Source organism: Streptomyces sp. NPDC055025, from assembly GCF_053608565.1.
The window spans coordinates 1-57,671 of sequence record NZ_JBSGVS010000053.1; the positions used below are offsets into that span (position 1 = coordinate 1).

Here is a 57,671-nt window from a genome sequence, read left to right on the forward strand (position 1 = left end):
GAATTAGGCGCACCGCGGCTCCGTCTTTTCGTGCGGGCAGCGAAGAATAAGCCGCGCTATTCCTATTCTTTGTATACGGCGAGAATGTTAAGTGCGAGCACTCGTGGTGTTTACAGCATGTTGCGAAGCCCTCACCTTTTCCCGGCCGCGCTCGGCTCGGCGCAGCCGGTGCACCGCCGCCGTGCGCTCCGCGTGCAGGGCGGTCAGGGACCGCGCGCGCTCCGCGTCGCCGCGCGCCACCGCGTCCACGATCGCGCCGTGCTCCGCCCAGGACTCCACGGGATGCGCGGGCTGGTCGACCACATACATCCAGGCGATCTTGTGCCGGAGCTGGGTGAGCGGGGCGGTGAGCGCCGGACTCCCCGACGCCTGTGCGAGCGTCTCGTGGAACCAGGCGCCGAGCGAGCGCAGATCCTCGCCCTGGCCCCGCCTGGCCCGCTCCTGCCCCAGTCTGACCAGGCCACGGAGCACCTTGAGATGGGCCTCCGTACGGCGCTGGGCGGCGCGGGCAGCGCCCAGCGGCTCCAGGAGCTGCCGCACCTCCAGGAGATCGGCCGCCTCCTGGTCCGTCGGCTCGGCCACACACGCGCCGACATGGCGGCGGGTGGTCACGAAGCCCTCGGACTCCAGCGTCCGCAGGGCCTCGCGCACCGGGACGCGGGAGACGCCGTAGCGCCGCGCGAGCTGCTCCTCGGTGAGCCGGCCGCCCCGTTCGAATACACCGGAGACAATGTCGTCGCGGATCGCCGTGCATACCGAGTGCGCGGGAATGCGCATGTCCGAACCTCCGACTTAATCCGCGCGAAACGCTGCCGATCGACGCCTGTTCCGTGACTCTATTGCAATCAACGCGGATTTCCGATGGGTGCCCGGAATCAATAGATATCTTTTGGCCAGCGTCCGGCTTCGGTCAGACGTTCACACCGTGTGCGCGCAGATAGGCGACGGGGTCCATGTCGGAGCCGTACTCCGAGTCGGTCCTGGCCTCGAAGTGGAGATGCGGTCCGGTCGCGTTGCCGCTCGCGCCGGAGAGACCGATCCGCTGTCCCGGGGCGACGGTCCCGCCGGCGGAGACGGCGATCGAGGAGAGATGGCCGTACTGGGTGTAGGTGCCGTCGGTCATCCGGAGCACGATGTTGTTGCCGTACGCGCCGCCCCAGCCGGCCTCGACGACGGTGCCGGCGCCGACGGCCACCACCGGGGTCCCGGACGCCGCGCGGAAGTCGACGCCCGAGTGGCTGCCGGAGGACCAGAGCGAGCCGCCGGTCCGGTAGCCGGTGGTGACGTACGAGCCGGCGACGGGGAGCCGGAAGGTGTTGAGGCGCCTGCGCTCGGCGGCGCGGGCCGCGCGCTGCCTCTCCACGCGGATCTCCTTGGCACGGGCCTCGACCGCCCGCCGGGCCTCGGCCTCCGCCCTGGCCCGCGCGGCGGCCTGGTGCTGGGCCTCGGCCTGGGCGTCGATCGCGTCGGCGAGGGAGTCACCGATGACCAGGGCCTGGGCCAGCCCGGTCCGTCCGGGGGCCCGGGTGTCCGGCTCGGCGGCGTGCGCCGGGGCGGCCAGGGCGCTGATGACACCTGTCGCGGTGAGCGTCGCGGCGCCGGCGGCGCTCATGCCTCTGCGAGTACGACGGCTCCGGGCACGATGCTTGCCGGTGGCACGGGTGAACGCCATGTAGCGGTTGGTCCTTTCCCTCCTTCTCGCCTACCGGGACAGAGGGTGGGAGCAGGAAGGTCTCCTACGGACACCTCGGCGCGGGTGTGCGCCAAGGCGTCCGATTCACCCCGGGGACTGCGTGTGGGTCCCCGGCTCCCCAGGCTCGCGCCTGACGGGGACTCGGCGATGGCTGTCCGATGCCGCGGTCGCGGCGGGGTACTGGCGAACAGCCGGACCGACGCTAAGCGGCTCATCTTTCAATCACCAAATGGACAGGGTGTTTTGTAGCGCACACCACAGGGCAGACAGGCAACCTCCCCACTAAAGCGGACATATGAGGAAACCCCGGTGACGTGTGTCACCGGGGTTTATCTCACCGACGGATTTATCGTTACCGGGCTTATCGGGCTTACCGAGCGGAGCTCCAGCGATCGGAATCGGTCACCGGTGACCGTTCGGTCAGCCGATCGGACAGCCGGACCGGTCAGCCGGAGACGACCGTCACTTCTCCGATACCGAGAGCCGTGACCGGCTCCTTGATCTGCTCGGCGTCCCCGACGAGCACGGTGACGAGCCGGTCCACCGGGAAGGCGTTGACGGCCGCGGCCGTCGCCTCGACCGTGCCGGTCTCGGCCAACCGGGCATAGAGCTGTGCCTGGAAGTCGTCCGGGAGGTGCTGCTCGACCTGGTCCGCCAGCGTGGCGGCGACCGAGGCGGCCGTCTCGTACTTCAGCGGCGCCACGCCCACCAGATTCTGGACGGCCACATCACGCTCGGCGTCGGTGAGACCGTCGGCCGCGAGGGTGCGCAGCACCTTCCAGAGGTCGTCCAGCGCCGGACCCGTGGACGCGGTGTCCACGGAACCGCTGATGGCGAGCATCGCGGCGCCCGACGGCCCGCCCGGCTCCGAGGGGGCGGAGGAGCGCAGCACCTGCCCGAAGGCCCGCACCCCGTAGGTGTAGCCCTTCTCCTCGCGCAGCACCCGGTCGAGCCGGGAGGTGAGCGTGCCGCCCAGACAGTAGGTGCCGAGCACCTGGGCGGGCCAGACGCGGTCGTGCCGGTCGGGACCGATGCGGCCGATCAGCAGCTGCGTCTGGACGGCTCCGGGCCGGTCCACGATCACCACGCGGCCGGTGTCGTCGGCGGTCACGGGCGGTACGGGGCGCGGCTCGGCGGTGTCACCGGTCCAGGTGCCGAGGGTCTCCGCGAGCACCTCGTCCAGATCGACACCGGTGAGATCGCCGACGACCACGGCGGTGGCCGTGGCGGGACGCACATGCGCCTCGTAGAAGGCCCGGACGGCCGAGGCGTCGATGCGCTCCACCGTCTCCTCGGTGCCCTGGCGCGGCCGGGACATCCGTGAGGCGGCGGGGAACAGCTCCTTGGAGAGCTGCTTGGCGGCGCGGCGGCCCGGGTTGGCGGTCTCGTGCGGGATCTCGTCGAGCCGGTTCCGTACGAGCCGCTCGACCTCGCTGTCCGCGAAGGCGGGGGCGCGCAGCGCCTCGGCGAGCAGGCCGAGCGCCTTGGGCAGCCGGGAGACGGGAACCTCCAGGGAGATCCGTACCCCCGGGTGGTCCGCGTGCGCGTCGAGCGTGGCGCCGCAGCGCTCCAGCTCGGCGGCGAACTCCTCGGCGCTGTGCTTGTCGGTGCCCTCGGAGAAGGCGCGCGCCATGATCGTGGCGACACCGTCGAGCCCCTCGGGCTCGGCCTCCAGCGGGGCGTCGAGATTGATCTCGACGGCCACCACCTGCTGTCCCGGGCGGTCGCAGCGCAGCACCGTCAGGCCGTTCTCGAGCGCACCGCGCCCGGGGGCGGGGAAGGCCCAGGGCCTGGCCTCGCCGGCGGTCGGCTGCGGATGGAAGTCCATGGTCACGGCAGCGTCGCTCACTGGTCCGTCCCCTCGTGCTCGTCGGTCTCGTCGCCGGCCGTGCGCGCCGCGTCGGCGGCGTCCTCGGAGGCGAGCGGTTCGTACACCAGCACCGCCCTGTTGTCGGGGCGCAGCCGTGCCGCGGCGACGGCGCGCACCTCCTCGGCGGTGATGTCCAGCACGCGCGTGACGGCCGTCAGCGCGAGCTGCGGGTCGCCGAAGAGCACCGCGAACCTGCACAGCTCGTCGGCGCGGCCCGCGACCGTGCCCAGCCGGTCCAGCCACTCGCGCTCCAGCTGGGCCTGGGCCCGCTCCATCTCCTCGGCGGTCGGTCCCTCGGCGGCGAGCCTGGCCAGCTCCTCGTCGACGGCGGCCTCGATCTGCGGGACCTCGACCCCGCCGGACGTCTTCACGTCCAGCCAGCCGAGGGAGGGGGCGCCCGCCAGACGCAGCAGTCCGAAGCCCGCGGCGACCGCGGTCCGGTCCCGGCGCACCAGCCGGTTGTGCAGCCGGGAGGACTCGCCGCCGCCGAGGACGGTGAGCGCCAGATCGGCGGCGTCGCACTCGCGTGTGCCGTCCTGCGGCAGCCGGTAGGCGGCCATCAGCGCGCGCGCCGGGACCTCCTCGTGGATCTCCTCGCGCAGCTCCCCGCCGATGGTGTCGGGCAGCGTGCCGTCGCGCGGCGGCTGCTTGCCGTCGTGGGACGGGATGGAGCCGAAGTACTTCTCGACCCAGGCGAGCGTCTGCTCGGGGTCGATGTCACCGACGACCGAGAGCACCGCGTTGTTCGGCGCGTAGTTCGTGCGGAAGAACGCGCGGGCGTCCTCCAGCGTCGCCGCGTCCAGGTCGGCCATCGAGCCGATCGGGGTGTGGTGGTACGGATGGCCCTCGGGGTAGGCGAGCGCGGTCAGGCGCTCGAAGGCCGTGCCGTACGGCACGTTGTCGTAGCGCTGGCGGCGTTCGTTCTTGACGACGTCCCGCTGGTTCTCCATGGACTCCTCGTCGAGCGCGGCGAGCAGCGAGCCCATCCGGTCGGCTTCCAGCCAGAGCGCCAGCTCCAACTGGTGGGTGGGCATGGTCTCGAAATAGTTCGTCCGCTCGAAGCTGGTGGTGCCGTTCAGCGAGCCGCCGGCGCCCTGCACCAGCTCGAAGTGGCCGTTCCCCTTCACCTGGGCCGACCCCTGGAACATCAGGTGCTCGAAGAGGTGGGCGAGTCCCGTACGGCCCTTGACTTCATGGCGTGAGCCGACGTCGTACCAGAGGCAGACCGCGGCGACCGGGGTCAGGTGGTCCTCGGAGAGCACCACGCGCAGGCCGTTGGCCAGGCGGTGCTCAGTCGCTGTCAGGCCGCCGGAACCGGCCTGCGCTGTGGCCGTGTGACCCATGGGCATGTACGTCCCTTCGATCGCGATATGGAGAAGTCCTGCCACTGTATGCAAGCGTGCCGACACCTGGCGAAGTTCCCGGGTGTCACACCCGCGCCGGACGTCCCGGCCGATGTCCCGGCGGACGTCCCGCCGGACATCTCGGCGGACGCCTCTCCAAGGTCGCGCGGGGGCCTCTCGGAGATCTCTCGGGAGTCGCTCGGGAGTCGCTCGGGGGCCTGTGGGAGGCCCCGCGCCGCGTCCCCAACGACGGGTCGAGGTCGGCGTTGTCACTGGCTCGGTCCACAATGGTCGGCGTCAGCTAGAGAAGTTGCCGTACAGGACCTGTGAAGGAGCCGCAGCAGCGATGGCCCGCCGCAGCACGAAGACCCCGCCGCCGGAGGACTTCGAGGAGAAGATCCTCGACATCGACGTGGTCGATGAAATGCAGGGCTCCTTCCTCGAGTACGCGTACTCGGTGATCTACTCCCGGGCCCTGCCGGACGCCCGGGACGGCTTGAAGCCGGTGCACCGCCGCATCGTCTACCAGATGAACGAGATGGGCCTGCGCCCCGACCGCGGGTATGTGAAGTGCGCGCGTGTCGTCGGCGAGGTGATGGGCAAGCTCCACCCGCACGGCGACGCGTCGATCTACGACGCGCTGGTCCGGATGGCACAGCCGTTCTCGATGCGGCTGCCGCTGGTCGACGGACATGGCAACTTCGGCTCGCTCGGCAATGACGACCCGCCGGCCGCGATGCGCTACACCGAGTGCCGGATGGCCGACGCCACGTCACTGATGACGGAGTCGATCGACGAGGACACCGTCGATTTCGAGCCGAATTACGACGGCCAGGAGCGAGAACCGGTCACGCTTCCCGCCGCCTACCCCAACCTCCTGGTCAACGGCGCCTCCGGCATCGCGGTCGGTATGGCGACGAACATGCCGCCGCACAATCTGGGGGAGGTCGTGGCGGCCGCGCGCCATCTGATCAAGCACCCGGCCGCGGACCTGGAGACGCTGATGCGTTTCGTCCCGGGTCCCGATCTGCCCACCGGCGGCCGGATCGTCGGACTGACGGGGATCAAGGACGCGTACGAGAACGGGCGCGGCACCTTCAAGATCCGGGCCACCGCGACGGTGGAGGACGTCACCCCGCGCCGCAAGGGTCTGGTCATCACGGAGCTGCCCTTCACGGTCGGTCCCGAGAAGGTCATCGCGAAGATCAAGGACCTGGTCTCCGCGAAGAGGCTCCAGGGCATCGCGGATGTCAAGGACCTCACGGACCGCTCGCACGGACTGCGCCTGGTCATCGAGATCAAGAACGGCTTCGTGCCCGAAGCGGTGCTGGAGCAGCTCTACAAGCTGACGCCGATGGAGGAGTCCTTCGGTATCAACAATGTGGCGCTGGTGGACGGCCAGCCGCTGACACTGGGGCTGAAGGAACTGCTGGAGGTCTATCTGGACCACCGGTTCAACGTCGTGCGCCGCAGGAGCGAGTTCCGGCGGACCAAGCGGCGCGACCGGCTGCATCTCGTCGAGGGCCTGCTCGTCGCGCTCATCGACATCGACGAGGTCATCCGGCTGATCCGGTCCAGCGACAATTCGGCGCAGGCCAAGGAGCGGCTGATCGAGCACTTCTCGCTGAGCGACGTCCAGACGCAGTACATCCTGGACACCCCGCTGCGCCGGCTCACCCGCTTCGACCGGATCGAGCTGGAGAGCGAGCGCGACCGGCTCAACGGCGAGATCGACGAGCTGACCGGAATCCTGGATTCGGACACCGAGCTGCGCAAGCTCGTCTCGACCGAACTGGCCGCGGTGGCGAAGAAGTTCGGCACCCCCCGGCGCACGGTGCTGCTGGAGTCGGCCGGTTCCTCGGTGACCGCGGTGCCGCTGGAGGTGGCGGACGACCCGTGCCGGGTCCTGCTCTCCTCGACCGGTCTGCTGGCCCGTACGGTCAACGGCGAGCCGCTGGAGGGCGGCGACGGCAGGCGCGTCAAGCACGATGTGATCATCTCGGCCGTGCCCGCGACGGCGCGCGGCGATGTCGGCGCGGTGACCTCGGCCGGACGGCTGCTGCGGATCTCGGTGATCGATCTGCCACAGCTCCCGGACACCGCCTCGGCGCCGAATCTCTCGGGCGGGGCTCCGGTCTCGGAGTTCCTCGCGCTGGAGGGCGACGAGGAACTGGTCTGTCTGACCACACTCGACGAGTCGTCCCCGGGCCTCGCGCTGGGCACGCTCCAGGGCGTGGTCAAGCGGGTGGTCCCCGACTTCCCCGCCAACAAGGACGAGTTGGAGGTCATCACCCTCAAGGAGGGCGACCGTATCGTCGGCGGAGCGGAGCTGCGCACGGGCGAGGAGGATCTGGTCTTCATCACCTCGGACGCCCAACTGCTGCGCTACCAGGCCTCGCAGGTACGGCCCCAGGGCCGCCCCGCAGGCGGTATGGCGGGTGTCAAGCTGACCGAGGACGCCACGGTGATCTCCTTCACGGCGGTGGACCCGGCGGCGGACGCCCTGGTCTTCACGATCACGGGCTCGCACGGCACGCTGGACGACTCGGTACGTACGGCCAAGCTCACACCGTTCGACCAGTACCCCCGCAAGGGCAGGGCGACGGGCGGTGTGCGCTGCCACCGGTTCCTGAAGGGTGAGGACATGCTCGTGCTGGCCTGGGCCGGGGCGAGCCCGGCGCGGGCGGCGCAGAAGAACGGCGCTCCGGTGGAGCTGCCGGATCCCGATCCGCGCCGGGACGGTTCGGGTACGCCGTTCACCCTGGCGGTAGAGGCACTGGCCGGGCCCGCGCACTGACGGACGAGGGCCCGGGATCGCGGGCCGGGATCCCGGATCCCGGATCTCCTGTCCGGCTGACGCTACGGCTGGTCCGGGGCGGCGGCCGGGCCCTCGGGCCCGGCACCGGCTCCAGGCCCGGCCCCGGCGGCAGACCCGGGCTCGGCCGGGTCGGGTACGTAGCGCAGGACGCCCCACATCGCCCGGTCGTCGACGGGGGCGTCCGGGGGGCCTGACTCCTCGCAGACCGCCAGCTCCTTGAGCAGCGCGTCGCCGTCGATGCCGGAGCCGATCAGTACGAGCTGGGTGCGGCGCTCCTCGTCGCGCGCCCAGGGCTCCGGGTAGAAGCGCAGAAACCGGCCGACCGCGTGCAGGGCGTACCGATTGCCCGGATCGAACGCGCCGAAGTCCACGAACCCCTTGATCCGGTAGAGCCCTTCGGGCCGGGAGTCGAGGAACTCCATGAGCCGGCGCGGGTTCATCGGAGCCCGCGCGGTGTACGAGACGCTCTCGTACACCGCGTGGAGATGGCCCTCGTGGCCGTCGCTGCCGTCGCTGCCGCCGTCGCCGTCCGCGTGACCCTCGCCGTCCGCGTGACCCTCGTGTGAGGTTTCCCCGTACAGCAGATCCTCGAAGGAGAGCTGACGGACCTTCTCCTCCTCCGCCGGCACGACGGCCGGGTCGAACAGCAGCTCCGGATCGATCCGTCCGTACGAGGCGGAGATCACGGGTGTCCCGGACGTGAGCCCTCCGATGGCGGCCAGGACGCGCCGCCGCTCCCGCTCCGCCACCCGGTCGGTCTTGTTCAGGACCACGAGATCGGCGATCGCGAGATGCCGGTCGATCTCGGGATGGCGCTCCCGGGTGGCGTCGAACTCGGCCGCGTCGACGACCTGGACCAGTCCCCCGTACACCGTGCCCGGATGGTCCCCGGCCAGGAGCATCCGGACGAGTTCCCGCGGCTCGGCCAGTCCGCTCGCCTCGATGACGATGATGTCGATCCGGGCCGCGGGCCGGCTGAGCCGCTCCAGATAGGTGTCGAGTTCACTCGCGTCGACGGCGCAGCACAGACAGCCGTTACCGAGCGAGACCGTCGAACCGACCTGTCCGGCCACCGTCATGGCGTCGATCTCGATGGCGCCGAAGTCATTGACGACCACCGCGATACGCCGGCCCGCGCGGCGCCGCAGAAGATGGTTGAGCAGGGTCGTCTTACCGGATCCCAGAAAGCCGGTGAGGACGACCACCGGGATCTGCTGCCTGCTCACGAATGCGCCTCCGTGCCGCGTGGGGGGGGTCGAGTCGGTGCCGTCCCGCTCAGCAGGCCGGGACCGGCTGGGGCGGGGGCGGTCCCGCGTAACGGGCCGCCGGGCGGATGATCTTGGAGTCCTCCGCCTGCTCCAGGATATTGGCGCTCCAGCCGACAACCCGGGCCGGGACCCACGCGCCGAGGCGCTGTTCACCGTGCTGCGGGAGGTGCCGGGGGCAGGTCCCGTGCTGACGGCGGCGCGGGAGGTGGAGGCGACCACCGCGCGCCAGGCGCCCCTGCACGCCAATGTCGACCTCGCGCTCGCGGCGCTCTCGGTGACCGCGGGGATGCCGGCCGAGGCGGGCGAGACGGTCTTCGCCGTGGCCCGTACGGCGGGGTGGATCGCGCACGCGCTGGAGGAGTACGGGGAACAGCCGCTGCGGCTGCGCCCGAGCGGCCGGTACAACGGCCCCCGTCCGCCCGGTGACCTGCCCGGAGCGGGGAGGCTCTGAGCGGACGGATCCCGGACGGACGGGAGACCGAGCGAAAGGCCGGCCGGGCGGGCGACGGCGACCGCTTCACACGGCCCGGCCGACCACAGGTCCCGTTGCGGTCGGCCGGGCGCGGACCCGGGGCCCGGCGCGAACACCGGACCCGGGCAGGAGTGGGCCCTCGCCCCAGGGCGGGACCCCGTGCGCGGGCCCGGCCGGCCGCGGGTCCCGACCGGGCGCGGGTCGGCCGGGCGCAGGCCGACCGAGCACGGGCCGACCGGGCAGCCGACCGGGCGCGGACCCCGTTCGACGCGGCCCCGTTCGACGCGGGCGCCGCTCAGGGCGGTGCCGGTCCCGAGGCGCGCGCTGGTCCCGACGTGGGCGCCGGTGCCCGTCAGGCCTGTAGCCAGGCCGCCGTGTCCTGGGGCAGGCGGCCGTTGCCGTCCAGCGGGCCGCTCAGGAGCAGAACGCCGGTGTGGGCCGGGAGTTCGGCCGCTTCCTCGCCGAAGTTGACGACGCAGATCAGCCCGTCCGTACGGGTGAAGGCCAGCACCCCGGGGGCCGCCTCCAGCCAGCTCATCGGTCCGTCCCCGAAGCCCGGTACGGTACGGCGCAGCCGCAGGGCCTCGCGGTACAGCGTGAGCATCGAGCCGGGATCACCCGACTGGAGATCTGCCGCGTACGAGGACCACGACTCCGGCTGCGGAAGCCAGGGTTCGTTCTCCGAGCCGAAGCCCGCGTGGGGCGCGTCGGACGTCCACGGCAGCGGCACCCGGCACCCGTCGCGTCCCGGATCCGTACCGCCGGAGCGGAAGTGCATCGGGTCCTGGATCCGGTCGAGCGGGATCTCCACCTCGGGCAGCCCCAGCTCCTCGCCCTGGTAGAGATAGACGGCGCCGGGGAGCGCCAGGGAGAGCAGCGCCGCGGCGCGGGCCCGCCGCGTACCCAGCTCCGTGTCGGTCGGGGTCCCGAACTCCTTGGCCGCGAAGTCGAAGCCGCTGGCCTCACGCCCGTACCGGGTGACGGTACGGGTCACATCGTGGTTGCAGAGCACCCAGGTGGCGGGGGCGCCCACCGGCGCGTGCTCGGCGACCGTCGTGTCGATCGCGGAGCGCAGCAGGTCCGCGTCCCAAGGACAGGCGAGGAAGGTGAAGTTGAACGCGGTGTGCAGTTCGTCGGGGCGCAGATACCGTACGAAGCGCTCGGTGTCGGGCAGCCACACCTCCCCGACGAAGATCGCGTCGTACTCGTCGGCGATGGCACGCCAGGACCGGTAGACGTCGTGCAGTTCGTCCCGGTCGACGAAGGGGTGCGGGTCACGGCCGACGGTGAAGTCCGGCAGGGCCGGGTCCTTGGCGAGCAGCGCGGCCGAGTCGATCCGTACGCCCGCGACGCCCCGCTCGAACCAGAAGCGCAGGACGTCCTCGTGCTCCTGACGTACCGCGGGATGCGCCCAGTTGAGGTCGGGCTGCTCGGTCGCGAAGAGATGCAGATACCACTCCCCGTCGTCGAGCCGGGTCCAGGGCGTGCCGCCGAACTCGGAGATCCAGTCGTTGGGCGGGATCTCGCCGTTCTCGCCGCGTCCCGTCCTGAAGTGGAACAGGTCGCGCTCGGGGCTGCCGGAGCCCGCCGCCACCGCCGCCTTGAACCAGGCGTGCTGGTCGGAGACATGGTTGGGCACGACATCGATGATCGTACGGATACCCCGCTCCCGCGCCTCGGCGATGAGCTTCTCGGCCTCCGCGAGGGTGCCGAACGCCGGGTCGATGGTGCGGTAGTCCGCGACGTCGTAGCCGCCGTCGGCGAGCGGGGACAGATACCACGGGGTGAACCAGAGGGCGTCCACGCCCAGTTCCACGAGATACGGCAGCCTGGCCCGTACGCCGGCGAGATCACCGGTGCCGTCACCGTCACCGTCGGCGAAGCTGCGTACGTAGACCTGGTAGATGGCGGCGTTCCGCCACCAGTTCTTGTCGGCGGGCTCCAGAGGGGCAGGGGAGGGCTGTCTCACAGTGCGAAGCCTTCTGCGTCGAGGTGAGGGGGGTGGGCCGGCGCGGGGCTGGTCAGCCCTTGGTACTGCCGGCGCTGATGCCGGCGATGATGTGCCGCTGGAACACCAGGAACATCAGGACCATCGGAATACTGGCGATCACCATGGCGGCGATCAGCACCGAGAGCGGGATGTTCTGGGAGAGCTGGACGAGCGCCACGCTGATGGGCTGCTTGTCGGTGTCCGAGAAGACCATCAGGGGCCAGAGGAAGTCCTGCCAGACGGCCACCAGCGCGAAGATGGACACCACGCCGAGCACCGGTCTGGACATGGGCAGCAGGATCGACCAGAGCGTACGGAGCTTTCCGGCGCCGTCGATCTCCGCCGCCTCCAGCACATCGCGCGGGATCTGGTCGAAGAACCGCTTGAGGAGATAGAGGTTGAAGGCGTTGGCGACGGCCGGGAGCCAGATGCCGAGCGGATCGTTGAGCAGACTGGTGTGGATCAGCGGCAGATCGGCGATGGTCAGGTACTTCGGTACGAGCAGTGCCTGGGCCGGGACCATCAGGGTGGCCAGGATGCCGCCCAGGATGATCTTCCCGAACGCGGGCTTCAGCTTGGACAGCGCGTAGGCCGCCGCCGTACAGAAGACGAGCTGGAGGATCCAGGCACCGGCGGCCTGCACCACCGTGTTCCACAGATGCGTCGGGAGCTGCATCAGATCCCAGGCATCGGTGTACGCGGTGAGGGAGAAGGACTCCGGGACCAGTGTCGGCGGCGTCTGGACCAGCTCGTCGGGGGACTTCATGGCGCCCGAGGCCATCCAGTACACCGGGAACAGGAAGGCCAGGACGAAGGCGAGGACGACCCCGCCGAAGACGGTCCAGTAGAGGGTCTTGCCGCGGGTGCTGGCGAGCGCGAGCGGCGAGACGAGGGTCCGTACGGCCGGGCCTCGCGTCGTGCGCCGGGCGGCCTCTTCGGGCGCGGGGGGTGCCTGCCGGGGAGGCGGCGCGATCTGGGTCATGGCGCTGCGCTCCTCTCAGTCGTCGGTGCGGGTGACCCGCAGATAGAGGGCGGAGAAGAGACTGAGCACGATGAGCAGCATCACGCTCAGGGCGCAGGCCCCGCCGAAGTCGTTGTAGAGGAAGGCGTACTTGTAGATCAGATAGAGGATGGTGACCGTGGAGTTCTCCGGCCCGCCGCCGGTGATCACGAAGGGCTCCGTGAACACCTGCATCGTGGCGATGATCTGGAGCAGCATCAGCATCAGGATGATGAAGCGCGTCTGCGGGATGGTCACATGCCGCACCCGCTGCCAGATGTTGGCGCCGTCCAGCTCCGCCGCCTCGTAGAGCTCCCCCGGGATGCCCTGGAGCGCGGCGAGATAGATGAGGACCGTGCCGCCCATGTTCGCCCAGGTGGCGACGATGACCAGGGACAGCAGCGCGGTGTCCGCGCCGTTGGTCCAGTTCGAGGTGGGCAGATGGAGGAAGCGCAGTGCCTCGTTGGCGAGACCGGCGCCCGGATCGTAGAACCACTTCCACAGCAGGGCGCTGACCACCGGCGGGATCATCACCGGGAGATAGACGACCACGCGGAAGAACGATTTCGCGTGGCGCAGCTCGTTGAGGACGAGCGCCATCACGAACGGCACCGCGAAACCGATGAGCAGGGCGATCAGGGTGAAGGTGAGGGTGTTGCGCCAGGCCGCCCCGAACTCCGGGTCATGGAAGACCTGGGTGAAGTTGTCGGTCCCGACCCACTCGGGGGCGGATCCGGGGGTGTACTTCTGGAAGGCGATGATCACCGCGCGGATCGCCGGGTACCAGGAGAACAGCGCGAAGCAGAGCAGGCCGCCGATCAGGAAGCCGTAGGCGCGTACCTGGTGGGAGAGCCGGCGCGCGAGCGGGCTCGCGGACCGGCGGCCCGCCGGGCGCGGCCCCGGGGTGGCGGGCGGCGCTGCGGCGGACCGGTGGGGGGCCTGGACAGTCTTCATCGGTGCGTCAGCCTCAGCCTCGGGACAGGATTCCGTCGATCTTGGACTGCGCGTCCTTCAGGAGTCCGTCGATGTCGGCGTCCTTCTTGGTGAGGACCGCGGAGACCGCTCCGTCGAGGACCGAGTAGATCTGCTGGGCCTTCGGCGGCTCCAGCTTCGCGGTGAGCTGCTGGCTGCCGTCGAGGAAGGCCTGGTAGTTCTCCACCGGTACGTTGGCGTACTGCTTCTTCAGCTCCTGGTCCTTGGCGTCCGTCGCGCCCGTCCACAGCCGGGGCTCGGGGAGGCCGACCGGGGCCTTCAGATCGGACGCGCGCTTCCAGTTGTTGAGGCCGGTGCCCGGGGCGTTCGTCTGGTACTCCAGCCACTTCAGGCCGGCCTTGATCTGCTCGGGGGAGGCCTTCTTGCTGAACATGTAGCCGTCGCCGCCGATGAGCGTGCCCTTGCCGCCGGGCATCGGGGCGAGCGCGAGGTCCTCGTACTTGCCGCCCTTCTCCTTCACCAGGATCGGGATGTTGTCCGGGGCGGAGATGTACATGCCGAGCTTGCCCGAGCCCATCATCTGCTGGACGTCGTTGAGGATCAGGAGCTGCTTGGTGCCCATGGAGTTGTCGGTCCAGCGCATGTCCTTCAGCGTCTGGAGGACGGCCTTGCCGGCCGGGCTGTCGACGCTCGCCGACTTGCCGTCGGGGCTGACGACATCGCCGCCCTGCGAGTACATCTCCGCGGTGAAGTGCCAGCCGCCCTGGTTCTGCGCGCTGTAGTCGGCGTATCCCACATAGCCCTTGCCCAGTTCCGCGATCTTCTTGGCGGCGACGCGGACCTCTTCCCAGGTGGCCGGGGGCTTGGTGGGGTCGAGGCCGGCCTGCTCGAAGAGCTTCTTGTTGTAGAGGAGGCCCATCGAGTAGTTGGTGCGCGGAATGCCGTAGACCTTGCCGTCGACGGTGTAGACGTCGCGCAGCGACTGCTGGATGTCGCTGTAGCCCTTCATGTCCTGCACATAGGACGTGATGTCCGCGGCCTGGTTGATGTCGACGACGTGCTTGGCGTCCGTGAAGTACGTGTAGAAGACGTCTTCCATCTGACCGCCGGCGAGCTTGGCGTCGAAGGTCTTGGGGTCCTGGCACGGGAAGGCGTCGCGTCCGACGACATCGATGGTCGGGTTCGCCTTCTCGAACGCCTTCATGTCGTCCTCGAAGCTCTGCCGGTCGATCTTGGCGCTCTTCGGAGGCATGCAGTTGACGGTGATACGCGTCTTGCCCCCCGCGGTGTCCTCACTGTCCGAGCCGCACGCGGCCAGTCCAGTCAGGGCGAGCGCGGAGGCTATGGCTGCGGTACAGGTACGGCGGAACCCGGAACTTCTCATCGGTGGGACCCCTCTTGCGGCAGGAGCGTGGCAAACCCACAGCTTCATCGCTGTGTGGCGGCGCTCACTCAACCACTAACTACGGATGACCGCAATATGTCGCCCCGATTTCGCAAATACTTGACAGTGAGCTGCATGTGGCGATTTCATCCCGAGCGGGCCCTCCCACACAACGGGACCTGCGCGGACGCCGGCGGAGACATGCGCAAACGCCGACGGGGCCCAACAAGTGGGCCCCGTCCGGGTGTTGTCCGACCGGCCCGCCCGAGGCGGGTCCGGGTGGCCGCTCAGGCGTCGGCGGACGCCTCCGCGGGCGTCTGGCGGGGCGCCTGCGCGGTGGAGCCCCGTACCACCAGCTCCGGCTCGAACAGCAGCTCTCCGGGGGGTACGGCACCGCCCTGGATCTGGGCGTTCAGCATCTCGACGGCCGCCCTGCCCATGGCCTCGATGGGCTGGCGCACGGTGGTCAGCGGCGGCTCGGTGCAGTTCATGAAGGCGGAGTCGTCGAAGCCGACGACCGACACCTCGCGCGGTACGTCGAGACCGCGCCGGCGTGCGGCCCGTACCGCCCCCAGGGCCAGCGGATCGCTGGCGCAGATGATTCCGGTGACCCCCCGGTCCAGCAGGCGCGAGGCCGCCGCCTGGCCACCCTCCAGGGAGAACATGGTCCGCTCGATGTACGCGTCGGGAAGCTGCGCCTTGGCGGCCCGCGCCGCCGCGAGCGCGGCGGCGAGCTTGCGCCGGGAGGGCACATGGTCGGACGGGCCGAGCACCAGGCCGATGCGCTCGTGGCCGAGCGAGGCGAGATGGCGCCAGGCCTGCTCCACGGCGACGGCGTCGTCGCAGGAGATACAGGGGAAGTCGAGGTTCTCGATCGGTGCGTTGATCAGGACGACCGGAATCTTGCGCTCGGCGAGCTGCCGGTAGTGGTCGTGCGGGGCGTCCGCCTGCGCGAACAGTCCGCCCGCGAAGACCACCCCGGAGACCTGCTGCTGAAGCAGCAGCTCCACATAGTCCGCCTCGGAGACCCCGCCCTTGGTCTGGGTGCAGAGCACGGGCGTGAGGCCCTGCTGGGCCAGCGCTCCGCCGATCACCTCGGCGAACGCCGGGAAGATAGGATTCTGCAGTTCCGGCAGCACCAGACCGACGAGCCGGGCCCGCTCCCCGCGAAGCTGCGTCGGCCGCTCGTAGCCGAGAACGTCCAGCGCGGTCAGCACCGACTGCCGCGTGGCCTGCGAAACTCCGGGCTTGCCGTTGAGCACCCGGCTGACCGTGGCCTCGCTGACCCCAACCTTCTTCGCCACCTGAGCAAGTCGTCGCGTCATACACGCAAGACTATCGCAAGAGATGCAAGCTACTTGCTTATGAGCGTAAAGAGGGTGGCAGGCGGGGTGCCGGCCGGACGGATCCGGCCGACACCACGCCTTCGGTTCTCTACCGTTCGGTGCGACTTCTACGGGTTGGTGTGACTTCTACGGGTTGGTGTGACTTCTACGGGTTGATGCGGCTTCTACGGGTTGATGATGATCCTGAAGCCGGGCGTCGTGTTCCTCACGTCCACGGCGTTGTTGTTGAGCCTGAGACGGTTGAAGGTGACCTCACCGACAGCCGGCCCCTGACCCGCCTCCGGCAGCTCGTTCGCCCACAGTCCGAAGCCGGACTTGGCGTCGAAGGCGTCCCCGCTCTTGAGGGCGCCCGTGATCGAGATGTCGTTGAGGATGGTGTCCTTGATCGGGAACTGCGGCTGACCGCCCACATAGTTGGTCTGGAACATGATGCCGCTGTAGGTCGGATCGACGATGTCGACGTTGTTGATCCGGATCCCCTGGAACACCTTGGAGGCGGAGAACAGCCAGATTCCCGGGAAGGTCTGGCTGCCCCAGAAGTGCCCGCCGGACCGGACGATCGACACGTTCTCGATCGTCGTGGGTTCGGTCCCGAAGCCGTTCATCGCGTAGCCGAAGTCCAGCGAGCTGACCGTGATGCCCGAGTAGACCAGGGTGTCCGCGATATGGATGTTGCGGAAGGTGTTGCGGTAGCCGCCGTAGACGGCGAGGCCCGCGGCCCGCCACACCAGCGTCGCCGAGAGGTTCTCGTAGACGTTGTTGTACATGTCCGCGCCGCCCGCGTCGATCGCCGAGAAGAGCGCGAAGGCGTCGTCGCCGGTGGCCCGCGCGTCGTTGTTGACGACGTGGTTGTCCGTGGAGCCGTTGGTCATGTTGATGCCGTCGGCGAAGGTGTTGCGGATCCGGGAGTTGCTGATGGTGACCCGGTCCGCGTTGGCACCCCAGTAGAGGCAGACGGTGTGCTCGTTCCAGATGTTGTCGATCGTGATGTCCGACACATTGGACAGGTCGAAGACCTTGCCGGGCCCGTCGATACGCGAGGTGTAGTTGCCGAAGAAGGCGAAGTTCGCGAAGGACGAGCCCTTCGCCGCCGCCTCCACCCGGAAGCCCGCGTCCGTGTTGTCCTGGGTCGACGGGGCGAAGAACCGGGAGAACCAGGGACCCGCGCCGACCACCTTGACCGGCTTGCCGTAGACCTGGAACTTGCTCGACGTCTGGTAGTCACCGGCCGGCAGATAGACACCGACGAGCTTGCCGGTGGTGTCCATGCGCACCCGGTCCAGCGCGTTCTGCACATCCTGGTGCGTGAATCCGGCCGGCACCGTGTAGGTGGCCGGGTCCGGGTTCGCGACCGCGGTGGCCTGCTCCAGGTTGATGAAGTCGATCGCGTACGTGTGCGCGTTGCCCGTGTCCTTCTGGAGACGGATCTTGCTGCCCGCGGGAACGGTCCTGCCCAGCAGGACATTGGCCTCGTCATAGATGTGACGGGGCCCGCCGGCACCGGGAGAGTTCCCAGGACCGGTCTCGTTGCCGTACAGCCACGCGTACTTCGAGGTGAGGTCGATGGCCTTGAGGAAGGTGCCGTCGACATAGATGTTCAGACTGGAGTTGATCCCGCCACCACCGGCCGCGTCCGGGATGGAGAACCGGGTGACCAGCGTGTTCGTGCTGGCCCTGGTGGTGAACTCGACGTAGTTTCCGGTGTTGTTGAGGGTGACGGCCTTACGGCCGGACGCCTCGCCCGCGACATCGCCGACGGTCCGGTTGGGACCGACGACCTGCGCGCCACCGCCCGCGACACCGTCCTCCGCCTCGTACATGTCGTACGGCATATTGGCGCCGCGACCGACGAAGAGGGGCTGCGAGCTGGTGTTGTTCACACGCTTGACCGGCAGTTCGTTGGCGTCGTCGGCGAGGACCACCTTCACCGTGTACGAGCCGTTGGCGGCCGTCCAGGTGCCGAGGCCGACCGCGGCCGAGGTGGCGCCCGCGGCGATGGTGCCGTTGTAGGTGCCCGTCAGGGTCCTGACCGTGGCACCCGTCGAGTTCAGCACCGTCAGCGTGATGCCATGGGCGCCGGCCGCCGAGGCCACCGTGCCCTGGTTCTTGATCGCCACCGAGAAGGAGACGGTGTCACCGGCCGCGGGGCTGGACGGGGACGTCGAGACGGCGGAGGCGATCAGGTCCGAGCTGGCGACCGGCCGCACCACCAGCGGGCTCGCGCCCGTGAAGGTGTTGTTGGTCTCGTTCTGCTCGATGATCTGGTTGGCCGGGTCCGCGACGGCGCTGAGCTGGTACGAACCGGCGTCACGCGCGCCGATGTCCGCGGTGACCGTGGCGGAGGCCCCGGCCGCGAGCGCGCCCACGGAACCGGTGCCGACCTTGGTACCGCCGAGGCGGAACTCGACCGAACCGGCCGGGGAGGCGATCGCTCCGGCGTTGCGTACGGTCGCCGACAGGGTGATCGGGTCGGACTCGACCGGCGAGGCCGGGGACGCGCTCAGCCCGGTGACCGTGAGGTCCGGGTTGGGCGCCGGGTTGCCGATCACCTGGAACTCCGCCACCTGGCCCGCACCGGAACCGGTGTTGGAGGTGAACCGGAGCTGGACATCGGCGACCCGCGCGCTGACCGGGATGGTCACGAGGTTGCCGCTCGCCGGGGAGAAGGCGTAGTCCCTGGCGGCCACCAGGCTGGTGAAGCCGGTGGCGTTCTGCTCACGCCCCAGCACCTGGATGTTCTGGGTACGCGGGCCCCAGCTGCTGTCCGGGTTGAGCCTGACCACGACGTTCTCGGTGTCGGCGTTGGCGCCCAGCTTCACGGTGAGGGTGTTGGGGTAGCTGCCGCCCGCGCCCTCCCAGTAGGTGGTGACGCTGTTGTCGTTGGCGTTCTCCGCGACAAAGGTGAAGACCGAGGAGGACGCGGTGACCGGCTTGCCGATGGCGAGGTTCGAGCCCGTCGGACCCTGGGTGCCGTTCCTGGTCACCGTGTTGCTGTTGCCCGAGACATTCCCGGCCGCGTCCTTGGCCCGCACGTAGTACGAGACCGTCGTACCCGCCGACTGGCTGTCCGTGTAGGTCGTGACGTTCCCCGCGACACTGGTCCGCAGGACGTTGTTCGCGTAGATGTCGTAACCCGTGACACCCCTGTTGTCCGTCGACGCGCTCCACGTCAGCCTGATCTGGCCGGAGGACGGCTCGGTGAAGGCGAGGTTGGCGGGGATGGTCGGCGCCTGGGTGTCACCGGTGTCCCCCTGCCGGGTGACCGTGTTGCTGTTGCCCGAGACATTCCCGGCCGCGTCCTTGGCCCGCACGTAGTACGAGACCGTCGTACCGGTCGACTGGGTGTCCGTGAAGGTCGTGACACTGCCCGCGACGCTGGTCCGCAGCTCGTTGTTGGCGTAGATGTCGTAGCCCGTGACACCCGTGTCATCGGTCGACGGGCGCCAGGCCAGCCTGATCTGACCGGTGGCCGGCTCGGTGTAGGTCAGCTCCGTGGGAGCGGTGGGGGCCTGGGTGTCACCGGTCTCGGGGCCGTAGATCTCCAGCTCGGAGAGCTGGCCGCCGGGCTGCCCGGTGTTCGCCGTGATCAGCACCCGGACATAGCGCGTGCTGGTGGCGTCGAAGGAGATCGTCACCGTCTGCGCGCCCGCGGGGCTGAAGGTGTACGCCTTCGAGGCCGTCAGGTCCGAGAAGGTGGAGTTGTTGGCGCTGCCCTGGATCTTCAGGGTCTGGTCCCTGGCGCCCCAGCCGTCGGGCAGGCGCAGCACCACCTGGTTGACGCCGACGGAGGAGCCGAGGTCGGCCTGGATCCACTGCGGGAAGGCGTTGTTCCTGCTCTCCCAGTAGGTGGCCTTGTTGCCGTCGTTGGCGTTGCCCGGCCCGTAGACCTCGGTGAAGCTGCTGGAGGTCAGCGTCTTGCCGGCGGCCAGATTCACCGAGGCCGCCGCCGCGGCACGCACCTCCAGCTCGGCGAGCTGGGCCTTCTTCCCGGCCGTGTTGGCGGTGAAGTTCGCCCGCACGAACCGCGCCTTGGTGGCGGGGAAGGCCACGGTCACCTTGTTGCCCTGGCCCTTGCTGAAGCTGTACGTGGCCGAGCTCTTCAGCGTGGCGAAGCTGGTCCCGTCGGCGCTCCCCTGGATGGACAGGGTCTGCTTACGGCTCTCCCACCCTGCGGGGAGCTTCAGCACCACCTGGTCGACGCGCTTGCTGGAGCCCAGGTCCGACTGCACCCACTGGGAGCCCTTGCCGTTGCCCTCCCAGTACGTCGACTGGTTCCCGTCCGTCACATCGCGGGCCTTGGTGCCGCCCGTACTGGCGCTCGTCGCCGCGGTCCGCCCCGCGGCGATGTTGGGACCGTCGGCCGCGGCAGCGGTGAACGACGGCCAGCCCATCATCAAAAGACTGGTGGCTATGGCGGTGGAGAGAACCCGCCATCTCCGGCGTAGCGATCTCATGGATCCCCGATCTTCGGCCTCGGCGCGGGGGCGGCGAGGGCGCGGCTCTGACTGCCTGCCGGTATGGCAAGCATTTCTGCACTGATGAACAGGGTCTTTTGCGTTTTGCGGTCAGAGAGTTGCAGAGAACTGCCAGTCCGTCCACCACTGAGACAGAACCAAATCCCGTGGTTCGCCTCCCGAGTTGACACCTGCGGCGCTGCGCCAGCCTGTTTTTGGCCGCTCATCAGGCAAACGTAAGTGATCTGCAAACCTTGCGACGGATTTGCGTAACTGTGGAAATTTCGAGAAGGCCCCTCCCGCCCTCTACCGTTCCTGGACATGAGCGCCGGACCGAGCACCGCGGGAAGACGACGCCGATTCGGCTGGCCGCGCCGGGTCTTCTCGCAGGTGCTGCTGATGCAGCTCGCCATCGCCGCGGGCGTCACCGTGCTGGCCACGGGGCTCTTTCTGGCCCCCTTCAGCAAGGAACTGGACGACCAGGCGATGAGCCGCGCGCTGGCGATCGCCGAGACCGCCGCCTCCGCGGAGGCCGCCGCCGATCTGCTGGCCTCACGGCCGACGCCCGGCGGTCCCGTCCAGGCCGAGGCCGAGCGGATCAGACGCGCCACCGGCGCCGAGTATGTGGTGATCATGGACAGACGCGGAGTCCGCTGGTCACACACCGATATCGGCCAGATCGGCAAGGTCGTCTCCACCGATCCCAGCGAGGCGCTCGCCGGCGCGCACATACGGGAGATCGACAGCGGCACACTCGGCCGCTCCGCCCGGGGCAAGGTCCCGTTGCGCGACCGTACGGGCGCCATCGTCGGGGCCGTCTCGGTCGGTATCGCCTACGACAGCGTCCGCGACCGGCTGCTCGCCGCGATACCCGGGCTGCTCGCCTACGCGGGCGGGGCGCTCGCGGCGGGGGCGCTCGCCGCGTATCTGATCTCCCGGCGGATCCAGCGGCAGACCCATGACCTGGCCTTCTCGGACATCTCGGCGCTGCTCACCGAGCGCGAGGCCATGCTGCACAGCCTCCGGGAAGGTGTGGTGGCGCTGAACGGGAGCGGCCGGATCCGGCTGATCAACGACGAGGCGCAGCGGCTGCTGGGACTCGGTCCCGATGCCATCGGACGGCCGCTCGACGAGGTGCTCGGGGCCGGACGCACCACGGAGGTGCTGACCGGACGCGTGCTGGGCGAGGACCTGCTCGCCGTACGGGGGAGCCGGGTCCTGGTCGCCAACCGGATGCCGACCGACGACGGCGGCGCCGTCGTCACCCTCCGCGACCGCACCGAGCTGGAGCGGCTGGGCCGTGAGCTGGACGCGACGCGCGGACTGATCGACGCCCTGCGGGCCCAGGACCATGAGCACGCGAACCGGATGCACACCCTGCTCGGACTGCTGGAGCTGGAGATGCACGAGGAGGCGGCGGAGTTCGTCACCGAGGTCGTCGGGGTGCACCGGGCCACCGCCGAGCAGATCACCGAGCGCGTCCACGATCCGCTGCCGGCCGCGCTGCTGGTCGGCAAGGCCACCGTGGCCGCCGAGCGCGGTGTCTCGCTGCGGCTCTCGTCCCGCACACTGCTGCCCGACCGGCTGGTGGATCCGCAGGGGCTGGTGACGGTCGTCGGCAATCTGGTGGACAACGCGCTGGACGCGGCGGCGGGCTCCGAGGACCCGCGGATCGAGGTGGAACTGCGCGCCGAAGGCCGTACCGTCGTTCTTGTGATCTCCGACAGCGGTACCGGTGTCCCCGCCGCCCACCGTGAAGCCGTCTTCTCCGAGGGCTGGTCGACCAAGGAGCCGCCGGCCCACGGCAAACGCGGTCTCGGTCTGGCCCTGGTCCGCAGACTCGCCGAGCGGCAGGGCGGCAGCGCGCGGGTCGCCGAATCCGCGCACGGCGGCGCCGAGTTCACCGTCGTACTGCCGGAGGCCCTGACGGCGCCGGACGACGAAGCGGTCCTGCCCGGCGGAGCAGCCGCGCACCACGGCGGAACCGCGGACGACGGCCCGAAGGACGGCACGGACAAAGGCACGGACAACGGCACGGACGACGCCTCGCAGGCGCGGGCAGCGGCCGGGGAGACACGATGATCGACGTACTGGTCGTGGACGACGACATCCGGGTCGCGGAGATCAATACGGCCTATGTGGCCAAGGTGGCGGGCTTCCGGGTGGTCGCGCAGGCCCACTCGGCCGCCGAGGCGCTCGGCCGGATCTCCGAGCGCGCCATCGATCTGATCCTTCTCGATCACCATCTGCCGGACGAGAACGGACTCGTGGTGGTGCGGGAGCTGCGGCGACTCGGCCATCAGACCGATGTGATCATGGTGACGGCGGCCCGCGATGTCGCCACCGTGCAGGCCGCGATGCGCCTTGGCGCACTTCAGTACCTGGTCAAACCATTCAATTTCGCCGGTATGCGGGCCAAGCTGGAGGCGTACGCGGCACTGCGCCGCACTCTGGACCGCGGCGGCGAGGCGGAACAGGCGGAGGTGGACCGGATGTTCGGGGCGCTCTCCGCCGCCGCGCTCTCCTCCGCCGGCGCCCCGTCCCTGCCCAAGGGCCACTCCCCCGCCACCGCCGCACTGGTGCGCCAGGCGCTGATGAGCGCGGACGGTCCGCTGTCGGCCCAGGAGATCGCGGAGAACGCGGGGATGAGCCGGCAGACCGCGCAGCGCTATCTGAAGCTGCTGGAGCGGGCCGGGCGGGTACGGCTCACCCTCCGGTACGGCGAGACGGGGCGCCCCGAACACCGCTACACCTGGGCGGCGAACGCCTGACGGACGCGGGGCGGCGGACGGCGGGGGGCCGGGGGCCAGGCGTCAGGTGACGGACGGCCTGGCGGCGGGCGGCCTGGCGGCGGGCGGCCTGGCGGCGGGCTCTCAGACGGCCCCCGCCCCCGTCAGTGAACGGACCTCCGTCTCCGCGTACTTGGCCTCATCGGGCGGCTCGGACGAGGTGACCGTACCGATCCAGCCCGCGAGGAAGCCCAGCGGAATGGAGACCACACCCGGGTTCTGGAGCGGGAACACCTGGAAGTCGAGACCGGGGAGCACCGCGTCCGGACTCCCCGAGACCACGGGCGAGAGCGCCACCAGCACCACGGCCGGAATCAGCCCGCCGTACACCGACCAGACCGCGCCCCGTGTGGTGAAGTTCCGCCAGAACAGCGAGTACAGCAGGACGGGCAGATTGGCGGAGGCGGCGACCGCGAACGCCAGACCGACCAGGAAGGCGACATTCAGATCCTGGGCCAGCAGACTGAGCGCGATCGCCACCGCGCCGATACCGGCCGCCGCCAGCCGGGCCACCGCCACCTCGCTTCGCCGCTTGGCGCGCCGGCGTCTGAGCGAGACGTAGAGATCGTGGGCGACGGACGCCGAGGAGGCGAGGGTGATGCCCGCGACGACGGCGAGGATCGTGGCGAAGGCGATGGCCGCGACCACCGCGAAGAGAACCGTTCCGCCGGTCGATCCCGCCCCGCCGCCGAGATCGAGCGCCAGCAGCGGAACGGCCGTGTTCCCCGCGGCGTTCGAGGCACGGACCGCGTCGGAACCGACCAGCGCCGCCGCCCCGAACCCGAGCACGATCGTCATCAGGTAGAAGCCGCCGATGAGACCGACGGCCCAGACGACCGAGTGCCGGGCGGCGCGCGCGGTCGGCACGGTGGAGAAGCGGGAGAGGATGTGCGGCAGCCCGGCCGTCCCCAGGACAAGAGCCAGCCCCAGACTGATGAAGTCGAGGCGCGCGGTCCAGTCCCCGCCGTACTTGAGACCGGGGGCGAGGAACTCCGCACCGTGGCCGCTGTGCGCGACGGCGGTGTTCAGCAGGCCGTTGACATCGCCGTGGAAGCGGACCAGGACGAGCACGGTCAGCGCGATCGCACCGGCCATCAGCAGCACGGCCTTGACGATCTGGATCCAGGTGGTGGCCCGCATCCCGCCCAAGGAGACATAGACGACCATGAGCGCGCCCACGCCGATCACGGTCCAGGTACGCGCCGAGGCGCTCGTACCGCCGAGGAGCAGCGCGACCAGGCTGCCCGCCCCGACCATCTGCGCCACCAGGTAGAGCACGGAGACGGTGACCGAGGAGGTGCCCGCCGCGATCCTGACCGGCCGTTCGCTCATCCTCGCCGCGACGACATCGGCGAGGGTGAACCGCCCGCAGTTGCGTACGAGTTCGGCGACCAGGAACAGCACGACCAGCCAGGCGACGAGAAACCCGACCGAGTAGAGCATGCCGTCGTAGCCGAACAGGGCGATCAGGCCGGAGATCCCGAGGAAGGAGGCAGCGGACATGTAGTCGCCCGCGATGGCGAATCCGTTCTCCATCGGCGAGAAGAGCCGGCCGCCCGCGTAGAACTCCTCGGCGGAGCCCTGGCGCTTGCGGCTCACCCAGGTGGTGATCCCCAGAGTGACCGCGACGAACGCGCTGAACAGCACCAGCGCCAGGGTCTGGTGGTCGCCGCTCACCGGGCGCTCCCCCGTACCGTCGCGCTCCCGTGCGCTGTCGCGCTCCCCCGCGCACTCCCCCGCTCCGTCTCCTGAGTCCGCGCCTGGTGGGTCCGCGCCTGGTGCCGCCCCTGGGTTCGCCCCTGGTCGAAGACACTCCAGCGCAGTTCGAGCGCCGCCCGGTCCCGGCGCAGCCGGGCATGGCGCGCGTACGCCCAGGTCAGCAGGAACGTCGAGAGGAACTGGCCGAGTCCGGCCACCATCGCGACATTCACCGCTCCCGCCACCGGTCTCGCCATCAGCTCGGGCGCGGCCGTCGCGGCCACGACATACGCGAAGTACCAGAGGAGGAAGGCGAGCGTGGCGGGGAGGACAAAACGCCGATAGCGGCTCCTGATCTCCTGGAAGGCGGCACCGCGCTGGACCCGCTGATAGATCTCGGAGGCCGGCTGCCCGGCGGCGCCGTCGCTGTCAACGTCGCCGTGCCCGTACCCGTACCCGGGAGCGGCGCTCCCGCCCGGCGGAACGGACGTCACGGACATGCCGGGACCGGCGGGCTCGCCCCAGTCCGAGGCCAGCGCTTCGTACCACGGGTCGTCGAGCCGCATCGCTGCGGCGTCACGCCCTTCCTGCTTCTCCACCGGTCAACTCTCCTTGTCGGCGAACCGTTTCGGCCGCGTAGCAAGGATGGGCGGAGGGGCGGGATCACGAGCTCGTCTCCGCCCCGGCTTCACCCCATCAGGTGATGGTTGTCCCGGGTGGCGGGATGAGTCCCCGTTGGTAGGCGTATCGCACGGCCTGCGCGCGGTCGCGCACCCCCGTCTTGCCGAAGAGATTGTTGATATGCGTCTTCACCGTGGCCGCCCCGATGTGCAGCCGCTGCGCGATCTCCTTGTTGGAGAGCCCCTCGGCCACCAGGGAGAGCACCTCGGCCTCCCGCGCGGTCAGTCCGTCGGGCAGTTCCACGGGCGCCGGCGGGGCGGGCTGGGCGGTGACCCGTTCCAGCAGTCTGCGCTGCACGGCGGGCGCCAGTCCGGCCTGGCCCGCCAGTACGTCCTCCACGGCCCGGACGATCTCCTCGCCCCGCGCGTCCTTGGTGAGATAGCCGCGGGCGCCCGCCCGGAGCGCGGCGAAGAGCGAATCGTCGTCGGCGTAGGTCGTGAGCACCACGACCTGGGTCCCCGGGTGCTCGGCGCGGATACGGCGGGTGGCCTCCACACCGTCGCAGCGCGGCATCCGCAGATCCATCAGCACGACATCAGGACCGAGTTCGGCGACCAGGGCCACGGCCTCCTCGCCGTCCTTGGCCGCGCCGACGACCTCGATGCCCGGGAGCAGCCCGAGCAGCATCACGATGCCCTCGCGCACCACGGCCTGGTCGTCGGCCACGATCACTCGGGCCGTCATGCGGGCACTCGCAGACGCACGGTGAAACCCTTCCCTTCGCGGCTTTCGGATCCCACAGGACCTTCGGATCCCACAGAGCTCCCGGAGCCGTCCGAGCCTGTCCCGGAGCCCTTCTCCAGGACGCCCCCAGCGCCCCCGGGACCCGTCCCAGGAGAGGGGGGACCGTCGAGGCCGTCGGGGCCGGCCTCCAGAGTGCCGCCGAGCAGTTCGGCGCGCTCCCTCATCCCCAGCAGACCGTACCCGGAGCCGGAGGTCACCAGACCGGCCGGTTCCGCCCCCGCCCCGCCGCTGTGCTTCCCGCCGGAGTCCCGTATGTCCAGCGTCACCTCGTCCGCGCGGTAGGTGAGCACGATCCGTACACGCGCGCCCGGCGCGTGTTTCCGTACGTTGGTGAGCGCCTCCTGCGCCACTCTGCGCACCGCCTGCGAGGCCTCCGCGGGCAGGGGCCTCGGCGCCCCCTCGACCGCGACCTCGGCACCTTCCATGGCGGCCAGCTCACGGAGATGGTCCCCGAGGGGGGCCATCTCGCCGCGCAGGGCGGAGAGCGCCTGCCGGGTCTCGGCGAGCCCGTCGCGCGCCATGGAACGCGCGGCGACGACCCGCTCAAGTATCTGGTCGCGGAACGGTCCCGCCGGTTCCTGCTCGATCCGCAGCCGGGCCGCCTCCAGATGCACGAGCTGCGCGGAGAGGCTGTGCGCCAGGACGTCATGGATGTCCCGGGCGATCCTGGCCCGCTCGGCGAGGGCGGCCGATTCGGCCTCGGCGGCGCGGGCGGCCCGCTCCTGGGCCAGCAGCCGCTGGGCGCTGCCGCGCGCCTCCGCGTCGAGCCGCAGCACATAGCCGCCGAGCAGCAGCCCCGCGGTGGTGAGCGACGTGGTCAGCCAGGCGTCCTGGCCGAACGCGGCGAATCCGCCGAGGCCGAGACAGGTGGTGGGCAGGGCGGCGGCGAGCGGCAGCCGCTCCATGGCGGTGACGGCGCAGCCGCACCACAGCACGACCGCGGCGATGTCGAATCCGCTCCGGCTCGCGACGAGGGCTCCGCCCAGCAGCGCCACCAGCAGCCCGACCGACGGCCAGAGCTGATGCCGCAGGGTGGTGCGGTAGAAGGCCCAGGCGCAGAGGACGAGAACGAGTGTGGCGGCCACGGCCACGGCCGTCGCCCAGCCCTCCACATGGCGCTGGCTGAAAGTCGACCAGAGCAGAGCCGCCAGACCGAGCGTCCGGATGGACCGGGCCAGCCATCGCCGCGCCTCGGTACGGCCCTCCCGGGTGAGGGCCTCGCGAGAAGGCCAGTTCGTCCAGGCGTCGGCTGTCACACACGGTCCTTCCACGGCGCGGCGGCTATCGCGTCACCGTACGACGGGTGTACGGCACGGGCCCGCCACACCAGCATGCCTCTGCGGACCAGCACGGAGGCGGCGAGTGCGAGCAGCAGCGCTCCGGAGCCCTGGTGGACGCCGAGCAGCGCGCCGATGCCCATCAGTCCGAGCCGCAGGGCTATACCGCCGATCCAGACCGCGACCGTGGCCCCGGTGCCCCTCGTCCACACCGAGCCGTCCTCTGCGGTCCAGAGCCGGCCGGTCCAGGCCCAGCCCGCCCCCATCACCAGCCCCACCACCAACTCGGCGCCGAGCAGCAGCAGCGACAGGGAGCGGTCGTCGGCGTCGATCAGTCCCGGCCGGCTCAGCGCGACGACCGCCAGGACGGCGGGAAGGACCAGCTGGCGACGCCCGCCGGTGGCGATCCGCTGTGGCTTGAACTGGCGTACGGCGACCAGCGCGACAGCGGCGGCGATCACCACGACGGTGAGCAATGAGGACATGCGGTGCCTCCGGGGACGAAGAAGTTCAGCGACTTCGACGTTACGGAGAAGCACCAGGTCAGAGCATCGGCTCGGGGGTGGATCACGGGTGGAAACGCGGCCTCCACCCGTGGGTGGAAACCGCGCTCGCGAGGTCGTGGCTCAGGCGTCGATGCGCGAGCGGTCCAGGGTCGCCGCGGAGCTGGTGATGAACTCCTTGCGGGGCGCCACCTCATTGCCCATCAGCAGATCAAAGATCTGTTCGGACGATTCCAGGTCCCCGATGTTGATCCGTCGCAGGGTGCGGTGGCGCGGGTCCATCGTGGTCTCCGCGAGCTGGTCGGCGTCCATCTCGCCCAGACCCTTGTAGCGCTGGATGGAGTCCTTGAACCGGATGTTCTTGCGCTGGTACTCCAGCAGCGTCTGCCGCAGCTCGTTGTCCGAGTACGTGTACACGTACTTGTCCTGGCCCCGCTTGGGCTGCACCAGCTCGATCCGGTGCAGCGGCGGTACGGCGGCGAAGACCCGGCCCGCCTCCACCATCGGCCGCATGTAGCGCTGGAAGAGCGTGAGCAGCAGACAGCGGATGTGCGCGCCGTCGACATCGGCGTCGACCAGGAGCACGATCTTGCCGTAGCGGGCCGCGTCGATGTCGAACGTGCGGCCCGAGCCCGCCCCTATGACCTGGATGATCGCCCCGCACTCGGCGTTCTTGAGCATGTCCGAGACGGATGACTTCTGGACATTGAGGATCTTGCCCCGGATCGGCAGCAGCGCCTGGAACTCACTGTTCCTGGCGAGCTTGGCCGTACCGAGCGCGGAGTCCCCCTCCACGATGAACAGCTCACTGCGGTCCACGTCGTCACTGCGGCAGTCGGCGAGCTTGGCCGGCAGCGAGGAGGACTCCAGCGCGGTCTTCCTGCGCTGCGCCTCCTTGTGCTGGCGGGCCGCGATCCGCGTACGGGCGGCGGCGACGGCCTTCTCCAGCACGGCCCGTGCCTGTCCCTTGGCATCACGCTTCGTGGACGTCAGGAACTCCTTGAGCTCCTTCGCGACGACGTTGGAGACGATCCGGTTGGCCGCCGAGGTGCCCAGGACCTCCTTGGTCTGACCCTCGAACTGAGGTTCGGCGAGCCGCACCGTGACCACGGCGGTCAGGCCCTCCAGGGCGTCGTCCTTGACGATGTCGTCCTCGGCGACCCTGAGCATCTTGGCCGAGCGCAGCACCTCGTTGACCGTCCTGGTCAGCGAGCGCTCGAAGCCGCTCACATGCGTACCGCCCTTGGGCGTCGCGATGATGTTCACGAACGACTTGACCATGGTCTCGTACCCGGTGCCCCAGCGCAGCGCGATGTCGACGCCCAGCTCCCGGGTGACCTCGGTGGGTGTCATGTGCCCGCGGTCGTCCAGCACCGGGACGGTCTCCTTGAAGGTGCCCTGACCGGTCAGGCGCAGCACGTCGCAGACGGCCTTGTCCTGCGCCAGATACTCGCAGAACTCGCTGATGCCGCCGTCGAAACGGAATGTCTCCTCGACCGTGCCGTTGCCCTCGCTCTCACCGGCCGCGCGCTCGTCCCTGACGACGATCGTCAGTCCGGGGACCAGGAAGGCGGTCTGGCGGGCGCGCTGGTGAAGCGTCTCCAGGGAGAGCTTGGCGTCCTTGAGGAAGATCTGCCGGTCGGCCCAGTAGCGCACGCGCGTACCGGTCCGCGCCTTGGGCACCCGCTTGCCCTTGATCAGCCCGTTCGCCGGATCGAAGGGGCTGTCGGGACCCGGTTCGGTGAAGATCCCCGGGACTCCGCGGCGGAAGCTGATCGAGTGGGTGGCGCTGTTGCGGTCCACCTCGACATCGAGCCGGGCGGAGAGCGCGTTCACCACGGAGGCACCCACACCGTGGAGGCCGCCCGAGGCGGCGTACGAGCCGCCGCCGAACTTGCCGCCGGCGTGCAGCTTGGTCATGACGACCTCGATGCCGGACAGGCCGGTCTTGGGCTCGACATCGACCGGAATGCCCCGGCCGTTGTCCTTGACCTCGACCGAGCCGTCCTCGTGGAGGATCACCTCGATGTGATCGCAGTAGCCGCCCAGGGCCTCGTCGACGGAGTTGTCGATGATCTCCCAGAGGCAGTGCATCAGACCACGGCTGTCGGTCGAGCCGATATACATTCCGGGTCGCTTGCGGACCGCTTCGAGCCCCTCAAGGACGAGCAGGTGCCGCGCGGTGTAGTTGGAGCCGTCACGGTCTGCGGTCAGCAGCGCAGTGGACGGCACGGACGTCTCGGCGGTCACGCGGTTCGCTCCTCGCTGAATTTGAGATGTGGCCCCGTGGGGTAAAGGCCCGGCGTCTGTCACCGGTCAGAGGGTACAGAGGCCTGGTAGAGCCGTTGTCACGCCACCCTCGCGATTTCTTATGCTAGTCCACGGTCGCATAGGTGTTCGATCCCTCGTCGGGGTGAAGCACACATCACGTTCCCTTCCAGGCATGAACCATTTAGGCTCCGGGCACGTCCTCATCAACAACCGGCAAGCCAGCCGGCGAGGGCGCTCCCCACTGACAAGCACTGTCAAGCAACGCGAAACCCGTAGAGCGAGCCCGAGCGAAGCGATACGGCCCATTCGCCGCCAACCGCCAGCAGCCAGCCACCCGGAAAGAAGTTTTCAAGGAAAAGCCGAGAGCGGGAACGTTTTCGGCCTGGTTGGATGTTGACCCTGGTACGACAGCTCGTCGAGCTAGAGAAGAGGCGACGTGACTACTGTTCTGACCCCCGCGAGCCCGCTGACCGCGGCTGACCGCTGCGACCGCTGCGGCGCACAGGCCTATCTGCGCGTCGTCCTGATCAGCGGTGGTGAACTGCTCTTCTGCGCCCACCACGGACGTAAGTTCGAGCCGGAACTCAAGAAGATCGCCGCGGAAATACAGGATGAGACCGACCGACTGACGGCCGTGCCGGCCGGCGGTGGTGAAGAGGAGCGCTGACACCTCGCATCCACGACGAGCCAAGGGTCGGTCCTGACCGACCGACGGGCGGCCACCTCCGCTGAGAGCGAGGTGGCCGCCTGTTCTCGTCACCGCGGAACGTGCGCTCCGACCGCGGTGGCGACCGCCCTGACCCCCGTGGTGATCCGGGTGTAGACCCCGGGACTGTCCTGGCGTCCACAGCCGCTCCCCCAGGAGACCAGCCCGATAAGGCGCCCCTGGGCCACCAGCGGCCCTCCGCTGTCCCCCTGGCAGGCGTCGTGCCCGCCCGCGGGATCGCCCGCACAGAGCATCGTGGAGGGCTCGTAGCGGCCACCTGAGCCGCCGCCCGGATACGCCCGCGAACAGTTCGCGTCCGGCAGGACCGCCACCGGCGCCGAACGCAGCGTGCTGGCGTAGTCGCCGTCACCCGAGGTGTCGCCCCAGCCGTAGACGGCGGCGGCGGTCCCCGGCTCCGCGGCGGAGTCACCGGGCTCCGCCGGCCGGATCGCGTATCTCCCGGGCAGCGGGCGCTCCAGCGTCAGCACGGCCAGATCCGCCGCGTTGGTGCCCGGGTCGTACCCCGGGTCGACCTGGACGGACCGTACGGCGACGACATGCCCGCCCTTGGCGCGCAGCCGGTCCCGCCCCGCGATGATCCTGAGGTCGCGCACCTGTCCCGGAGGCCCTCCGAGCACATCCGGGCTCATACAGTGGGCGGCCGTCAGCACTTTCGTGGGAGCCACCACCACACCCCCGCAGAACTGGCCCGCCCGCGTACCGCCGAAGCGGTCACGGCTGGACACGGCCACGACCCAGGGGCTGTCGGCGACCCGTACCGGCTCACCACCGATGACCACACTCTCGGCGACGGCGGGCGGCGGCGAGAGAAGCGGCGACAGGACCCCCGCCGCGATCACCGCCACTCCTCCCGTCAGCACTCGGGCAAGCGAATGACGCATACGGGCTCCTGACTCTCCGGTGAAGGCGTATCTACCCAGAGTCATCCTCCCCCGCCCGTCCCGCACCCCGCGCACGAGGCGAAGGCCCGGATCCGTAGTGGCATCCGGGCCTTCGAACACGCTTCAGCGCGCCCCTGAAAGAGACCTAATCGAGATAGTCGCGCAGGACCTGCGAACGCGACGGGTGGCGCAGCTTCGACATCGTCTTGGACTCGATCTGACGAATACGCTCCCGCGTCACGCCGTAGACCTTGCCGATCTCGTCCAGCGTCTTGGGCTGGCCGTCCGTGAGGCCGAAGCGCATGGAGACCACGCCCGCCTCACGCTCGGAGAGCGTGTCGAGCACCGAGTGGAGCTGCTCCTGGAGAAGCGTGAAGCTCACCGCGTCGGCCGGGACGACCGCCTCGGAGTCCTCGATGAGGTCTCCGAACTCGCTGTCGCCGTCCTCGCCCAGCGGGGTGTGCAGCGAGATCGGCTCACGGCCGTACTTCTGGACCTCGATGACCTTCTCAGGGGTCATGTCGAGCTCCTTGGCCAGCTCCTCCGGGGTGGGCTCACGGCCCAGGTCCTGGAGCATCTGGCGCTGGACGCGCGCGAGCTTGTTGATGACCTCGACCATGTGCACCGGGATACGGATGGTGCGGGCCTGGTCGGCCATGGCGCGGGTGATCGCCTGACGGATCCACCAGGTGGCGTACGTCGAGAACTTGTAGCCCTTGGTGTAGTCGAACTTCTCGACCGCGCGGATCAGACCGAGGTTGCCTTCCTGGATCAGGTCCAGGAAGAGCATGCCGCGGCCGGTGTAGCGCTTGGCCAGCGAGACAACGAGCCGGAGGTTGGCCTCCAGCAGATGGTTCTTGGCGCGTCGGCCGTCCTCCGCGATGATCTCCAGCTCACGCTTGAGCTTGGGCGCGAGCTTGTCGGAGTTGGCCAGCTTGTCCTCGGCGAAGAGACCGGCCTCGATGCGCTTGGCGAGTTCGACCTCCTGCTCCGCGTTGAGGAGCGGGACCTTGCCGATCTGCTTCAGATAGTCCTTGACCGGGTCGGCGGTGGCACCGGCGACGGCGACCTGCTGGGCCGGCGCGTCGTCCTCGTCGTCGTCGGAGAGTACGAAGCCCTTGTTCTCGCCCTCGGTCTCCTCCTCCTCGGCCTTGCCGCCCTGGATCTCATCGGTCGGCTCATCGCCGTCCGCGACCTCATCGGCGTCCTTCTTGCCCGTGGTCTTCTTGGCGGTCGTCTTCTTGGCTGCGGTCTTCTTGACCGTCGCCTTCTTGGCCACGGTCTTCTTCGCGGCGGTCTTCTTGGCGGGTACGGCGGCCTCGTCGGCCGCCATGTCCACACTCTCGACCACGGGTGCCGCGGTGGCGGCCGCGACGGTCTTCGTCGTGGTCGTCTTGGTCGCGACAGTCTTGGTGGCGGTGCGCTTGACCGGGCTCTTCGCTGCGACGCTCTTGCGGGTGCGCTTGGGCGACTCCGCGGCACTGACCATCAGCGTCACACCCTCTTCCTCGAGGATCTGGTTGAGGCTGCGCAGAACATTCTTCCACTGGGTTGGCGGAATCTGGTCGGCCTCGAAGGCCCGACGCACGTCATCGCCGGCGATCTGCCCATCAGCCTTTCCCCGCTCGATGAGCGCCATCACAGACTCGGACTCGGCGATCTCCGGCGGGAGCGTACGGGATGTGCTGGCCGACACGAACAACCTCTCGGAACGATGGAAACGGCTTCCGGCCCCGCCCAGGTTCGGGCCGGAGCCGACGACCGTCGGCTGGGGATGTGCCGACGGCGCGGGTTAGGACCTCAGAGGGTGAATACAGCGCCACGCACGGCGGTCGTATTCCCTCCTCGGCTGTCACCTCTTAAGTCATCGCCCTGCCTCGAGGAGTGTTACGCCCAATCCACGTGGCCCGAGTCACACCTCATTTGCGACAAAGCGAGCAGAAGCGGGATCTAAGGCCCCACAATCGCATCGCCGGACCCTCTGGGTCCGGCGACACACGATGCGTACATCCCCGTACGTCCTGGCTGCGGCGGCGCTCAGTGCTCGCGCGGCGCTGGCACGACGCGCTCCACCTCGGGCTGCACGGTGAGCAGTTGACGCATGGCCGATTCCGCGGCGTGCGCGTCGCCGGTGGCGAGGGCGTCGACGATCCGCGTGTGGTGGGCGAGCGAGGCCTCGGTGGGGCGGTCACATCCGGTGATCGGGCCGCCGGAGACCTGGAGGGCGGCGGAAACGATGCCGGAGAGGTGCTCCAGCATACGGTTGCCCGCGAGCTGGATCAGCAGGGAGTGATATTCGGCGTCCGCACGCGCGAAGGTGATCGAGTCACCCTGGGCGAGGGCGTGGCCCATGATCTCCACCATGTCGGTGAGCCGCTGCTGGACCTCCGCCCTGCCGTGGCCGGCCGCCAGACGTGCCGCCAGGGGCTCGATCGTCCAGCGCAGCTCGGTCAGCTCACGGCGCTGGTCGTCACGCTGTGGTCCGAAAGCCCGCCATTCGATGATGTCGGGGTCCAGCAGATTCCAGTCGCTCACCGGACGGACACGGGTGCCGACATTGGGCCGGGCACTCACAAGGCCCTTGGCCTCCAGCACGCGCAACGACTCCCGCACCACGGTACGGGAGACCTCGAAGCGCTGGCCGATCTCCTCGGGTACGAGCGGCCGGTCGGCGCCCAGGTCTCCGGAGACGATCATCTGGCCGAGCTGCTGGACGAGTTGGCCGTGCAGTCCGCGGCCACGGCTGCTTGTCGTACGCCGTCCCACCCGGCCCAAATCGGTGTCGGCGCCCTCCCAGACGGGGGCGGCCGCGCGGTCGGCGCCGGGGGCCTCCGCGAAGGGGTAGCGGTCGAGTTCACCCGGGTCGGCGAGGCCGGAGTCGACGGAACGGGCGGCGGTCATCATGGTGTGCGCAAGGGTACTCACGCATCCTTTGTCGGCGTTGCTTCCATGAGCCTTGAGGTCTTTGGTGAAAAGCACACGAAAGGGTGATCGGCGCTCGCTCTTCGATTGACGCCTTATCGGAAAGAAGCGGGCTTTCTCAGGGGAGTTGTGGACAGGAGGGCACGCTCCGGTCGTTCCTCGGTCACCAACGGGCCCTGCGACGAAGGCCGGTGAACAGATATGCACAGAGAAGAACCGAAAGTGACAACGTCAGTGCTGCCGCGATCGGTTGGGCAACGAGTCTGACCGCGATCATCAGCCACCGGTCGACCTGGCCGGGCCACTGGAGCCACGCCAGTTCACGGAGTCTGCTCGTGAGTCCGGCCGTCGAACGCGCGGACGGACCGGAGAACACCATCTGAAGCAGGGGTACGACCAGGGTCGGTACGGCGATCACCGCGGCCACTCCGGCGACCGCGGCCCGGAAGACCCCGGCGGCGAGCAGCCCCGCCCAGGCCGAGCCCGCGGCGAGACCGGCCCAGCCGGCACAGAGCGCCATCCAGTTGTCCGGAACGGGCGCGGCCCCGGCGCCGTACACGAGACGCAGGGCCCCGAGGTCGGCCGCCACCACCAGCAGGGTGAGCAGCAGTGCCGAGGCCGCCGTCACCACGGACTTGGCGAGCAGCAGCCCGAGACGGCGGGGAACGGTGCCGCGCGCACCGGCGAGCGCGGGGTAGCGGAACTCGTGGCCGAAGGAGAGCGCGCCGAGCAGTCCGGCACCGAGTGCGGCGGGCGGCAGCGGCAGAATGCCCGGCCAGGCCGCGAGCAGACCGGGCAGCGGGGTCCTGCCGGTGTGGGCGAGGGTCACGGCGAGAACCGTCGACGCGACAAGGACGGCGGCCACGATCAGATGGGTGCTGGGCACACCGAGCAGGCGGCGGAGTTCGTAACGCACCGGTCTGAGCGGACTGCGGACCGGGCGGGCCGGCAGCGGTGGCGGCAGCGGCCCGAGACCGTCGGCCGCCGGTTCGGCCCGGGGTTCGATGCGCGGACCGTTGCGCGTCCCGGCGTGAGGGGCGATCCGCGGACCGGCGTGCGAAGCGACGTGCGGCGTGGCGTGGGACGGCGTGTGCGGTGCGGCGTGTGGGGTGCCCACCGCCTCGGTCGGTGCCGTATCCGCCTCGGCCCGTGTCTGCCGAAGCTTGAAGGTCCGAGCCGGACCCGGTACGGAGACGGTGCGGAAGAAAGAACCGGAACCGGAACCGGGGCCCGAGCTTGAGCCGGGGCCCGAGCCGGGTCCGGGTCCGGGGACCGGAACGGAGACGGCGGCCGGGACCGGGGCGAGGCGGGGAGCCGGACCCGGACCGGTGTCACCGAACTCGTCGGCGAGCTGATGGACGAGGATCCCGTGCCGGAAGGCCGCCTCGCCGATCTCTGGGCAGGTGCTGCCGAAGACCGTGAGCCGGCTGCCCGCCTCGGCCACCACCTCGACGGAGCGTCTGCTCGCGCGGGCCTCACGGCTCAGCACGTCGGCGAGACGCGCGGCGTGCGGTGTCCTGACAGCGACGCGCGGGCGCAGCCTGGTGCGGGCGAAGGCCGCCCCGTCCTGGTCGGCGACAAGGCGGCCGTCGTCGATGGTGACGACATGATCGGCGGTACGAGCGGCCTCCTTCGGGTCGTCGGTGGTGTAGAGGACCGTGCCGCCCTGGGCCGCGTGCGCGCCGAGCAGTCCGAACAGCCAGTTGGTCTCGCGGGGCGAGAGTCCCCCGGACGGCGCGTCGAGCAGCAGGGTGTGCGGGTCGCCCAACAGCGCGGCGGCGAGACCGAGTCTGCGCTCCATACCGAGCGAGAGCGTGCCGAGACGTTCGTCGCGCAGGCCTTTGAGGCCCACGACGTCGAGGAGTTCGTCGGCGCGCGAGGCGGGGACGCCCGCGGCGGCGCTGAGCATCCTGAGCTGGCCCCTGACCGTGCGTCCGGGATGGCCGGGCAGATCACTGAGGAGCACCCCGATCTCACGCGCCGGATGGGCGATGCGATGGAGCGGACGGCCGCGGAAGTAGGTGATCCCTCGGCCGGATTGGAGTTCGAGCATCAGTCTGAGGGCCATCGTCTTGCCCGCGCCGGAGGCACCGAGTAGCGCGGTGACGGAGCCGGGCCGGGCCTCGAAGGTCAGATCGTCCACGGCGGAGGTGAGGTCTCGACGGGGGGTGCTGGTCAGTCCGACGGCCTGGAGCATCGCTTCTCCCGCGGGGTGAGACCGCTCGGCGGCAGGGTGAGTACCGGAGCAAGATAACGCGATATGTCCGACTTGCAGCGCAGGGCCGTCCACCCGGGTGTCTTATGTCCGGACGCCTGTCACCATCGGCCACGACTGACGGGCCGTCAGGCCGCCGCTGTCCCCGCCCCGGTCTCCCTCTCCGGTCTCCCTCTCCGTCAGACCTCGGGCCGCAGCATCGGCGGGTTGAGCACGGTCGCCCCGCCGGCCCGGAAGAGCTGGGCGGGCCGGCCGCCCTGCCGGGTGGTGGTGCCCCCGGACGGCACCAGGAAACCCGGCGTCCCCGTCACCTTGCGGTGGAAGTTACGGGGATCGAGCGCCACGCCCCACACCGCCTCGTACACCCGGCGCAGCTCACCGACGGTGAACTCGGACGGGCAGAACGCGGTGGCGAGCGAGGAGTACTCGATCTTGGAACGGGCCCGCTCCACACCATCCGCGAGGATCCGCCCATGGTCGAAAGCGAGCTGCGCGGGTTGTCCGTCCTCACGGACGAAAGCACCCTCCTGGTTGAGCAGTGCCTCGACGGGGGCCCATCGCGCGCTGTTGGCGTCACCCCCCGCGCGGGGGGCCGGAAGGTCGGGCGAGAGCGCCAGATGGGCGACGCTGACCACCCGCATCCTGGGGTCCCGTCCGGGGTCCCCGTAGGTCGCGAGCTGTTCCAGATGGGCCCCGTTCCCGGGTGCCGGTGCGTGGGGATCGTGGGCGCAGAGCCCGGTCTCCTCTGACAGTTCCCGCGCCGCCGCGTCGGCGAGATCCTCGTCGGCCCTGACAAAACCGCCGGGCAGCGCCCACCGGCCCTGGAACGGCGACTCCCCGCGCCGTACGACCAGCGCGCAGAGCGCGTGGCGCCGCACGGTGAGCACGACCAGGTCGACGGTGACGGCAAAAGCGGGGAAGGCCGACGGGTCGTAGGGCGACATGCCGTGATCATAGTCGTCTGCCTGACGATAAACACTCCTTCGGTCATGACCACTGATTACTTCTTTCGCTCTCCCGGCCGCCCTCATGTCCAGGTCGGACACGCAGGCTCACCCGGCTACCCGCCGGGGCTCATCCGTCGCCCCCGCCGAGTTGGAGACCGTCCGCCGCTTCCTCCACCATCCCGAGTCCGAGCCGGCTGACCCGTAAGGAGAAGGGCTCCCCCGCGACCCGCAGCCCGCTGAGCCGGACCGCCCCGAGCGGGGCCGAGCGGACCGGGTACAGCGCGACCGTGCCACCGGGGGCGTCGGGGCGGACACCGACGAGCGCGGTGAGCAGATGGATGCCCGCAGCGGCCGCCACGGCGGCCGGACGGCACGCCGCCGGGTGCGGCACGGGAGCGCCCCCGGCGGTGCGCTGCTCCCCCGCGTACATCTCCGGCAGCCGGTAGCCGAAGGCCTCCGCCGCGTCCAGCACTCCACGCAGCAGGGACACCGCTTCCTTCTCGTGCCCGGCCATCGCCAGACCGGCGACCGCGACGGCCGTCTCATGGACCCGCACCGCCCCCGCGCGATGGCCGAACGGATTGTGTCCCGGCTCCCTGGCACCGAGACCCCGCAGCCCCCAGCCGGAGTCGAGCGTGGGACTGCCGAGCACACGGGCCAACTGCTCGGTCCGCTCACGGTCCAGCAGTCCCGGAGCCGCCCTGCCCTCCCCGAGCAGACCGGTGTCCAGGAGATGGGCGGAGCTGCCGCTCGGATACGGAAGCAGCCGGCCGTCATGGAGACGTGCCGCGGCCGGACGTCCCCCCGCGCGATCGTCGATCCAGAACGTCTCCGCGAACCGCACGCGCAGCGCGCCCGCCCACTCGCGCCAGCCGTCGGCCCCCGGCCGTCCGCAGGCGTCCAGCAGATCGGCTCCCAGCAGGGCCGCGCGGTGCGCGTGAGACTGGGTCTCCACCCGCTGGGGCCCGGCGGGGCCCGGCTCCCCCAGCAGCTCGCCACCGTCCAGGGCGGCGCGCAGCCAGTGCAGACAGCGCTCCGCGACCGGCAACAGCTCGGCCAGCTCGCTCTCGGAAAGCCCCCAGCGGCGTGCCTCGGCGAGGACCACGGGAAAGGCGAGTGTCGCCTCCACACCGCCGCAGGTCGGCGGCAGATGAGGACCGGCGTCCCGCAGTGGCCCGGGGAGCCGTCCGAAGTCCCGTCCCCTTCCGGTGAACTGGCCCCGGGCGACCGTGCGCAGCGTGCCCGCGGCCAGCCGGGTGCCGAGCGGAAGCGCCATCCGTGCGGCCCAGAGCGCCTCGGCGGCGGGCGGTCCGCCGCGCCAGGGCACGCCCGCGGCGAGGTGAAGATCCGCGGGACCGTCCGGCCCCCGTACCAGCAGCCCCCGGAGATCACCGAGACTCGCGGCGAACAGCGCCCCCACCCGCGGATCGTCCCCCTCGGCCGCCGCCTCGGGCAGTGGATTGCTCCCCGTCCGGCCCGTCGGCCGTACCGGTCGGCCGGAGCGGATCCGCAGTTCGATCGTGTGGGCGGCACCGGGCCCGAGCTCCACCTCCCAGCGCAGGAGTCCCGCCGAGGCAAGCGTGTCGTGGGGGCCGGGGGACGCGGTGACGACGGCGGATCCGCCACCGGGCGCGGACCAGCGCAGCCCCGCGGGGTGGACGGCCGCGGGCAGTCCCGGCCCGGCCCGGCCCGCTCCGATCGCGGCCAGTTCCGCGAGGTCGGTGCCGAAGGAGATCTCCACCGGGAATCCGCGGACGCGGCGGGCCGAGCTGTGCAGGGTGATCCGCTCGGTGCCGTCGGCGTCCCGTACCCGTTCGACATGGATCTCCGGGTCGGGTCCGGCGTCGTCGGGTGTGCGGACGACCCCCAGGAACCGCGCCCGGTCCGCGGCGACCAGCCTGCCCTGCACCGGGAGGGGTTCCCGTCCGGCGATCCGCAGCCGGCAGCGGGAGAGCAGACGCCTTCCGGACTGGTAGAAGCCCTCGATCTCCTCGCCGGTGAGCTGTCCGTGCTCGGCCGAGACCGCGAGACACGGCAGCGCGACACAGAGCAGGAGATGGTGCACGGCGGGCGGCGCCGCGCGCGGCACGGTCTTCCCGCGCCCGGCTCCGGAGGGGATGGCTCGCGGCGGCTCGCTGTTCGGGGGAGGGGCGGTGAGGGCCATGGGTGGTCTGCTCTGCCTTCTCTGCGCTCCGGAGGACCGCCGTCTCTGCGGCGGCGCGGCTCATACGATTCCGCCACCGAGGTGAACGCCCGCCCGGCCGACCTGGTCACGGCCGTCATCGCCCGCTCCTGCTGCCGCGCCTGCCACCGCGCCGGGGAGCGCGGCCCCGCGCCGGCGTCCCACCGGGGTGTGCCGCGGGCGGCAGTGCCTTCCGTGGCACTGGGGGACGGACCGGACGCGACGCCGAACGCCCTTCCTCGCCACGTGCGCCGGGCAGAGCGCGCGCGGCACGCTCCTGACGGAGACAGCGGCGCAGCGTCTCGGGGTCGAGTCCTTCGTTGCAGGCCTGGTGGAGCAGTTGCGCGAAGACGTACCGGGGGTCGAGGCGCAGGGCGAGCCCGAGGGCGACCCTGGCGCCGGGCTCGTCACCGGTGGACCAGGCGACCCAGCCGGCCAGGGTGAGCGGTGCGGTCGCGTGTTCCGCGTAGGGGCCGACGCAGCGGCGGGAGAGCGCGCGCCAGAGCCGCAGGGCGGGCCCGGCCTGGGAACCCTCCATCCACTCCGCGGCCCGGTCCCGTGTCTCCCGGTCCTGGAGCCCGAGGATGACGGCGGCCGCCTCGTCATGGCTGATGAGCCGGTCGTCCTCGACGTCCATGTCGGTCTCTCCCCCACGCGGCGCCTCCCCGAGCCGCTTCATGAGCGCCCGCGCCGTCCGCAGCGTCTCGGCACCGACCTCTTCCCTGCTGCCTCCGACCAGGATCTTCGGTACGAGGGCCGCGCCCGCCGCGTCCAGCGCCCGTTCCTGTGCCACCGCGGCGGGTGTCCGCCAGGGCGACAGTCGCGCCTCCATCTCGCGCAGTGATCCACGGACCTGGACACCGGCGTAGGTGGCGGCGGCGGCCATCACCGACGTACCGGGGAGGGCCAGCCCGGTGCCCTCCGGCGGACAGCAGCGGACATCGGGGCAGCAGTAGGACCAGAAGCGGCCGTCGGAGATACAGAGCACTTCGTACACGGGTACATCGAGGCTCCCGCACGCGGTGCGCAGCCCCTGCGCGAGCGGGCGGAGCCGCTCCATCACCTGCCGGCCCGTCCCGCCCTCCGCCGGATCCTGGCAGAGGAAGACGGCGATGCCGTCGGGCCGGGAGCCGCGCCGCGCGCTTCCCTCGATCAGGCATTCGGCGAGCTGCTCGGCCACCGACGGCCACTCCTGCGGCGAGCGCGGGATGCCGAGCCTGAGTCGCCCGCCGAAGCGCCCCTGATCGCCGTGCAGAGCGACCATGACGACGGAGTCGGTGGGGTGGAAACCGAGCAAATACGGGAGGGCGTCGGCGAGTTCCGCGGGACTGCGCAGGGTGATCTGCTGGCGGTCGGCGGATCCGGTCGGTTCGTGGTGCTTGTTCATGGGTCGACCGTCCCGCGGCGGGCCAAATCCCGCGACCCCTGTGGATAACGTTATCCACAGGCTGGTGGCCGCATTCGCGCTTTGTCCGGGCCATCGGGTTGCATGGGGGCATGACCAACGCAGACCGCGCGGCTCTCCGGGCCTCGGCCGATTCCGTCCTCACCCGCCTCGTCGGTGACACCACCGGCACCGCCCGGCTGCGCGAGGACCAGTGGCGGGCCATCGAGGCGCTCGTCGCCGACAGACGCAGGGCACTGGTGGTCCAGCGGACGGGGTGGGGCAAGTCCGCGGTGTATTTCGTGGCGACCTCACTGCTGCGGGAGCGCGGCGCGGGCCCGACCGTGATCGTCTCGCCGCTGCTCGCGCTGATGCGCAATCAGGTGGAGGCCGCCGCCCGCGCCGGGATCCGGGCCCGGACGATCAACTCGTCGAACGCGGAGGAATGGGACACGATCCAGGACGAGGTGGCCGCGGGCGAGGTCGATGTGCTGCTGGTCAGCCCGGAGCGGCTGAACAATCCGGACTTCCGGGACCAGGTCCTGCCCCGGCTCGCCGCGGCGACGGGACTGCTGGTGGTGGACGAGGCGCACTGCATCTCCGACTGGGGCCATGACTTCCGTCCGGACTACCGGCGGCTGCGCACGATGCTCGCGGAGCTGCCGTCCGGTGTTCCGGTCCTCGCCACCACGGCCACGGCGAACTCACGGGTGACCGCCGATGTCGCCGAGCAGTTGGGCACCGCGGCGGGGACGGACGCGCTCGTGCTGCGCGGGCCGCTGGACCGGGAGAGTCTCAGTCTCCATGTGCTGCGGCTGCCGGACGCGGCGCACCGGCTGGCGTGGCTGGCCGATCATCTCGGTGAGCTGCCCGGCTCGGGGATCATCTATACGCTGACGGTCGCGGCGGCCGAGGAGGTCACGGCGTATCTGCGGCAGTGCGGGCACACGGTCGCCTCGTACACCGGACGCACGGAGAACGCCGACCGTCAGCAGGCCGAGGACGATCTGCTGGCGAACAGGGTGAAGGCACTGGTCGCCACCTCGGCTCTGGGCATGGGGTTCGACAAGCCCGACCTCGGATTCGTGGTGCACCTCGGCTCCCCCTCCTCGCCCATCGCCTACTACCAGCAGGTGGGCCGCGCGGGCCGTGGGGTGGAGCATGCCGAGGTGCTGCTGCTGCCCGGCAGGGAGGACGAAGCGATCTGGCAGTACTTCGCGTCCGTCGCGTTCCCGTCCGAGGAACTGGTCCGCCGGACGCTCGATGTCCTGGGCCGGGCCGAGCGGCCGCTGTCGCTGCCCGCGCTCGAACCCCTCGTCGAGCTGCGGCGTACACGCCTGGAGACGATGCTCAAGGTCCTCGACGTGGACGGAGCGGTGCACCGGGTGAAGGGTGGCTGGACCGCCACGGGCCGCCCGTGGGTGTACGACACCGAGCGGTACGCCTGGGTGTCGCGCCAGCGCGGGGCCGAACAGCAGGCGATGCGCGACTACGCGTCGGCGGACGGCTGCCGGATGGAGTTCCTGCGGCGGCAGCTGGACGACGAGGAAGCCGCCCCGTGCGGTCGGTGCGACAACTGCGCGGGGGCCCGGTTCGAGGACAAGGTGACCGCCGCCGCCCTCGACGCCGCACGCGGTGAGCTGGGCAGGCCCGGTGTGGAGGTGGAGCCGCGCAAGATGTGGCCGACCGGACTCTCCGCGGTCGGTGTCGATCTCAAGGGGCGTATCCCCCCGGGCGAACAGTCCTTCGCCGGGCGGGCGTTGGGGCGGCTGTCCGACATCGGCTGGGGCAACAGGCTGCGGCCGATGCTGGCGGCGCACGCCGCGGACGGCCCGGTGCCCGACGATGTGGTGAACGCGGTGGTCAGCGTGCTCGCCGACTGGGCCAAGGGACCGGGCGGCTGGGCCTCCGGCGCGGCCGACGCGCCGCCCCGGCCCGTCGGGATCGTCACCGTGGCCTCGCGGAGCCGGCCCCGGCTCGTCGGCACGCTCGGCGACCGGATCTCGCAGATCGGCCGGATGCCGCTGCTCGGCACGGTCGAGTACGGGCCGGCGGCGGTCGACACCCATATCTCCCGTACCAACAGCGCTCAGCGGGTGCGTGCCCTGCACGAATCGCTGACCGTACCCCCCGAGCTGGCCGGCGCGCTCGCCTCGGCGGGCGGTCCTGTTCTGCTCGTCGACGATCTCTCGGACAGCGGCTGGACTCTCGCGGTGGCCGCCCGGCTGCTGCGCAAGGCGGGCGCGAAGGGGGTGTTTCCGCTGGTCCTCGCCGTTCAGGCATGACAGACGGCAGCAGCCGTACGACTGCGACCGGGGATATGACCGCCATAACTGCCCATTCCGGTCAACGGCGCCAATTGCTCGTTGCCGCACGCCCCCGCGCCAAGGAGAATTGACGCTACCCCCGCACGGTCGCTCGCGGTCCGCAAGGGCTGTGCCGAGGTGCGCCCCCGTCCGACCCAGCCCGCACTGTGGGCGCGTATGCGAAGGGAGGATCGTGACCTTCGGATTCGCTCCGTCCGCAGCCACTTCGATCACCGGGCCGACGGGTTCCGCCAACCGCCTCGCCAGGATGCTCGAACTCGACGAATGGGCGGCAGCGGGGATTCCGCTGCTGCGCAACCCACGTGAGGTGGTCAGCGGTCTGCACAGCAGACACCGGCCGACTCCGGGGACCGCGGTCGTGGCCGTCCTCGATCATGAGGAACGGCTTGCCGCGAGCGCTTCCTTCGTCCCACGGGAGGCGCCGGTGGACGGCTGGGAGTTCCGCAACGCGCTGCTGGCACATCTACGCCGTGTCATCCCGCACGATCTGCGCCGTCGCACGCCCATACGCACCGCCGTACTCCTCTACTGCCGTGAGGGCGACGAACGGTGGACGGAGGAGGACGGAGCCTGGATGTGGGGACTGCGGGACGCCTGCACCCTGCACGGGCTGCGGTGCGGCGCGTACATCACCCTGACACGCGGCGGCTGGCAGGTGCTGGGCGAGGGCCGTGGGGGCCGTCGGCCCCACTCCATGTCCCCGCCGGCTGATCTGTCGGAGACGGTGATCGAGGCCGCTTCCTCGCCGGTGCGCGGAGGCGGCGTCGCCGTCGAGGCGCTGCGGCGCACGGCCGCCCGCTGAGCGGAAGCGGACACACGGAGGCGCGGACGCACGACGCGCCGAACGGCCGAGGGGTTTCCACGCGCGGACACACCACAGCGGCCCGGCCACCCCCTGAACGGGCAGCCGGGTCACGACCGGGACGTACGGACGTCCAGGCGCGGGCGCCGACGCCCGCGCACCACACGCCGTACGGCTGTCGTACGGTTCAGACCCCCGCGCCGAGCACGGCGTTGATCCGCTCGCTGTCACCGCACACGACCAGCAGCGCGGTGGCCCGTTCCCGGGCCAGCGGGAGCACCCGGGTGGCGACGGCGTCGTCGCCTCCGTTGACGGCCACGACCACGACGGGCCGTGACTGCGCGCGGGTGACAGCGGCGGCGTCTGCGAAGAACACGTCTTCGCGGGCGTCGTGCTGGGCCCAGTAGGAAGTTTCACCGAAGGACAGCTCATGGGTGGCCCACGGGTGCTGTTCCCCGGTGGTGAGGACCAGGATGTCGCCCGGCGCCCGACCCGAGTCGAGCAGCAGGTCGACCGCCTCCTCGGCGGCGTCGAGCGCCCCGCCCGCCGGAGCCGGGATCAGTTGGAGCCGAGGAGCGGAAGGAGTGGTGGGCCCGGACGCCTTGGGCTGCCCGGCGGAGCTCTGCGAGCGCTGCGCCGGCGGCGCGGGCCTCGCGGGACCGGGTCCCGGGCGACCGGGACGCGGTGTGGCCGCGGAGCGCGGCCCGGGTACGGGACGCGGACCGGGTACAGGACGAGGGGTCGGCGCGGTGCGGCCGGTGGCCGGGGTGGCGCTGGGACCCTGGGCTCTCTCGTGAATCTGAGGCTCCTGGGGGATGAGAGGCATGGCTGGATGTCTATCAAACGCCGACGCCAGAGGCATCGGCGGGTGGGCACGTTCGCGGCCCGGCCCACGGCCGGGGGCACGTGGGCGAAGAGGTCACCGGATGTTCCAGAAGTCGGACGGATCGGAAGTCGGACGTGCCGGAGTCGGACGTGTCAGAAGTCGAAGCCGAGTTGGCCCCCGCTTTCCATGGCCGCGGCCCCTACGGGGATCCGGATCTTCTTGAGGTGCCGCCACCGGGGCAGCGAGTCGAGATAGGCCCACGAGAGCCGGTGGTGCGGTGTCGGCCCCCGTTCCTCCAGCGCCGCCTTGTGCACCGGTGAGGGATACCCGGCGTTGGCGCCGAAGGCGAAGGGAACGTACTCCTCGGACACCGCGCCCAGTTCGGCCATCAGCGCGTCCCTGCGCACCTTGGCGATGACCGAGGCCGCCGCCACCGAGACACAGGACTGGTCGCCCTTGATGACCGTACGCACCTGCCAGGGCCCTCCGAGATAGTCGTGCTTGCCGTCGAGGATCACCGCGTCGGGCCGTACCGGCAGCGCCTCAAGGGCGCGTACGGCGGCGAGCCTGAGTGCCGCGGTCATCCCCAGGGCGTCGATCTCCTCCGGAGAGGCATGCCCAAGTGCGTGCGAGGTGACCCACTTCTCCAGCTCACCGGCCAGCTCCGTACGGCGCTTGGGGCTGATCAGCTTGGAGTCGGTGAGACCGGCCGGCGGTCTGCGCAGTCCGGTGATGGCGGCGCACACCGTGACCGGCCCGGCCCACGCTCCGCGTCCGACTTCGTCGACGCCGGCGATGACTCTGGCGTCGGTGGTGGCGCGCAGCGAGCGCTCAACGGTGTGCGTGGGTGGTTCGTACGGCATGGCACCTGCAAGGTTACGCCGCCGGAACGCCGTGCGACAGACCGGGTACCGGCCGTCCTCAACAGCCTTGTCCGGCCTGCCGCGCGGGATGCCTCAGCGGGCGCGTGCCTGGAGCAGCGGCACCATGACCTGATCGATCATCTCGGCGATCTCACCATCGGTCCATTCGCTCCCGCACACCTTGGAACGGAACATCATCAGAGCCGGAATCACATCGCAGACCAGCGCGCCGGTGGCATCGGGGCGTACGTCGCCACGCTGGATCCCCCGTTTCACCACGTCACCGAAGAGCCGGTAGGACGGCTCGATGACCCACTTGATGATCAGCCCCTGGAAGCGTTCGGCGCCCGCCGCGTCACATTCGTGAAGAACCGAGCGGAGCGCGAACCCGGGCCGGGAGAACATCGAGTCCCGTACGAGCCGGCAGAGCTCGTACAGATCCTCGCGCACACTCCCCCGGTCGGGCGCCTCGTCGAGCGTCGGCAGCCCCGCCTGGAGCGCGTCGGCGACCAGATCCTCCTTGGAGGGCCAGCGGCGGTACACCGCCGCCTTGCCGGTCCGGGCCCCGGCCGCGACGCCTTCCATGGTCAGCCCGTTCCAGCCGACCGTACTCAACTGCTCCAGGGCGGCTTCGAGGATCGCCCGCTCCAGCACGGGCCCACGGCGCCGGGGCGACGCCGACTGCGACCGAGCGGTGGCCGCGGAGCGCGAAGAAACCATCAGTAACTCTCCATAGGGGGCTGACACTCCGGGACGGCAGCTTCAGTGAACGCTTGCGTTCCCTGAAGGGGACTCACTACCGTGAACTCAACAGTGAACGGCTGCGTTCACTAATTCACCTGTGGGGGATCCAGCAGTGACAACCTCTCAACTCGAAACACGGAACGAACCACCGGGCGCGGCCCGTCGGAGCGGGCGACCGGGGATCGCCCTCACCGTCATCGCGGCCTGTCAGCTCATGGTCGTACTCGACGCGACCATTGTGAATATCGCGCTTCCTCATATCCAGGACGCCCTGAGTTTCTCGACCACGGATCTCTCCTGGGTCCTGAGCGCCTACACCCTGACCTTCGGCGGTCTGCTGCTGCTCGGCGGCCGGGCCGGCGACATCCTGGGCCGCCGCCGGGTCTTCATGACCGGCATCCTGCTCTTCACCCTCGCGTCCCTTCTGGGCGGTTTCGCCCAGGAACCCTGGCAGTTGCTCGCCGCCCGTGCGCTCCAGGGAGTGGGCGGCGCGATCGCCTCGCCCACCTCGCTCGCCCTGATCACCACCACCTTCCCCGAAGGGCCCGAGCGGAACAGGGCGTTCGGTGTCTTCGCCGCCGTCTCGGCGGGTGGTGGCGCGATAGGGCTGCTGACAGGCGGCATGCTCACCGAATGGCTCGACTGGCGCTGGGTCCTCTTCGTCAATGTACCGATCGGTGTGCTGATCGCGGTCCTCGCTCCGATGTACATCAATGAGTCCGAGCGCCATCCGGGACGCTTCGACATCGCGGGCGCCGCGACGTCCACGCTGGGTATGGCGTCGCTCGTGTACGGATTCATCCGGGCCTCCGAGGAGGGCTGGCGGGACCCGCTGACGCTGGGCGCGTTCGCGGCCTCGGTGGTGCTGCTCGCCATGTTCGCGGTGATCGAGTCCCGGGCGAAGGAACCCATCACGCCGCTCAGGATGTTCGCCGACCGGAACCGGTCGGGCACCTACGTCATCATGCTGAGCCTTGCCGCCGCGATGTTCGGCATGTTCTTCTTCATCGTCCTTTTCGTACAGAACGTGCTCGGATACAGCCCGATCCAGTCCGGTCTGGCTTTCCTGCCCGTAACGGTCGCCATCATCGTCGGGGCGGGACTGTCCCAGCGGTTCCTTCCGGTGCTCGGTCCCAAGCCGTTCATGGTGACCGGTTCCGCCATCACCGGTCTCGGTCTGTTCTGGCAGACGCTCATCACCCCGGACAGCTCATATCTGGGTGGCGTGCTCGGGCCACTGCTGCTCTTCGGCTTCGGTATGGGCCTGAACTTCGTCACGCTCACCCTGACCGCCGTCTCGGGCGTCGCGCAGCACGAGGCGGGCGCGGCCTCCGGACTGCTCAACGCGAGCCAGCAGGTGGGAGGCTCGCTGGGGCTCTCGATCCTGGTCACCGTCTTCGGCACGGCCAGCCGCAACGAGGCGGAGAGGCAACTTCCGTCCTTCATGGCGGAGGCGAGCCCCGCGCAGAAGGCGGAACTGGCCAAGACCCACGAACTGCCGGGACGCTGGGGACACGAGGTGCTGACCCAGGGCATCTCGACGGCTTTCATCGCGGCGGTGGCCATGGTGGCGGTCGCGCTGCTGACGGCGGCACTGGTGATCCGGGTACGCAAGAGCGATCTGGAGGCACTCAGCGGCAGGGCGGAGGCAGCGGGTCCGGTGGCCTAGCTTCCGCTCCGCGCCCGGTCCGGGACCCCGATTCCCGGCTCCGGTACCGGCCCCGTACTGGTACGAGCGCGCGTACGGACACCGAGCGCCGGTACGGATACGGATACGCGTACGGGACGTCCGGCAGCAGCGCCGGGCGTCCCGTAGGCGCAGGCCTTACGCACCGGCCGTACGTGCGGGCCGTACGCGGCGAATCGGCCGTACGCGCGGGACGTACCGAACCGTCACAGCCGGTTGACGTCGAGGTCAGCGCCGTACTCGATCCAGTCACCCGGCCCCTGGCAGTCCGGTGAGTAGGCGGCCTCCCGCTTCGCCAGAATCTCGCGCGCCCTCTTCTCGCTCCAGTTCGTCGCGTACCAGGGCTTGTCGTCCGCCTCGGCCAGATTCTCCGCGATGCCGGCAAGAGCGCAGGAGCGCAGCGGCTCGGGAAGCCGGTCCAGCGCCGGTACGGCGTCGGCGGACAGCGCCTGGAAGTACTCGACGTCGAGCTTGTGCAGGCGCTCGTACCGGTCCACGTTGCTCTCCGCCACGAGGGCGTCCGGCGAGAGCAGCCCGAAGGTGAGCACGGCCGCCGCGCCACTGGCGGCGACGGCGCGCGGCAGCCACCGTCCGCCCACGGCTCCCGCCACCAGAATCAGGACGATCACCAGAGCGAGCCACAGCTCCATCGCCGCCACCGAGACACGCAGCCGTGTCAGTCCGTACTCCTCGACGTACAGATCCATCCGGCGCAGCGCGGAGGCGGCCACGACGAGTGTGAGAACACAGAGAACGCCGAGCACGGCCCGGACCAGCGCGCTGTCGCGGGCACCGTCACGCGGGGCCCACCGGCGGGCCAGCCCGACGACGAGAAGGACGAGGAGGGTGACCCAGAGCAGTTGCCAGAAGCCCTGGCGCGCGTATTCGGAACGGGTGAGTCCGGTCTTCTCGAAGACCTTGCGATAGCCGCCGAACAGTACGGCGAGCTGGACCGCGATGAAGACCGCGAAGAGCAGATTGAGAACGATCAGCGGAAGCGCCCACTCCATCCTGCCGCGGGCCCGGCCGGGGCGTACGGTGATCCGGTCCCAGCGCAGGGGCGCCGCCGCGGTGTTCGCGGCGGCGAGAGCGCCGAGGAGTCCGACGCCGAACAGCAGGAAGCGCCACGGCCCGTCGGCGGCCGACACATCGGGGGTCAGACCACCGAGCAGATCGGCGAAGGCCGCGTCGGCGCCCGCGAAGAGCGCTCCGAACACGAACAGCAGCACCACGGCGACGACGACCCCGCGGATCAGGGGCATCAACTGTTTCCGCGATCTTCCGGTGCGCTCGCGCAGACCGCGCAGGCCCCATGCCACGCCGTTGCCGATCGAACCGAGCAGACCGAACGGGCCGAACACCACACCCGGCCAGGTGCGGGCGCCATGCAGCGCGAGCGAACCGAGCGCCAGTGCGGACACGAGGGCGAGGAAGACCGGCAGACCGGCGTCGTTGAGGGCGGGGACGGCGAGCAGTGCCACGCCGCCGAGGGCCCAGACCAGTGTCCAGGGGCGCGGACGGCGACCGGCGTTCCGGGCGGTGAGGTAGGCGGCGAGGGCCGCCGGGACCGTCACGATCAACAGATTCAGCCCCACCCCGTCGCCCAGCAGCAGGGCGCTGAGCAGAGCGGTCGCCAGGACCGACCAGAGTGCGGCGGCGCGGATCGGGGCCGGGGTGACGGGGCTGATCTCGGTCACCCAGACGGGTGGCTCGGGCCGCTGGGGCTGCCACTGCTGCCAGTCGGGAGCCGCCGCGCGCCGCGGCTCCTGTCCGCTTCCCGCACCCCGCTCGCTCTTCGTCCTCGGCTCGTGGCCCGCGTCCGGCTCGCGACCCGGGTCCGGCTCCTTGGCCGGCGCGGGTATGGACGGTGTGTCTGTCACGGGACCCCCTCCCGACCGGGCCCCTTCGCGGCGGAGTGGCGCGTACGACCCGGTGTCTCGTCGGCACGCCTCCGTCGAAGATCATCAAGGCGGCGTGGCGGAAAGAGTAACCACGCGGGCAAGGAGGTCCCGCGGTCCTCAGGTGCCCCTGTGGCAGGACCGTGACAAACAAATGCCGGCAGTGGTCACCCGGTTACGGCGGCGGACAGCCATCCCGGCAGCTCCTCCGTACGCCCGGACCACTCCCGCGGCGGCGCTCCGGCGCTCCCGGCCGCGATCACTCCCCCGACGATGGCGCAGTTCGTGTCGACATCGCCGCCCACCTGAGCCGTCGTCCAGAAGCCCCGCTCGAAGTCACCGAGGGCACGGGCCGCCGACCAGAGGGCGAACGGCACGGTGTCGTGCGCGCTGGTACGCCGCCCACAGCCGAGGACGGCGGCGACGGTGCCCGCGTCCCCGTAGTCGAGCATGTCCCGCGCCCGTCGCAGCCCCACGCCCACGGCGCTGCGCGGTACGAGCGCCACCACACCGTCCAGCAGGGCCTCGGGCGTGGGCGGACCCGCCGGATCCGCGGCGAGAGCGGCCGCGGCGGCCACCGCCATCGCACCCGCCACGGCCTCACGGTGCTGATGTGTGGGGTACGCGGAGATCTCGGCCTGGTGCGCGGCCTGTTCCGGGTCGTCGGCGTACCAGGCGCCGAGAGGCGCGATACGCATGGCGGCCCCATTGCCCCACGAGCCCTGGCCGTCGAAGAGCCCGGAGGCCAGCTCGCGCCAGTCGCCGCCCTCGCGCACCAGCCGGAGCAGCCGGTTCACGGCCGGACCGTAACCGCGGTCGAAGTCATGGCGCTCGGCGAAGGAGCGCGCGAGCGTGTCCTGGTCGATACGGCCGAGCGTGCCCAGCACGGCCAGGACCGACGCGCCCATCTCGGTGTCATCGGTCCACTGCCAGCTGCCGGGCGGCAGCTCCCGTCGCCTCAGCAGGGGAACGTTCGACGGTACGAAGAACTGGGAGCCCAGGGCGTCTCCCACGGACAGTCCACGCAGACTGGCCAGGGCGCGTTCGTAGCGCGCCGTATCGGGTATCGGTCGAGTGGTCATCGTGGAGTCCAAGCGGTCATCGCCCGTCACTCTAACCGGTGGGACCGTACGGTTCCGGGGTGCGCCAGCGCTCGAACGGCCTGTCCAGGGTGTACCGGCCGTCCGCGCCGAGCAGCAGCGTGCGCGTCTCCGCGTTGCACGGGTTCGACAGCGACTCGAACTCCGCGACCGACCAGTGGAACCACCGCATGCAGAACAGCCGCATGGTCAGTCCATGGGTCACCAGCAGCACGTTCTCCGGTGGGTCGGGTGCCTCGAAGCTCCGGTACAGGGACTCCAGGAAGGCGCCGACCCGGTCGTACACATCGGCGCCCGACTCACCCTGCGCGAACCGGTAGAAGAAGTGCCCGTAGGCGTCGCGGTAGCTCTTCTGGAGGCGTACGTCGTCCCGGTCCTGCCAGTTCCCCCAGTCCTGCTCGCGCAGCCGCGGCTCCTCCCGTATCCGCACCAGATCCGGATCGAGACCGAAGGCCTGGAAGGTCTCGTGCGTACGGCGGTAGGGCGAGACATAGACGCTGACCTGCTCACGGCCGAACATCTCGCGCAGCCGTACGCCGGTCTCCTCGGCCTGCCGCCTGCCCTTCTCGGTGAGTCTCAGGGCATGGTCGGGCTCGCGTTCGTACACCGTGTCATCTGCGTTGCCCTCGGACTCTCCGTGCCGGACAAGGACAATGCGCCGCGGTCGTGCCATGCCCCGACCCTAGATCGGTGCCGGGGAGCGGCACCGACCGGGGCGTACCGACGGGTCCTACGAATGCTCCGCACCCGCGGGCATGCCCCCGTCCGGCTTCCGCGGGCGCGTCACACCGTCCAGGTCGATTCGAGATCGACGACGTCTCCGGCCAGCGCCGCCACGTCCGCCGCGGTCTGGGCACGCAGCGTCAGCCGCTCCACCCGTTCGACCCGGTACTTTCCGTGCTCCGCCGCCGACTGCCACATCGAGAGCACGATGAACTCATGGCCGGGCGCCTCCCCGAACAGTCCGCGCACCATCCCGGGCGACCCCGCCATCGCGGGGTTCCACACCTTCTCCTGCATCAGCGCGTAATGCTCGACTCGGTCCTCATGGACCTTGCAGTGCGCTACGCGCACCACATCCGCGTCGGTGAAGCGTGGCTCGAAGCCGGTCTTCACATCGAATCGGTAATCAAATAGTTTGGTCTGGACGTCCCTGTATGTCCCCGATTGCGCGGCAGCCAGCCGGTCATGGGAGCGCGCCATGAAGGAGTCGTAGAACGCACGGCTCTCCCAGAACGCGAAGACGTGGGCCACACCCGGCTTCGTCCGGCTCCACCCCCCGCCCTGCCCCCGGAATCCCGGCTCACCGAGCAACCCCGCCCATTTACGCTGTCCGCGTTCGAAACCTCGTCGGTCGACCACGGTGCAGCGCGTCCACTTGACCAGCACCGCGCCATCGTACGGCGCGGAGCCTGGCGGGGGTCACGCTCCGGCGGAGTGCACCCTACCCGGATCGCCTGTACGAACACGGAGCGCGGCGAGTATCGGCCAACGTGGCGTCAACTGGACTGATCGCGCCGCCTGTTGTCGGTGCCCCGGTCTAGCCTTGCGTGCGAGGCCCGGAGTTCCGGCCCGGATGGGAAGAGGGGGAAGACCGGTGAGCAGTCTCAACAGAGGAGTGGCGAAGGTCGAGGTCACGCTCAAGTGGGATCCCAGTCCCCTGGGCGCGCCCCCGCACGATCTCGATATCGTCGCGGCGACTTATACGTCGAAGGACCCGAGCGACAAACCGGCCTATCTCGTCCACTTCGGAAGCCGCTCACCGGACGGCACGATCACCCTGGACCGGGAGAGTCGGACAGGTCAGGGATTCGGCGCCGATGAGGAGATGACGCTGGAGCTGGACCGGCTGGCGGTCGCGTACCACCGCGTGGTGGTGGGCGTGGCCATTCAGCAGCGCGACGGACGAAGGACGTTCGCCGACATAGCCAACGCGCAGCTCCGCGTTCTGGAGGGGTACACCGAGCTGGCGAAGCACGACTTCGCGGATGTTCCCGACGCCACCGCGGCGACTCTCGCGCAGTTCACGCGTGATTCGTCAGGGGCATGGAAGTTCCACACCGCTGTCCACGGCTTCGACACCGACCCGCAGTCCTTCGGCGCCCTGATGGGCACCGCCTGACCAAGGGGATCGGCCGGTGGCCGATCCCCTTGGCGAGCGATCGAATCACGCTCGGACTACACCGGCCGGCGGCCACCGGGGTGCCCGGGGCCGGGTGCCCGGACGCGGCGTCCTCGGTCGGATGTCACGCCCGGCGCCCTTCGGCCGGTATCAGCTGCAGCCGCTCGTGGAGCCGCATCCCTCGCAGATGTAGCAGGACCCCGCCCGCTGCATCTTCGTACCGCAGGAGAAGCAGAGCGGTGCGTCGGCGCTGATGCCGAGCTGCATCTCGACCAGTTCGGCCGAGGTGTGGGCCTCCTTGGGGGCAGGGATCGCGGCCGGGCCGGCGACCTCGGCAGCGGAGACCGCCTTCAGCGGCTCCGGCGTGCGCGGGGCGGACTGGACGAGGCTCTCGCTGTCCAGCGTCTCGTCGTCCAGGGACGGCTCGTAGGAACCGGTGTCCAGATGACGCTGACGCTCCTCGGCCGAGTGGATCCCGAGGGCCGAGCGCGTCTCGAAGGGCAGGAAGTCCAGCGCGAGCCTGCGGAAGATGTAGTCGACGATCGACTGCGCCATCCGTACGTCCGGGTCGTCCGTCATACCGGCCGGCTCGAACCGCATATTGGTGAACTTGGAGACATAGGTCTCCAGCGGGACACCGTACTGAAGACCGACCGAGACGGCGATCGAGAAGGCGTCCATCATGCCCGCGAGGGTCGAGCCCTGCTTGGACATCTTGAGGAAGACCTCGCCGAGACCGTCGTCGGGGTAGGAGTTGGCGGTCATATAGCCCTCGGCGCCGCCCACCGTGAAGGAGGTGGTGAGACCGGGACGGCCCTTGGGGAGACGCTTGCGGACCGGGCGGTACTCGATGACCTTCTCCACCGCCTGGCGGATGGTGTCCTCGGCCTTCTCCGCGACCTTCTCGTCCTTCTTCTTCGCGGAGAGCGGCTGCCCGACCTTGCAGTTGTCACGGTAGATCGCGAGCGCCTTGACGCCCATCTTCCAGGCCTCGAAGTAGACCTCTTCGACGTCCTCGACGGTGGCGCTCTCCGGGAGGTTCACCGTCTTGGACAGCGCACCGCTGATCCACGGCTGGATGGCCGCCATCATGCGGACATGGCCCATCGCGGAGATGGAGCGCTCGCCCATCGCGCAGTCGAACACCTCGTAGTGCTCGGTCTTCAGACCGGGAGCGTCGATCACATTGCCGTGCTCGGCGATATGGGCGACGACCGCCTCGATCTGCTCCGGCTGATAGCCGAGGCGGCGCAGCGCCTGCGGCACCGTGCCGTTGACGATCTGCATCGAGCCGCCGCCGACCAGCTTCTTGAACTTGACCAGGGCGAGGTCGGGCTCCAGCCCGGTGGTGTCGCAGGACATCGCGAGACCGATGGTGCCGGTCGGCGCGATGACCGAGGCCTGGGCGTTGCGGAAGCCGTTCTTCTCACCGAGGCGGAGGACGTCCTGCCAGGCCTCCGTGGCCGCTGCCCAGATCGGGGTGTCCAGGTCGTCGATACGGATGGCCGTGGCGTTGGCGTCGGAGTGCTGCTTCATGATGCGCTTGTGCGGCTCGGCGTTACGGGCGTAGCCGTCGTACTGACCGACTACCGCGGCCAGCTCGGCGGAGCGCCGGTACGACGTGCCCGTCATCAGCGAGGTGATGGCACCGGCCAGAGCCCGGCCGCCGTCCGAGTCGTACGCGTGGCCCGTGGCCATCAGCAGGGCGCCGAGGTTGGCGTAGCCGATGCCGAGCTGGCGGAAGGCGCGGGTGTTCTCCCCGATCTTCTGCGTGGGGAAGTCCGCGAAGCAGATGGAGATGTCCATCGCGGTGATGACCAGCTCGACGACCTTGGCGAAGCGCTCGGACTCGAAGGACTGATTGCCCTTGCCGTCGTCCTTGAGGAACTTCATCAGGTTCAGGGAGGCCAGGTTGCACGAGGTGTTGTCCAGGTGCATGTACTCACTGCACGGGTTCGAGCCGTTGATCCGGCCGGACTCGGGGCAGGTGTGCCAGCGGTTGATCGTGTCGTCGTACTGAATGCCCGGGTCGGCACAGGCCCATGCCGCCTCCGCCATTTTACGGAAGAGCGACTTGGCCTCGACCTCTTCGATGACATCGCCGGTCATACGGGCGCGCAGCCCGAACTTCCCGCCGGCCTCGACGGCCTTCATGAACTCGTCGTTCACACGGACCGAGTTGTTGGCGTTCTGGTACTGGACGGACGTGATGTCGTCGCCGCCCAGATCCATGTCGAAGCCCGCGTCCCGCAGGGCGCGGATCTTCTCCTCTTCCTTGACCTTGGTCTGGATGAAGTCCTCGATGTCGGGGTGGTCGACGTCAAGGATGACCATCTTGGCGGCACGGCGCGTGGCGCCACCGGACTTGATCGTTCCCGCGGACGCGTCGGCCCCCCGCATGAAGGAGACCGGGCCCGAGGCATTGCCGCCGGAGGAGAGCAGTTCCTTGGAGGAACGGATCCTGGAGAGGTTCAGACCGGCGCCCGAGCCCCCCTTGAAGATCATCCCCTCTTCCTTGTACCAGTCCAGGATCGAGTCCATGGAGTCGTCGACGGAGAGGATGAAGCAGGCCGAGACCTGCTGCGGCTGGGGGGTGCCGACGTTGAACCACACCGGCGAGTTGAAGCTGAAGACCTGGTGCAGCAGGGCATAGGCCAGTTCGTGCTCGAAGATCTCGGCGTCGGCGGGCGAGGCGAAGTAGTGGTAGTCCTCGCCTGCCTTGCGGTAGGTCTTCACGATCCGGTCGATGAGCTGCCTGAGGCCGGTCTCGCGCTGCGGGGTGCCGACGGCCCCGCGGAAGTACTTGCTGGTGACGATGTTGACCGCGTTCAGCGACCAGAAGTCGGGGAACTCGACGCCACGCTGCTCGAAATTGACCGAGCCGTCGCGCCAATTGGTCATGACGACATCACGGCGCTCCCAGACCACCTCGTCGTACGGATGCACGCCGGGTGTCGTGTGGATCCGCTCGATACGCAGCCCCTTGCCGGCCTTGATCCCCTTGGTTCGGGAACCTCGTGCCGGGCCGCTCGTCGTCTCTGTCATGCCGCCTCCCATATACGTACAAAAACGCCCTGAAGTGCCATGCTCTTCCCATGGCACGGGGTGTGTTCCAAAAGCCTCGGGCGCGCGCGGGGCGCCCGTGACGGGTCTTTGTTGCCGCGGAGCGGCCGGACCGAGCCGGCCGGTCAGTCCGCGGCGGTGGCGGGCACGGGGACCTCATGGGTCCCGCCGGCGCCGCACTTGTCTGCGGGAGGCCGCTCGCGCAGTTCCGCGATGGCGGCCTCGAAGTCCTCGAGCGAGTCGAACGCCCGGTACACGGATGCGAAGCGCAGGTACGCGACAAGGTCGAGTTCCCGCAGTGGGCCGAGTATGGCCAGTCCCACGTCATGGGTGGTCAGCTCGGCGCTCCCGGTGGCGCGCACCGCCTCCTCGACCCGCTGGCCGAGCTGGGCGAGAGCGTCCTCGGTGACCGGCCGTCCCTGGCATGCCTTGCGCACGCCGGAGATG

42 protein-coding genes, 1 pseudogene and 1 riboswitch (1 of these 44 running past the window's edge) are annotated in these 57,671 nt (G+C 70.1%); of the genes and pseudogenes, 9 read left to right on the top strand and 34 right to left on the bottom strand.

What is annotated here, in order from left to right; genetic code table 11:
- Window positions 1-87: 87 nt before the first annotated feature.
- The 4 genes from ACWGDX_RS28340 to ACWGDX_RS28355 all read right to left on the bottom strand — a co-directional run bounded on the left by ACWGDX_RS28340 (window position 88) and on the right by ACWGDX_RS28355 (window position 4,912).
- Window positions 88-777 carry a GntR family transcriptional regulator gene (locus ACWGDX_RS28340; protein WP_453630019.1) on the bottom strand — a complete coding sequence of 230 codons (690 nt, stop codon included), beginning with the start codon at window positions 775-777 and terminating at the stop codon, window positions 88-90.
- Window positions 778-910: 133 nt separating this feature from the next.
- Window positions 911-1,672 (bottom strand): M23 family metallopeptidase, encoded by a 762-nt coding sequence (locus ACWGDX_RS28345; RefSeq protein ID WP_453630020.1) that lies wholly within the window; start codon window positions 1,670-1,672, stop codon window positions 911-913.
- Between the two features lie 12 nt (window positions 1,673-1,684).
- Window positions 1,685-1,850, bottom strand: a riboswitch (cyclic di-AMP (ydaO/yuaA leader).
- A 288-nt stretch (window positions 1,851-2,138) separates the two neighbouring features.
- Entirely contained in the window at window positions 2,139-3,521 is a 1,383-nt protein-coding gene (locus ACWGDX_RS28350) for a M16 family metallopeptidase (protein WP_453630095.1), read from the bottom strand.
- A gap of 17 nt (window positions 3,522-3,538) precedes the next feature.
- A complete protein-coding gene (locus ACWGDX_RS28355; protein ID WP_453630097.1) occupies window positions 3,539-4,912 on the bottom strand; it encodes a M16 family metallopeptidase in 1,374 nt (457 codons plus the stop codon).
- A gap of 340 nt (window positions 4,913-5,252) precedes the next feature.
- Between ACWGDX_RS28355 and ACWGDX_RS28360 the strand changes: the two genes are divergently transcribed.
- Window positions 5,253-7,703: a DNA gyrase/topoisomerase IV subunit A gene (locus tag ACWGDX_RS28360; protein WP_453630022.1), complete on the top strand. Its 2,451-nt coding sequence runs from the start codon at window positions 5,253-5,255 to the stop codon at window positions 7,701-7,703.
- Between the two features lie 62 nt (window positions 7,704-7,765).
- Here the strand turns inward: ACWGDX_RS28360 and ACWGDX_RS28365 are convergent, their stop codons facing one another.
- Window positions 7,766-8,950, bottom strand: a complete 1,185-nt coding sequence (locus tag ACWGDX_RS28365; protein ID WP_453630024.1) for a CobW family GTP-binding protein — start codon at window positions 8,948-8,950, stop codon at window positions 7,766-7,768.
- Window positions 8,951-8,999: 49 nt separating this feature from the next.
- Window positions 9,000-9,119, bottom strand: a pseudogene (locus ACWGDX_RS28370) (citrate/2-methylcitrate synthase); the annotation flags it as partial.
- A gap of 27 nt (window positions 9,120-9,146) precedes the next feature.
- Here ACWGDX_RS28370 and ACWGDX_RS28375 point away from each other — a divergent pair.
- Window positions 9,147-9,443: a citrate/2-methylcitrate synthase gene (locus tag ACWGDX_RS28375; RefSeq protein WP_453630026.1), complete on the top strand. Its 297-nt coding sequence runs from the start codon at window positions 9,147-9,149 to the stop codon at window positions 9,441-9,443.
- 373 nt (window positions 9,444-9,816) lie between these two features.
- On the opposite strand, the gene ACWGDX_RS28380 is transcribed toward ACWGDX_RS28375, so the two are convergent.
- The 6 genes from ACWGDX_RS28380 to ACWGDX_RS28405 form a co-directional block, all read right to left on the bottom strand.
- On the bottom strand, window positions 9,817-11,433 hold the full coding sequence (locus ACWGDX_RS28380; RefSeq protein ID WP_453630027.1) for a glycoside hydrolase family 13 protein: 1,617 nt from the start codon (window positions 11,431-11,433) through the stop codon (window positions 9,817-9,819).
- 52 nt (window positions 11,434-11,485) lie between these two features.
- A complete protein-coding gene (locus tag ACWGDX_RS28385; RefSeq protein ID WP_453630029.1) occupies window positions 11,486-12,436 on the bottom strand; it encodes a carbohydrate ABC transporter permease in 951 nt (316 codons plus the stop codon).
- Window positions 12,437-12,451: 15 nt separating this feature from the next.
- On the bottom strand, window positions 12,452-13,408 hold the full coding sequence (locus ACWGDX_RS28390) for a carbohydrate ABC transporter permease (RefSeq protein ID WP_453630031.1): 957 nt from the start codon (window positions 13,406-13,408) through the stop codon (window positions 12,452-12,454).
- Between the two features lie 13 nt (window positions 13,409-13,421).
- A complete protein-coding gene (locus ACWGDX_RS28395) occupies window positions 13,422-14,771 on the bottom strand; it encodes an ABC transporter substrate-binding protein (RefSeq protein WP_363080874.1) in 1,350 nt (449 codons plus the stop codon).
- Between the two features lie 287 nt (window positions 14,772-15,058).
- Window positions 15,059-16,096, bottom strand: coding sequence for a LacI family DNA-binding transcriptional regulator (locus ACWGDX_RS28400; protein ID WP_363080875.1), 1,038 nt, complete (start codon window positions 16,094-16,096; stop codon window positions 15,059-15,061).
- Between the two features lie 185 nt (window positions 16,097-16,281).
- The gene (locus tag ACWGDX_RS28405) at window positions 16,282-20,571 is read right to left on the bottom strand and encodes a discoidin domain-containing protein (RefSeq protein WP_453630034.1); all 4,290 of its coding nucleotides are present in this window, start codon (window positions 20,569-20,571) and stop codon (window positions 16,282-16,284) included.
- 321 nt (window positions 20,572-20,892) lie between these two features.
- Between ACWGDX_RS28405 and ACWGDX_RS28410 the strand changes: the two genes are divergently transcribed.
- A complete protein-coding gene (locus tag ACWGDX_RS28410; RefSeq protein WP_453630036.1) occupies window positions 20,893-22,653 on the top strand; it encodes an ATP-binding protein in 1,761 nt (586 codons plus the stop codon).
- The gene (locus ACWGDX_RS28415) at window positions 22,650-23,342 is read left to right on the top strand and encodes a response regulator (protein WP_453630038.1); all 693 of its coding nucleotides are present in this window, start codon (window positions 22,650-22,652) and stop codon (window positions 23,340-23,342) included. The genes ACWGDX_RS28410 and ACWGDX_RS28415 overlap by 4 nt, the downstream gene beginning before the upstream one ends.
- 102 nt (window positions 23,343-23,444) lie before the next feature.
- On the opposite strand, the gene ACWGDX_RS28420 is transcribed toward ACWGDX_RS28415, so the two are convergent.
- The 6 genes from ACWGDX_RS28420 to ACWGDX_RS28445 all read right to left on the bottom strand — a co-directional run bounded on the left by ACWGDX_RS28420 (window position 23,445) and on the right by ACWGDX_RS28445 (window position 30,513).
- Window positions 23,445-25,037: a solute symporter family protein gene (locus ACWGDX_RS28420; protein ID WP_453630040.1), complete on the bottom strand. Its 1,593-nt coding sequence runs from the start codon at window positions 25,035-25,037 to the stop codon at window positions 23,445-23,447.
- On the bottom strand, window positions 25,034-25,657 hold the full coding sequence (locus ACWGDX_RS28425; RefSeq protein WP_453630041.1) for a DUF485 domain-containing protein: 624 nt from the start codon (window positions 25,655-25,657) through the stop codon (window positions 25,034-25,036). Before ACWGDX_RS28425 ends, ACWGDX_RS28420 begins: the two co-directional genes overlap by 4 nt.
- 97 nt (window positions 25,658-25,754) lie before the next feature.
- Window positions 25,755-26,423: a response regulator transcription factor gene (locus ACWGDX_RS28430; RefSeq protein WP_363080881.1), complete on the bottom strand. Its 669-nt coding sequence runs from the start codon at window positions 26,421-26,423 to the stop codon at window positions 25,755-25,757.
- On the bottom strand, window positions 26,420-27,739 hold the full coding sequence (locus ACWGDX_RS28435; RefSeq protein ID WP_453630043.1) for a sensor histidine kinase: 1,320 nt from the start codon (window positions 27,737-27,739) through the stop codon (window positions 26,420-26,422). Before ACWGDX_RS28435 ends, ACWGDX_RS28430 begins: the two co-directional genes overlap by 4 nt.
- Complete coding sequence (locus tag ACWGDX_RS28440) at window positions 27,736-28,245, bottom strand: DUF1453 domain-containing protein (RefSeq protein WP_453630045.1); 510 nt, start codon at window positions 28,243-28,245, stop codon at window positions 27,736-27,738. Before ACWGDX_RS28440 ends, ACWGDX_RS28435 begins: the two co-directional genes overlap by 4 nt.
- A gap of 141 nt (window positions 28,246-28,386) precedes the next feature.
- The gene (locus ACWGDX_RS28445) at window positions 28,387-30,513 is read right to left on the bottom strand and encodes a DNA gyrase/topoisomerase IV subunit B (protein ID WP_453630047.1); all 2,127 of its coding nucleotides are present in this window, start codon (window positions 30,511-30,513) and stop codon (window positions 28,387-28,389) included.
- Between the two features lie 457 nt (window positions 30,514-30,970).
- On the opposite strand from ACWGDX_RS28445, the gene ACWGDX_RS28450 reads away from it, so the two are divergent.
- Complete coding sequence (locus ACWGDX_RS28450; protein ID WP_046495432.1) at window positions 30,971-31,201, top strand: DUF7455 domain-containing protein; 231 nt, start codon at window positions 30,971-30,973, stop codon at window positions 31,199-31,201.
- An 89-nt stretch (window positions 31,202-31,290) separates the two neighbouring features.
- Here ACWGDX_RS28450 and ACWGDX_RS28455 read toward each other — a convergent pair whose 3' ends face one another.
- The 7 genes from ACWGDX_RS28455 to ACWGDX_RS28485 all read right to left on the bottom strand — a co-directional run bounded on the left by ACWGDX_RS28455 (window position 31,291) and on the right by ACWGDX_RS28485 (window position 41,795).
- Window positions 31,291-32,142 (bottom strand): S1 family peptidase, encoded by an 852-nt coding sequence (locus tag ACWGDX_RS28455; protein ID WP_453630050.1) that lies wholly within the window; start codon window positions 32,140-32,142, stop codon window positions 31,291-31,293.
- 145 nt (window positions 32,143-32,287) lie between these two features.
- Window positions 32,288-33,838 (bottom strand): RNA polymerase sigma factor, encoded by a 1,551-nt coding sequence (locus ACWGDX_RS28460; RefSeq protein WP_453630051.1) that lies wholly within the window; start codon window positions 33,836-33,838, stop codon window positions 32,288-32,290.
- 341 nt (window positions 33,839-34,179) lie between these two features.
- The gene (locus ACWGDX_RS28465; protein WP_453630053.1) at window positions 34,180-35,067 is read right to left on the bottom strand and encodes a FadR/GntR family transcriptional regulator; all 888 of its coding nucleotides are present in this window, start codon (window positions 35,065-35,067) and stop codon (window positions 34,180-34,182) included.
- A 160-nt stretch (window positions 35,068-35,227) separates the two neighbouring features.
- Window positions 35,228-37,261 (bottom strand): ATP-binding cassette domain-containing protein, encoded by a 2,034-nt coding sequence (locus tag ACWGDX_RS28470; protein WP_453630055.1) that lies wholly within the window; start codon window positions 37,259-37,261, stop codon window positions 35,228-35,230.
- A 197-nt stretch (window positions 37,262-37,458) separates the two neighbouring features.
- Entirely contained in the window at window positions 37,459-38,223 is a 765-nt protein-coding gene (locus ACWGDX_RS28475; protein ID WP_453630057.1) for an NUDIX hydrolase, read from the bottom strand.
- A 130-nt stretch (window positions 38,224-38,353) separates the two neighbouring features.
- Window positions 38,354-40,390, bottom strand: a complete 2,037-nt coding sequence (locus ACWGDX_RS28480) for a glycogen debranching N-terminal domain-containing protein (RefSeq protein WP_453630059.1) — start codon at window positions 40,388-40,390, stop codon at window positions 38,354-38,356.
- A 115-nt stretch (window positions 40,391-40,505) separates the two neighbouring features.
- Complete coding sequence (locus ACWGDX_RS28485; RefSeq protein ID WP_453630061.1) at window positions 40,506-41,795, bottom strand: DUF4192 domain-containing protein; 1,290 nt, start codon at window positions 41,793-41,795, stop codon at window positions 40,506-40,508.
- A 110-nt stretch (window positions 41,796-41,905) separates the two neighbouring features.
- Between ACWGDX_RS28485 and ACWGDX_RS28490 the strand changes: the two genes are divergently transcribed.
- Both ACWGDX_RS28490 and ACWGDX_RS28495 read left to right on the top strand, forming a co-directional pair.
- Entirely contained in the window at window positions 41,906-44,077 is a 2,172-nt protein-coding gene (locus ACWGDX_RS28490; protein WP_453630063.1) for a RecQ family ATP-dependent DNA helicase, read from the top strand.
- 214 nt (window positions 44,078-44,291) lie between these two features.
- A complete protein-coding gene (locus ACWGDX_RS28495; protein WP_453630064.1) occupies window positions 44,292-44,921 on the top strand; it encodes a hypothetical protein in 630 nt (209 codons plus the stop codon).
- 187 nt (window positions 44,922-45,108) lie between these two features.
- Here ACWGDX_RS28495 and ACWGDX_RS28500 read toward each other — a convergent pair whose 3' ends face one another.
- The 3 genes from ACWGDX_RS28500 to ACWGDX_RS28510 all read right to left on the bottom strand — a co-directional run bounded on the left by ACWGDX_RS28500 (window position 45,109) and on the right by ACWGDX_RS28510 (window position 47,330).
- Window positions 45,109-45,747 carry a hypothetical protein gene (locus tag ACWGDX_RS28500; protein ID WP_453630066.1) on the bottom strand — a complete coding sequence of 213 codons (639 nt, stop codon included), beginning with the start codon at window positions 45,745-45,747 and terminating at the stop codon, window positions 45,109-45,111.
- Window positions 45,748-45,899: 152 nt separating this feature from the next.
- Window positions 45,900-46,610: a ribonuclease HII gene (locus ACWGDX_RS28505; protein WP_453630067.1), complete on the bottom strand. Its 711-nt coding sequence runs from the start codon at window positions 46,608-46,610 to the stop codon at window positions 45,900-45,902.
- A 93-nt stretch (window positions 46,611-46,703) separates the two neighbouring features.
- The gene (locus ACWGDX_RS28510; protein ID WP_453630069.1) at window positions 46,704-47,330 is read right to left on the bottom strand and encodes a TetR/AcrR family transcriptional regulator; all 627 of its coding nucleotides are present in this window, start codon (window positions 47,328-47,330) and stop codon (window positions 46,704-46,706) included.
- Between the two features lie 136 nt (window positions 47,331-47,466).
- On the opposite strand from ACWGDX_RS28510, the gene ACWGDX_RS28515 reads away from it, so the two are divergent.
- Window positions 47,467-49,023: an MFS transporter gene (locus ACWGDX_RS28515; protein ID WP_453630071.1), complete on the top strand. Its 1,557-nt coding sequence runs from the start codon at window positions 47,467-47,469 to the stop codon at window positions 49,021-49,023.
- Between the two features lie 224 nt (window positions 49,024-49,247).
- On the opposite strand, the gene ACWGDX_RS28520 is transcribed toward ACWGDX_RS28515, so the two are convergent.
- The 4 genes from ACWGDX_RS28520 to ACWGDX_RS28535 form a co-directional block, all read right to left on the bottom strand.
- On the bottom strand, window positions 49,248-50,921 hold the full coding sequence (locus tag ACWGDX_RS28520; RefSeq protein ID WP_453630073.1) for a DUF4153 domain-containing protein: 1,674 nt from the start codon (window positions 50,919-50,921) through the stop codon (window positions 49,248-49,250).
- A 185-nt stretch (window positions 50,922-51,106) separates the two neighbouring features.
- Window positions 51,107-52,021: an ADP-ribosylglycohydrolase family protein gene (locus tag ACWGDX_RS28525; protein WP_453630075.1), complete on the bottom strand. Its 915-nt coding sequence runs from the start codon at window positions 52,019-52,021 to the stop codon at window positions 51,107-51,109.
- A gap of 31 nt (window positions 52,022-52,052) precedes the next feature.
- Complete coding sequence (locus ACWGDX_RS28530) at window positions 52,053-52,712, bottom strand: histidine phosphatase family protein (protein ID WP_453630077.1); 660 nt, start codon at window positions 52,710-52,712, stop codon at window positions 52,053-52,055.
- A 110-nt stretch (window positions 52,713-52,822) separates the two neighbouring features.
- Window positions 52,823-53,428 (bottom strand): YdbC family protein, encoded by a 606-nt coding sequence (locus tag ACWGDX_RS28535; RefSeq protein WP_453630079.1) that lies wholly within the window; start codon window positions 53,426-53,428, stop codon window positions 52,823-52,825.
- 208 nt (window positions 53,429-53,636) lie between these two features.
- Between ACWGDX_RS28535 and ACWGDX_RS28540 the strand changes: the two genes are divergently transcribed.
- A complete protein-coding gene (locus tag ACWGDX_RS28540) occupies window positions 53,637-54,161 on the top strand; it encodes a TerD family protein (protein ID WP_382862053.1) in 525 nt (174 codons plus the stop codon).
- 150 nt (window positions 54,162-54,311) lie between these two features.
- On the opposite strand, the gene ACWGDX_RS28545 is transcribed toward ACWGDX_RS28540, so the two are convergent.
- Window positions 54,312-57,206 (bottom strand): vitamin B12-dependent ribonucleotide reductase, encoded by a 2,895-nt coding sequence (locus tag ACWGDX_RS28545; RefSeq protein ID WP_453630081.1) that lies wholly within the window; start codon window positions 57,204-57,206, stop codon window positions 54,312-54,314.
- 143 nt (window positions 57,207-57,349) lie between these two features.
- On the bottom strand, window positions 57,350-57,671 hold the 3' portion of the coding sequence (gene nrdR, locus ACWGDX_RS28550; protein WP_453630083.1) for a transcriptional regulator NrdR. 188 nt of this gene lie beyond the right edge of the window; the window shows 322 of its 510 coding nt (coding positions 189-510); its start codon lies beyond the right edge, outside the window; the stop codon is at window positions 57,350-57,352.

Excerpts from the sequence above, each read along its gene's own strand:
- ACWGDX_RS28340 (WP_453630019.1), bottom strand. The coding sequence starts at position 777 with ATGCGCATTCCCGCGCACTCGGTATGCACGGCGATCCGCGACGACATT.
- ACWGDX_RS28345 (WP_453630020.1), bottom strand. The coding sequence starts at position 1,672 with ATGGCGTTCACCCGTGCCACCGGCAAGCATCGTGCCCGGAGCCGTCGT.
- ACWGDX_RS28350 (WP_453630095.1), bottom strand. The coding sequence starts at position 3,521 with ATGGACTTCCATCCGCAGCCGACCGCCGGCGAGGCCAGGCCCTGGGCC.
- ACWGDX_RS28355 (WP_453630097.1), bottom strand. The coding sequence starts at position 4,912 with ATGCCCATGGGTCACACGGCCACAGCGCAGGCCGGTTCCGGCGGCCTG.
- ACWGDX_RS28360 (WP_453630022.1), top strand. The coding sequence starts at position 5,253 with ATGGCCCGCCGCAGCACGAAGACCCCGCCGCCGGAGGACTTCGAGGAG.
- ACWGDX_RS28385 (WP_453630029.1), bottom strand. The coding sequence starts at position 12,436 with ATGACCCAGATCGCGCCGCCTCCCCGGCAGGCACCCCCCGCGCCCGAA.
- ACWGDX_RS28390 (WP_453630031.1), bottom strand. The coding sequence starts at position 13,408 with ATGAAGACTGTCCAGGCCCCCCACCGGTCCGCCGCAGCGCCGCCCGCC.
- ACWGDX_RS28395 (WP_363080874.1), bottom strand. The coding sequence starts at position 14,771 with ATGAGAAGTTCCGGGTTCCGCCGTACCTGTACCGCAGCCATAGCCTCC.
- ACWGDX_RS28400 (WP_363080875.1), bottom strand. The coding sequence starts at position 16,096 with ATGACGCGACGACTTGCTCAGGTGGCGAAGAAGGTTGGGGTCAGCGAG.
- ACWGDX_RS28405 (WP_453630034.1), bottom strand. The coding sequence starts at position 20,571 with ATGAGATCGCTACGCCGGAGATGGCGGGTTCTCTCCACCGCCATAGCC.
- ACWGDX_RS28410 (WP_453630036.1), top strand. The coding sequence starts at position 20,893 with ATGAGCGCCGGACCGAGCACCGCGGGAAGACGACGCCGATTCGGCTGG.
- ACWGDX_RS28415 (WP_453630038.1), top strand. The coding sequence starts at position 22,650 with ATGATCGACGTACTGGTCGTGGACGACGACATCCGGGTCGCGGAGATC.
- ACWGDX_RS28430 (WP_363080881.1), bottom strand. The coding sequence starts at position 26,423 with ATGACGGCCCGAGTGATCGTGGCCGACGACCAGGCCGTGGTGCGCGAG.
- ACWGDX_RS28440 (WP_453630045.1), bottom strand. The coding sequence starts at position 28,245 with ATGTCCTCATTGCTCACCGTCGTGGTGATCGCCGCCGCTGTCGCGCTG.
- ACWGDX_RS28455 (WP_453630050.1), bottom strand. The coding sequence starts at position 32,142 with ATGCGTCATTCGCTTGCCCGAGTGCTGACGGGAGGAGTGGCGGTGATC.
- ACWGDX_RS28470 (WP_453630055.1), bottom strand. The coding sequence starts at position 37,261 with ATGCTCCAGGCCGTCGGACTGACCAGCACCCCCCGTCGAGACCTCACC.
- ACWGDX_RS28475 (WP_453630057.1), bottom strand. The coding sequence starts at position 38,223 with ATGTCGCCCTACGACCCGTCGGCCTTCCCCGCTTTTGCCGTCACCGTC.
- ACWGDX_RS28480 (WP_453630059.1), bottom strand. The coding sequence starts at position 40,390 with ATGGCCCTCACCGCCCCTCCCCCGAACAGCGAGCCGCCGCGAGCCATC.
- ACWGDX_RS28485 (WP_453630061.1), bottom strand. The coding sequence starts at position 41,795 with ATGAACAAGCACCACGAACCGACCGGATCCGCCGACCGCCAGCAGATC.
- ACWGDX_RS28490 (WP_453630063.1), top strand. The coding sequence starts at position 41,906 with ATGACCAACGCAGACCGCGCGGCTCTCCGGGCCTCGGCCGATTCCGTC.
- ACWGDX_RS28500 (WP_453630066.1), bottom strand. The coding sequence starts at position 45,747 with ATGCCTCTCATCCCCCAGGAGCCTCAGATTCACGAGAGAGCCCAGGGT.
- ACWGDX_RS28505 (WP_453630067.1), bottom strand. The coding sequence starts at position 46,610 with ATGCCGTACGAACCACCCACGCACACCGTTGAGCGCTCGCTGCGCGCC.
- ACWGDX_RS28510 (WP_453630069.1), bottom strand. The coding sequence starts at position 47,330 with ATGGTTTCTTCGCGCTCCGCGGCCACCGCTCGGTCGCAGTCGGCGTCG.
- ACWGDX_RS28525 (WP_453630075.1), bottom strand. The coding sequence starts at position 52,021 with ATGACCACTCGACCGATACCCGATACGGCGCGCTACGAACGCGCCCTG.
- ACWGDX_RS28530 (WP_453630077.1), bottom strand. The coding sequence starts at position 52,712 with ATGGCACGACCGCGGCGCATTGTCCTTGTCCGGCACGGAGAGTCCGAG.
- ACWGDX_RS28545 (WP_453630081.1), bottom strand. The coding sequence starts at position 57,206 with ATGACAGAGACGACGAGCGGCCCGGCACGAGGTTCCCGAACCAAGGGG.